This window comes from Oceaniglobus ichthyenteri (assembly GCF_003057885.1).
Lineage (GTDB): Bacteria > Pseudomonadota > Alphaproteobacteria > Rhodobacterales > Rhodobacteraceae > Oceaniglobus > Oceaniglobus ichthyenteri.
Genome location: NZ_QAGK01000004.1, coordinates 56,379 through 114,049, shown reverse-complemented (window position 1 = coordinate 114,049; position 57,671 = coordinate 56,379). Strand labels below are relative to the sequence as shown.

The following is a 57,671-nucleotide window of genomic DNA, read 5'->3' as shown; positions in this document are numbered from 1 at the left end:
CTCGTCCAGGGCCAACACCTGCTCCAAGGCCGGAACCGGGTCAATTTCGGGCAACAGAATGCGCTGATCATCGTCCAGCACCACATCCCAACGCCGCTCACCCACCCGCACCAATCCGCGCAGCCGGGTCGCCAGCGGATAGGCCGCAGCCATGATTGCCACGCCCTCTTCCACCGCTTTTTGCGCACCCACACCCGCAATCAGGGGCAGATCCGGGCGCGCCGCACGATTGGCCAAGGGCGCAACCCGGTGGCCTTCGATATCCAGAAGATCGAGCGTTTCATCATTGCGCCAAATCGCAACCGGCGTGCGTTCCTGAACGGAAATCTGCAAGACGCCGCCGGGCCGCACCCGCAGATCGGCCTTGGCCACGGCATCCAGCGCGCTGACCTCGCGCAACATTTGCGGCAGATCGAGATCAAAGGAAGACATCGGAAAATCAACCGGCAGAGCTTCGCGGATATCTTCGGCGACACCGGGCGATGCGCCGTCGATCGCCATCAGCTTGACCATAAATTCCGGGCGGTCGCGCACCTTGGCCTTGACGTTTTCCACCATCAACGACAGCGCATCGCGCCGCGTCTGATCCGAGAGGTAAAGACCCACCGCCAACGACACGCAAAACACCGGCACCCCGACCCAAAGAAGGCGGCGAAACGCCGGTGTCAGCAGCAACCGCTCCATCCGATAGGCCAGCCGCGAGGGCGCGGGATCACGGCGCGGGCTTATCTGTTGCATGACGCGTCCTCAACCATCCAGGCGCAGAGTTTGCCAAAGGAAATGCCGCAAAACGCAGCCTGTTCGGGGGCCAAAGATGTGGGGGTCATGCCCGGTTGGGTGTTTGTTTCCAACAGGATCAACCCATCTACACCGCGCGTTTCATCCCATCGAAAATCGGTGCGGCTGACACCGCGACAGCCCAGCGCATCATGGGCGCGCAAGGCATAATCCAGACATTTGGCGTGAATTTCGGCAGGCACATCGGCGGGCAAGACATGGCGCGATCCGCCCGGTTTGTATTTCGCATCGTAATCATACCAGCCATCAACAATGATATCGGTCACGGTCAGGGCCCTGTCGCCCATCACCGTGGTGGTCAATTCCCGCCCCGGCGCAAACCGCTCCACCATCACCCATTCGGGCATATCGGGGGACAATTGCGGCGGACCGTTCGCGGCCTCGTGCACCAGATAGACGCCCACCGATGACCCCTCGTTATAGGGTTTCACAACATAGGGCGGGTCCATCACATGAGAGGCGCGCACATGTTTGGCCTGCGCCAAAAGCGACGCCACCACCGGCAATCCGGCCTTGCGAAACGCATCCTTGCTGCGCTCTTTGTCCATCGCAAGGGCCGAGGCCAAAACCCCCGAATGGGTATAGGGCAGGCCCAGCCATTCCAACATCCCCTGCACACAGCCGTCTTCGCCCCAGCGGCCATGCAGGGCGTTGAACACGACATCGGGTTTGAGTTCACTCAGACGTGCGGGCAAATCGCGGCCCGCATCCACGGTGACCACGTTGAATCCTTCATCCCGCAGTGCGGCGGCACATTCATGCCCCGACGATAATGACACCTCGCGCTCTGCCGAGGGTCCGCCCATCAATACCACAACTTTGGGATCTGTCCTGCTCGACACACCCACTGATTTTGCCTCACATGGCCTTTTCGGCCACTATTGGCCCATTTCGGCCATTGGTTTTCGTTATTAGCTGCCTTTTTTATCCGCGTTAGCCTCACCAACGCGCATAATTTCCCACTCTAGACGAATCCCGCTATTTTGAAAGACCTTTTCGCGCACTTCTTCGCCTAAACCTTCCAGATCGGCGGCGGTGGCCTGATCGGCATTCACCAGAAAATTCGGGTGTTTGGGCGACATCTGCGCCCCACCCCGCCTATGGCCGCGCAAACCGGCGTTTTCGATCACCTTCCAGGCTTTCAAATCATGGGTATCATCGGCCTGTCCAGTGCTGGAAAACCCGGCCGGGTTGCGAAATGTGCTACCGGCGGTGCGGTCTTTTGTTGGCTGGGTGGCATCGCGTTTGGCCAACTGGTCGGCCATCCGGGCGTGCAACGTTTCGGGATCGCCCGGCGCGCCGTGAAACCGCGCCTCAACCAACACCGCGCCGTCGGGCAAAGATGATTGGCGATAGGCGAATTTCATATCCTCCGGGCTCAGGTCGAGCATCTTACCCTGGCGCGAAATTGCCGTGGCGCCGATGAAATGATCGGCCACATAGCTGCCATAGCATCCGGCATTCATCCGCACGGCACCGCCAATCGCCCCCGGAATCGTGCGCAGAAACGTCAGATCCACCCCCGCATCCGCCGCACGGCGCGCCACATGGGCATCCAGCGCGGCGGCCCCGGCGGTAACCGTGGTGCCATCAATGGCGATGCTGTTGAACCCGCGCCCCAGGCGGATCACCACTGCGCGCATGCCGCCATCGCGCACGATCAGGTTACTGCCCACACCCATGGGAAACACCGCAATCGCCGGATCAAGCGCGGCCAGAAAGGATTGCAAATCGTCGCGATCCGCAGGTTGAAACAGCCAATCCGCCGGCCCGCCGACGCGCAGCCAGGTCAGATCGGCCAAGGGGCGGTTGGGGGTCAAGGTGCCGCGTGGGGTGGGAATATCCATGGTAAAACGCTTATGACAGGCGGGTGAACATGCGCTTCACCCTGAGAAACAAAATTCGCAGCGGCCAGCGCAAAACTGACGCGCCACCGGCCATCACCAACAGCGCCACCCATGGGCCGTGTTGCAAACACACATAGCCCAGGATCGGAATGCCAGTGGCAATCAACCCGAACGCCAAGGGGCGATGGCCGCGATTGCTGGGCAGGATCGCACCAACATTTGCGATGATAAACCACAGGCAGGTCAGGATTAACGAAACGCTCATTCCATGCCCCCGCCGCCCTTGGCGTTAATCACCGCACCCACACCCTGTCCAATGAGAAACGCCATCAGGCTGGGAAACGCCAGCCATGTCATGCGCGTTTCATTTTCGACCAGCAGCGCCGGATCATCGGCCATGCCCGCAATCACGCCAAGGGCGATATATGCCGTCACCGCCAGCGCCGCCAACAGGCGCACCGCTGCAAAGGGCCAGCGCAATCCCGACCACAGGCCAAATCCCAGGGTAATCCCCGGCATATACAGGGCCAAATCCACCCTAGCCTTGTTCCAGCCGCGCAGGCAGGCCGTTGGCCCAGGCGCTGATTGTACCGGCGCCAAGACATACCACCATGTCACCGGGGCGCGCCTGTTCGCGCACCAAACGCTCCAGATCATCCTCGGAATGGATGGCGCGGGCGTGGCGGTGGCCATGGCGGATCAGCCCGGTCACCAGATCGTCGCGCCCTGCCCCCTCGATCGGGTCTTCGCCCGCGGCAAAGACCTCGGCAATCGCCACCACGTCGGCCTCATTAAAGCAGGCGCAGAAATCATCGAACAACGAATGCAGCCGCGAATAGCGGTGCGGCTGATGCACGGCAATCACCCGCCCTTCGCAAGATTGGCGCGCCGCCTTGAGAACGGCGGCAATTTCCACCGGGTGATGGCCGTAATCATCAATGATGGTTACACCATTAACCTCTCCGACTTTCGTAAACCGCCGGTTAACGCCGCCAAAATTCGCCAAGGCCGCGCGAATTTGATCGGGTTTCATCCCCAGATGCCGCGCCACGGCCACAGCAGACAAGGCATTGCTGACGTTATGATCGCCCGGCATCGGCAGGGTGCAATCCTCGATCACGATATCTTCGGCCTGAAGCGCGATATCGAAATGCGCCGCCCCGCCCTTGTAGGTCAGGTTGATCGCGCGCACATCGGCCTGAGCGTTGAACCCGAATGTCACAACACGCCGGTCGGTCAATCGGCCCACAAGCGCCTGAACCTCGGGGTGGTCGGTGCAACACACCGCCAGACCATAGAACGGAATATTGCCGACAAAATCATCAAACCCTTTGCGCAGGGTATCGAAATCGCCCCAATGTTCCATATGTTCGGGGTCGATATTGGTGACAATGGCGATGGTGGCGGGCAGACGGTTGAACGTGCCGTCGGATTCATCCGCCTCAACCACCATCCATTCGCCCTGCCCCATGCGCGCATTGCTGCCATAGGCGTGGATGATGCCGCCATTGATGACGGTCGGGTCAATGCCGCCTTCATCCAGCAGGGCGGCAACCATGGTTGTGGTGGTTGTTTTGCCATGGGTGCCGGCCACGGCGATGTTGGATTTCAGGCGCATCAGCTCGGCCAACATTTCGGCGCGCCGCACCACGGGCAGGCCTTGTAACCGGGCGGCGTCCAATTCCGGATTGCCCTTTTTGATTGCCGATGAAATCACCACAACTTCGGCGTTTTCCAGATTTTCGGCGCGTTGCCCGACAAAGATCGTCGCGCCCAATTCGGCCAACCGGTCGGTGATCTTGCTCGCCTTCAGATCAGAGCCTTGAACCGTATAACCGTGGTTCAACAACACCTCGGCGATGCCCGACATGCCAATTCCGCCGATCCCGACAAAGTGGATTGGCCCCATTTCCGTGGGCAGTTTTGTGGCATTCATCATCTGGTCTTTCGAAAGGTCAAACATTGGGTGTGTCTTTGGTCAGGTGGGGCGGTAACAGGGAATGGATCACGGCGACAAGGCGATCCGTGGCGTCAGGGCGCCCGTGTTCGGCGGCGGCCCGGGCCATTTTGGCGGCGGTGTCAGGATTGCCCAGAATCGCGGTGATATGCGCGGCCAAGGTTTCGGGCGTCACATCGCGTTCGGCCAAAACATGCGCCGCCCCCGCAGCAACCAACCCCCGGGCATTGGCAGTTTGGTGATCATTCGTCGCCGCCGCATAGGGAATCAGGATCGAAGGCCGGCCAACCACGCTGATATCCGCCACCGACGATGCGCCAGCGCGCGAAATCACCAATTGCGCCTTTGCCAGCCGTTCAGGCACATCGGTGAAAAACGGCGAAACCGTGTGTGGGATGTTATGTTCGGTATAAGCCTGCGTCACCCGCGCGCCATCTTCGGCGCGGGCCTGTTGGGTGACGTGCAGCCGTGCGCGCAGGGTATCGGGCAAAGCGGCCAGCGCGGCGGGCACGACATCGGACAGGATGCGCGCGCCCTGGCTGCCGCCAATCACCAGCACCGACAGGGTGTCGGGCATGGCATAGGGCGCGCCCGCTTGCGCCAAAATCGCACTGCGCACCGGATTGCCGGTATGCACACCCTCAACGCCCTTGGGCAGATCGGTGGGCCAGGTGCCACAGGCCACCGCATCGACCCGCGCCGCAAAAAGCCGGTTCACCCGGCCCAGCACGCCGTTTTGTTCATGAATAACCTTGGGCAGTTTCAACATCACCGCCGCAATCAGCGCAGGCACCGAAGGATAGCCGCCAAACCCGACAACAACCGCGGGCCGGTCGGCCAGCATCGCCCGCCGTGCGGCGGCCCCGCCTGCCAAAATCCGAAACGGAGCGGCCAGTTTCGCCAATATACCGCCGCGCGCAAAGGTGGCCGATTGCACCTGTCGGATTTCAACCGCGTCGGGGAAACCGCCGGTGTACCGCGCGCCGCGTGCATCGGTGGAAAGCTGCACCCGCCACCCCTGGGCCAGCATCGCCTCGGCCAGGGCTTGGGCGGGAAACATATGGCCGCCGGTCCCCCCGGCGGCGATCACAATCAACGGTCCGGTCATATCACCGCCCCCGCGAGATCAGGATATCGCCGATTTCACCCTGGGGCCGGGTGCGGGTAAAGGCCAAGAGCATGCCAACCGCAATACCCCCGGCAATCAACGACGACCCGCCATAAGACACAAACGGCAATGTCATGCCCTTGGCCGGAAGCAGCCGCACCGCCACGCCCATATTAATCATCGCCTGCACCCCGAACGCACAGGCCAGGCCGGTGCCGGCAAGCCGGATAAACGGATCACGTTCGCGCATCAGCCGGATCAGGCTGCGCACAACAATCGTGGCATAAAGGCCGATGATGCACAGCACCAGCAACAGGCCATATTCCTCGGCGGCGACAGCGATGATAAAATCGGTATGGGCATCGGGAAGTGACCATTTCACCTCGCCCTCGCCCACGCCGACACCCAAAAACCCGCCCTCGCGGATGGCATTGGTCGCATAGCCCAACTGTGTTGTTGGGTCGAGATCGGCAGATAGAAAGCCATCAATCCGCCGGGCAAAGTGTTCAGAATTGCTATAGGCGATCGAGCCGGCAAACACGACCGCGCAGGCCAGCGCGATCAGGATGAAAATCGGCGCACCGGCCACAAAATACATCACGCCCCAGGAAAACAAGACCAGACTGGCCTGGCCAAAATCGGGCTGCCCCGCCAGAAATGCCACGACAGTCAGGCACAGCACCAAGGAAAATGTGCGCCCCGGCGGGCCGCCCACCTCGTAACTGGCGGCAAGCATCCAGGCGGCCACGACGATAAAACCGGGTTTCAGAAACTCGGACGGTTGCACCGATGCAAAGCCCAGCGAATACCAACGCACCGCCCCTTTGCCAAAGTCCGTGCCAAAAAATGGCAACATCACCAACGCCGCGAAAGACGCCAGAAACCCCAGCACGGCCAACCGGCGCACCAGTTGCGGCGACATCAGCGTGGTGATCCACAGCGCAATCAACGCCGCGCCGCCAAAAATCGCCTGACGTTTTACATAGTGAAACGGTTCAAACCCGTTGCGCGCGGCCAAGGGCGGAGATGAGGCAAGCCCCAGCAACAGCCCGATCCCGAACAAGATCAGGATGCAAGACAAGGACCACCGATCAATCGTGTTCCACCACCGCGGCAGAATCGGTTCGCCGCTTTGCACGGGAACCGTGCCATATACCATTTCCGTCATCGGATGTGCCGCCTACTGCCTCGAAATACGCCCGTTTGCCGGGTCTGAATGAAATGCTAACTCACTTTAGCATTCCATGCCAGCGTTTTGCGCGCGCGCTGCCCTCTTGCGTTGGGCGTGGCTTCGTGGTGACAGGGGGAATGATTTCGTATGATACAGTAATCTTGGGCGCGGGCGCTGCGGGCATGATGTGCGCGGCACATACGGGCGGGCGTACATTGGTGGTGGATCATGCCAAAAAACCGGGCGAGAAAATTCGCATTTCCGGCGGCGGGCGGTGCAATTTCACCAACATGGGCGCGGGGCCTGAAAATTTCATCTCGGCCAATCCGCATTTCTGCAAATCAGCGTTAAGCCGTTACACCCAATGGGATTTTCTCGATCTGGTGACGGGGCATGACATTCCGTGGCACGAAAAAACCCTGGGTCAGTTGTTTTGTGACCGATCCGCGAAAGATATCATCGCGATGTTGTTGGCCGAAATGCAGGGGGCCGATTTGTGGCTGGAAACTGCGGTGCGCGACGTGTCCCATGATGGCGCCCTGTTCACTGTCGCGCTCGAACGTGACGGGCGGACCGTATCTGTCAGCGCGCGCAATCTGGTATTGGCCACCGGCGGCAAATCGATCCCGAAAATGGGCGCGACCGGGCTGTCGTATCGGTTGGCGCAACAATTCGGTCTGCGCCTGACCGAAACACGCCCGGGCCTGGTGCCGTTCACCTTTGGCGAAGATATGATGGCGGGGCTGAAACCCCTCGCCGGGGTTGCCACCCCCGCGCGCATCACCGCCGGTGCCGCCCGATTTGACGAGGCGATGCTGTTTACCCACCGGGGACTGTCAGGTCCGGCGGTGTTGCAGGCGTCAAGTTATTGGCGCGAGGGGGCGGATATTGCCGTTGATCTGTTTCCTGAGTCAGATCTGTTTGCCACGTTGCGCGCGCGCCGCACCGAAACCGGACGCCGCGCCGTGGCCACCCATCTGGGTGAATTGTTGCCCGGACGCCTGGCCGCCTATCTGGTGAATTTGCACGGTGTGGCCGGGAACCTGGCCGATTGGTCGGATGTGCGGCTGGCCGAACTTTGTGATGCCTTGACCGATTGGCACCTGCGCCCCAGCGGCACCGAAGGGTATCGCACCGCCGAGGTCACCTTGGGCGGGATCGATACCGATGGATTGGACAGCCGCACCATGGCCGCCAAAGCCTTGCCCGGCCTTTATGCGATCGGCGAAGCGGTGGATGTGACCGGGTGGTTGGGGGGCTATAATTTCCAATGGGCGTGGTCATCGGGCTGGGCGGCGGGCACGGCGATTGCGGCGCATAACGGATAGAACGGATTGGGGCGCTGCCCCAAACCCCGGGATATTTTTCGCAAGAAAAAACCAGGGTGGTTTATAATAGGAGAGCGACCTGCGCGACGAAATCGTCGCCGCGTTTTTCGAAGTTTGGGTATTGATCGAAACTGGCGGCGGCGGGGGCCAGCAGGACCGTATCACCCGGCACAGCATCAGCGGCGGCGCGGGCCACGGCAGTGGCCATGGTATCGCAAATTTCATGGGGGGTATCGCCCAGTTGCAGGGCGAAATCCCGCGCCGAGTGGCCGATCAGATAGGCCTTTTTCACCTCGGACAATTGCGGCGCGAGGGCCGTTATGCCGCCATCTTTGCCCAAGCCACCGGCAATCCAGCGGATGTTTTTGAACGCCGACAGCGCCTTTTGTGCGCTGTCCACATTCGTGGCCTTACTATCATTCACGAATCGCACACCGTTTTTTTCGCCCACCATCTGACTGCGGTGGGGCAGGCCCGCAAAGCTGTGCAATGCGGTTTCGACGACGCGCGGCGCAAGGCCGATGGTGCGGGCAACAGCGTAGGCGGCACAAGCGTTTTGGTGATTGTGGCTGCCCGGCAGGCCCGCAATTTCGCGCAAATCAATGCTGCCCACCTGACGGCCCTTGCGCCATTCGCTGAGCTGCCCCTTGCGGGCCTGCACCATCCAACCGGGACCGGTGAGTTTGCGTTCCACCGAAATGCGGATCAGCCGGTCATCGCTGGCGTTTTCCACCAGTTGATTGGCCAGATAGACGCCTTCGGGTTCGTCCACACCGATAATCGCGCGGTCCGGCCCGCCTTCGGCAAACAAACGGCGTTTAGCGGCGAAATATCCGCCCATGCCACCGTGCCGGTCCAGATGATCGGGCGACAGATTGGTAAATACTGCGATATCGGGGGTCAGGGCGCGGGCAAGATCGGTTTGATAACTGGACAGTTCCAACACCACCACTGCCCCATCGCCCGGCGGATCAATATCGAGCACACCGCGCCCGATGTTCCCGGCCAGTTGGCTGGATTTGCCCGACTCGATCAGGATGTGGTGGATTAACGCGGCGGTGGTGGATTTTCCGTTACTGCCCGTCACCGCGACGACGCGGGGCGGGTTTTCGTACTGGTCCCAATCCACATGGGCCAAGCTGCGGAAAAACAGGCCGATGTCATTGTCGACAGGCACGCCCGCCTCCATCGCGCGGGCGATCAGGGGGTTGGGGGCCGGGTAAAGATGCGGGATGCCGGGCGATACGATCAGCGCGCTCACCCCGTCCCAGGCCGCGGCGCGGGTCAGATCGTGCAGCGTCAGGCCCAGTTTTTGCGCATTTTCCCGGGCCTCGGGGCTGTCATCCCAACACAGGGGCGTCGCACCCCCGGCAGCCAGGGCGCGCGCCGTGGCCAGGCCCGAGCGGCCCAGGCCCAACACCGCGACCCGTGTGCCGTCATATCCACGAACCGGTATCATCAGCGCAACTTCAACGTGGCCAGGCCGATCAAGGCAAGGATCAGCGAGATGATCCAGAACCGGATCACGATTTGCGGCTCGGCCCAGCCGCGTTTTTCAAAGTGATGGTGGATTGGTGCCATCAGAAATACCCGTTTGCCGGTGCGTTTGAAATACAGCACCTGAATGATCACACTTAGCGCTTCGACCACGAACAAGCCGCCGACGATGCCCAACACCAATTCGTGTTTGATCGCCACCGCAATCGCGCCCAATGCACCGCCCAACGCCAGCGAGCCGGTATCGCCCATGAACACAGCGGCAGGCGGTGCGTTATACCACAAGAACCCAAGGCCTCCACCGATCAGACCGGCGGTAAAGATCAGCAATTCGCCTGTGCCCGGCACATAATGCACATCAAGATATTCGGTGAAATCGACCCGCCCAACCGCATAGGCAATCACGCCCAGTGTACCGGCGGCAATCATCACCGGCATGATCGCCAGACCATCCAGACCATCGGTCAGGTTTACGGCGTTGGCCGCGCCGACAATCACGAACATCGCAAACGGGATGAACAAGAACCCCATGTACAGCAGCACGTTTTTGAACACCGGAAATGCCAGATTATAAGACAGTTCGGGCGGGTGATGCGCCGCCGCCCAAATCGACGCCGCCGCCGCAATGGCAAACCCAATCGCCAACCGCACCCGGCCCGACAGCCCGGCATGGGTGTTTTTGGTTACCTTGGCGTAATCATCGGCAAACCCGATCAGCCCAAAACCAACCGTCACCAACAGCACCATCCAGACATAGGGGTTATCCCAGCGCGCCCACAGCAGCGTTGACAGGGTCAGCGCCGACAGGATCAGCAGACCGCCCATGGTTGGCGTGCCGGCCTTGGATTCAATATGGCTTTCGGGTCCGTCTTCGCGGATCGGTTGGCCGTTGCGTTGACGGCGGCGCAGAAGATTGATCAGCGGTTTGCCAAAGATGAATCCGAATATCAGCGCGGTGAAAAACGCCGCCCCCGCGCGAAAGGTGATATAGCGGAAAAGGTTGAAAACATCACCACCATCGGAAAATTCGGTCAGCCAATACAGCACTTATTCGTCCTTCGTTTCGACGCGCGACGCGCCTTTTATCGCCGGGGCATGGCCCGACTTTGCGCTGCGATGGCCCAATTTTCGGATCGCGTCAACAACAGCGCTGACCTTGATGCCCTTTGATCCCTTGACCAAAACGATATCCCCGGCATCCACAAGGCTGTGCGCCTTTTCAACCAATCCCTGAGCGTTCAGCATCCAATGGCCCTGCTGTTCCTCTGGCAGGGCATCAAACAGGGGTTTCATACGCGGGCCGACGCAATGCACGATATCGATATCTTGCAGGCTGGGCAGGTCCTTGATCGCCATGTGCAGGGCGTGTTCGGTCGGCCCAAGTTCCAGCATGTCGCCCAGAATGGCAATGCGCCGCCCCTTGGCCACGCGCCCCACGCCTTGGGTTGGCTGACTGGCGGCCAGCACCTCAAGTGCGGCGGCCATTGAGGCGGGGTTGGCATTGAACGCATCATCGATCAATTCAAACGAAAGGGTTTCATCCAGCGAATCCAGTTGGATGGCTTCGCGCGTGCCACGCCCGGCGGGGGGGGACCATTGCGCGATATCACACGCCAGGATTGCCGGATCACACCCCACTGCACAGGCCGCCGCGATCACGCCCAGCGCGTTCATCGCAAAATGCGACCCTTGCGAGTTGATCTTGAACAGGACCGGCTGATCGCCATAGCGCGCCTGAACGACGGTCGTACGATCCCCGACGCTGACCTCGACCAAGCGGTAATCGGCATCAGCGGCGCGTCCAAACCCGATGATCTGCGCGCCGACGTTTCGCGCGGCGTTTTGCAGGATTTCGGTGGTGGGCAGGTCGGTGTTCACGATGGCTTTACCGCCTTCAATGAGGCCCCTGAAAATTGCAGATTTTTCCATGGCGATGCCTTGGATATCATCAAACGCCTCAAGATGGGCGGCAGTAACCGTGGTGATCAAGGCCACATGGGGCGCGGCCATTTTCGCCAGAGGTTCGATTTCGCCGGGGTGGTTCATGCCGATTTCAATGACGGCAAAATCCACATCCTGCGGCATTCGCGCCAAGGTCAGCGGCACGCCCCAATGGTTGTTATAACTGGCTTCGGCCGCGTGGCACGTTCCCTGCCCCGACAGAACCGTGCGCAACATTTCCTTGGCCGAGGTTTTGCCAACCGACCCGGTGACGCCGATCACCTGTGCCCGCGTTCGCGCCCGGGCAAAGCGGCCCAGTTCACCCAGCGCCGCCAGCACATCATCAACCACGATCAATGGCGCTGTCTCGGCAACCCCGTCGGGAATGCGCGACACCAGCGCGGCAGCGGCGCCTTTTTCCAACGCCTGGGCGACGAAATCATGACCATCGCGCAAATCGGTCAGCGCGACAAACAGATCACCGGGTTGCAGCGTGCGTGTGTCAATCGACACGCCCGTGGCATGCCAGCCCGTCGTGCTTTTGCCCCCTGTCGCCGCAACCGCCTCTTTGGCGGTCCAAAGCGCGGTCATGCGACGCGCCCGTCCAGTGCTGCGACGGCAACACTGCTTTGCTCGACGTCATCAAACGGAAACACCGCATCGCCGATGGTCTGGCCCTTTTCATGGCCCTTGCCCGCGATCAACAATGCATCCCCCGGCTGCAACGCATCAACGCCGCGCAATATCGCCTCGGCGCGGTCGCCCACCTCGGTTGCATCAGGGTCAGATTTGAGGATTTCCAACCTTATCGCGGCCGGATCTTCGGATCTGGGGTTGTCATCTGTCACAATTCGAACATCGGCGTGTTGTGCGGCCGCCGCGCCCATCAACGGCCGTTTGCCGGTATCCCGGTCGCCGCCCGCCCCATAAACCACGATCAAACGGCCCATCACATGGGGCCGCAGGTTGGACAATGCGGTGGCCAGGGCATCGGGCGTATGGGCATAATCCACAAATACAGCCGCGCCGTTGTCACGGGTTGCGGCCAACTGCATCCGGCCCGGAACGTTCTGCAAACCCGACAGGGTATCAAACACGCGCCCCGGCTCATCCCCGCAGGCAATCGCCAGACCCGCCGCGGCCAGTACGTTATCGGCCTGAAACCCACCGATCAGACCAAGGCGCACCATATGCGTGCGGCCATTCCACGAAAACCGCAAATCCTGACCGGTAGAGTCAAACCTTTGGTCAAGGATACGCAGCGCTGCGGCGGGCGCACGCCCCACGCGCAACACATCCTGGCCCTGTGCTTCGGCGATGGCGGCCATGTCGGGGCCGCGCGGATCATCAATGTTTATGACCGCCACGGCATCTTCGGACAGGACGCGATTGAACAGTCCGGCCTTTGCCGCGAAATATTCGTCAAACGTTTCGTGATAATCCAGATGATCCTGTGAAAAATTGGTAAATGCCGCCGCAGACAATCGCACGCCGTCCAACCGCCGCTGTGCCAGACCGTGCGATGACGCCTCCATCGCCGCATGGGTAATTCCGGCGTCGGCAATCCGCGCCAGCATCGCGTGCAGCGTGATCGGCTCGGGGGTTGTGTGTTTCAACGGGGCGGTAAACGCGCCTTCAACCCCGGTGGTGCCCAGGTTCACCGCCGCGTGCCCCAACGCGATCCAGATTTGGCGGGTGAAGGTCGCAACCGAGGTTTTGCCATTGGTGCCGGTGGTTGCAACGATGATTTCGGGCTGGCGTTCGCTCCACAAAGCGGCGGCCATGGCCAGGGTTTGGCGCGGATCTTCGGCCACGACCAGGGCGGCGGATGAGCTGGCCAGATCTTCGGCGGCAATGCGCGCGCCTTCGCGGTCGGTCAATATCGCGCTGGCGCCCATCCGAAGGGCATATTGGATGAATTCGCCGCCATGCACCCGGCTGCCTGGCAACGCCGCGAACAGCGCGCCTTCGTGTACCGCGCGGCTGTCGACCACCAGTTCGGTGATTACCGCCTCGCGGCCCAATTGCGCCGTCAGCCCCAGATCGGCCAAGGTTGCCTGTTTGTCGTTTGATCCGCCCGCAGCCATTGAACCGCCCTCATTCTTAGTTTGAGGTGAGTGTTACCGCAGGTACGGTGACCTTTTCAATGATTGGTCGCAGGCCCAGCAAAGGGGCGGTGCGCCGGATCACTTCGGCAGCGACAGGCACGGCGGTCCACCCGGCGGTGCGGCGGGGTTTGTCGGAGGAATTGTCCGACGCTTCGTCCATTGTCACGATCAGGGTGTATTCGGGATCAGAGGCCGGGAAAATCGCGGCAAAGGTGTTCACGTTCTTGTCTTGGTAATAGCCGCCGGTGTGTTTGGGTTTGTTGGCGGTGCCGGTTTTTCCACCCACCTGATATCCGGGCACCTTGCCGAAACTGGCGGTGCCGCGCACCACCACCTGGCGCAACATGTCGCGCGCGGCGGCGGATGTTTTTTTCGAAACGATCCGCGGTCCGGGTGCCACATTTTCGCGTTTCAACAGCGTTGGCTTGACCAAAGTACCGCCGTTCAAAAGCGATGAATAGCCCGCCGCAAGATGCAGCGGAGAGGCCGCGATACCGTGCCCATAAGATGCGGTAATGGTTGTAATTTCGCTCCAATTGCTGGGATACAGCGGTTTGGCGCCCGGGGCTTCGACCAACTCGACCGGTGTGGGGTCAAGAAATCCGAGCGTGCGCAAAAAATCCTTTTGCCGGGCGCCGCCAATCTCCATCGCCATCTTCGCCGTCCCAACGTTGGAGGATTCGACGATCACGTCGGTCACCGACAATTTCGGCCCGTAATTCTTGTTGTCATATTCGCGGATGGTGAATTTGCCCCACCGCATCGGCGCGTTCGCATCGACCATGCTGAGAGGGCCATTCATTCCCAATTCCATGGACTGCGCGGCGGTAAAGATTTTGAAGGTTGACCCCAGCTCATACACCCCCTGCACCGCCCGGTTGAACAGCGGACTGTCGGCGGGATCGCCGCTCAGCGCCGGACGGGGGCGATCATTGGGGTCAAAATCCGGCAGGGATGCCATGGCAACGATTTCACCTGTATGAATATTCATCAGGATTGCCGCCGCGCCCTTGGCGTTCATCAGTTTCATGCCGCCATACAACACTTGGCGCATGGCCGATTGCACCGACAGGTCGATGGATAATTGCAACGGCTTACCGCCATTTGCCGGATCGCGCAGATAGTCATCAAACGCCTTTTCCACCCCCGCCACACCGATCACTTCGGCAGAATGCACGCCTTCGCGCCCAAAACTGGCCCCACCCAAAATATGCGCCGCCAGTTTGCCGTTGGGATACAGGCGCATTTCGCGCGGCCCAAACAACAGGCCCGGATCACCGATATCATGCACAGCCTGTTTTTGCTCTGGGCTCAACTTCTTGCGAATCCACAGGAATTTCCGCTTGCCGGTGAAATCCTCTAGCAGCTTCTTTTCATCGAGATCGGGAAAAATCTGTGCCAGTTCGCGGGCTGCTTTGGGTTTGTCCACCATATCGGGCACTTGGGCGTACAGGGAATGGGTGTACAGATTGGTCGCCAGAATGCGGCCATTTCGGTCGGTGATATCGGCGCGTTGCGCCAGGATATCGGCGCCCAACACTTGGGCGCGCGGTTCTTCCGCCTCGGAGGCCGCCAAAAGCCCCATGCGCGCCCCAACAACGGCAAAAGCACAAAAGAAAAACACCGACAGCACCAACAACCGGCCTTCGGCCTGAAACCGCGAATTGTCGCGCATTTGTTCGTGACGCAGGCGCAGGTTTTCTGCCTCGATCGCATCGGGGTTTTCACCGGTTTCACGGGCGCGCAGGATACGCGCCAAGGGGCGCAGGGGGGTGCGGATCATGGCCGGTCTCCTTGGACAGATACCGAATTATCAACAGGAAGTTCAGGCGCTTGCGGATAGGCAAGCTGATCAACGCGGCCAAACTGTTCGGGGGTCAGGGGCAACAGCGACAGCCGTTCAAAATTCATGTTCACCAGTTCATTCAACCGCTCGGGCCGGTTGAGATAGGCCCATTCAGCCCGCAAAACCGTTAACGCCTCGCGCCGCACGCCAATCTCACGCTGAAGCTGATCAACCTCTTTCAGCGCCTGCTGGGTCTTGTAATTTTCGCTATAGGCCCAGAATGCCAGGGCCATGACCGCCATCGCCGATACAAGATAAAGAATGCTTTTCACGCTCGGATGTCCCCCTGATAATCATAACGCGGCAGGCCCAATGTGGCCCGGTCCACCGCGCCCGCCGGGGCATCGGTGCGCACGCCGATGCGCAAACGGGCCGAACGGGCACGCGGATTTTGCCCGAGTTCTTCGTCATCAGGGCCGATGCCTTTGGACAGTTTGTGAAACCTTGGCTGATCGGTCACGACCTCGGGCGCATAGCGGTTGGCATTGCCGCCACCGCCACTGCGCGCGGTGAAAAACCGTTTTACAACGCGGTCTTCCGACGAATGAAAGCTGACAACGGCCAGTTTCCCACCGGGTTTCAACGCCCGTTCGGCCGCCTCAAGCCCGGCGACCAATTGGCCAAATTCGTCGTTCACCGCAATGCGAATGGCCTGAAACGTGCGGGTGGCCGGATGGCTTTGGTTCGGTTTGGCGCGGGGCAGACAGCCCTCGACGATGCGGGCGAGATGGCGGGTGGTTTCAACCCGGCCTTCGGCGCGAATTTTCACAATGGCCCGCGCAATGCGGCGCGCGGCGCGTTCTTCGCCGTAGTGAAACAGGATATCGGACAGTTGTTCTTCTGACGCGTCGTTCACCACATCGGCGGCATTTGGCCCGGTATCGCCCATGCGCATATCCAGCGGGCCGTCTTTCATGAATGAAAACCCACGTTCGGCCAAATCCAACTGCATGGAGCTGACCCCAAGATCAAGCACGACACCATCCAGCGGTTCGCCCGCCAGAACATCCATGTCTGAAAACGTGCCCTGGACCAGGCGCAGCCTGTCGCCATATGAACCGGCCCAATCGCGCGCCATGTCAAACACCATCGGGTCACGATCAACGCCGATCACAACATCCGCACCCTCGTTCAACAACCCCTTGGCATATCCCCCGGCCCCAAACGTGCCATCCAGCCACACACCCGATATCGGCGCGCAGGCCGCAAGCAGCGGGCGCAGCAGGACGGGAATATGGGGGGCATCGGGCGGGGGCGAGGCGACCATGGGTCAGTCCTCATCGCCGGGAAGATAGACCGACGGATCAAGATCGGGATCGAAATCTTCGTCTTCGCGCAACAGGGCGGCGGCGTCTTCGGCATAGGTTTCGGGCTTCCAGATCTGGAAGGTATCGCCATAGCCAACAATCGCGGCGGCCCCGTCAAGCCCCAGCTTCTGTCGCAACTTGGCCGACAAAACGATGCGCCCGGTTTCATCCAGGGTCGCCGTGACCGATTGCGAGGCATAGAGTTTTTGCAACGCGTCGCGTTTTTTCGATCCGCGCGGCATTTTTGAAATCAGTTTGTACAGTTTCATCACATCGGTGACGGGAAACACCTCAAGATAATTCCGCCGATGATCGCCATATACAATGACCATGGTGGCGTTTTTGCCGGGTTCCCATTTGGGATCACCCTCTTCCAAAACGCGACGGAAATCGGCCGGTATCGACAAGCGGGCTTTGCTGTCGATCTTGTTTTCGTGTTCGCCGATGAACACATCAAACACGTGCCGTTTCCTCTTTGTCCCTGCCCAGATGTGGTGTAAGATGACCCGTGAAACGGAAAACGGCGGACCGTACTGCTGCCACTGTACGGTCCGCCGCCCTCTACCCGTTTCCGGGGTTGTCCGACTGCACGCGCCACCTGGGGGGATGTCTGCTCGCCCGCGCGCCGGATTCTATGTGCCCGTTGACCGGACTATGTGTCGAAGAAAGTAGTGTGCCTGTATGAAGCTAAGCCTCTGTTTTTATTGGTGCGGTTGAAGATCTTTGGTGTCTCTCTCCGCCTGCTCTTCGATGAGACAGGGATGCCATGGGAAACCATGGGACGCAATATAAAAGTTATCCCCATCCGCCCTATTGGCGCTTGACCTGTGGCGGGTTTGACACGTTTTAAGGTTAAATTTACACAACCTAGGCGAAACTGACTCAAGCAAACACTAGATGTAGTGTCAGAATTTTTACCCTGAATCCATGCAATATGCATTTCCGAGCGAGGCCGTTCGCCCCAGGTTCATCGAATCTGTGAGGGCGCTGTGAAAGGCGGGCCGATTCTTGTGGGTTCGATTCGGCGATTCCCAGAATCGCGGCGGATTTTGCGGGCACGACCGGCGACTCTGATCGCCAATCCCAAATTCATCCCGCCACTGGCCCATGATTTCCCATGCAGCCCATGAATTCCCATATCGGGTTCAGACCACGCCCTGTTCGATCAGGCCTGCGGCCAACGCGCGATACGCTTTGGCCGCTTCGGTTTCGCCCAGGGCGATCGGGGCGCCCGCGTCGGCGGCCAACCGCACATCAAGGTTCAAGGGCAGCTCGCCCAGAAACGGCAATCCCAACGCTGCTGCCTCGGCGCGCACACCGCCGTGACCAAAGATATGGGATTGCCCCCCACAATGGGGGCAGACAAAGACCGACATATTTTCGATCAGCCCCAACACCGGCGTTTTCATCGTCGCGAACATGTCCAACGCCTTGCGCGCATCCAGAAGGGCCACATCCTGGGGTGTGCTGACCACGATTGCGCCGGTCACGTCATAGCGTTGGCACAGGGTCAGTTGCACATCGCCGGTGCCGGGCGGCAGATCAATCAGCAACGCGTCAAGTTCGCCCCACTCGACCTGCCCCAGCATTTGTTGCAATGCACCCATCAACATCGGACCGCGCCAGATCACCGCCTTGTTCGGATCCAGCATCAGGCCGATCGACATCACCTTCACGCCATGGGCCGTCAAAGGGATGATCGTTTTGCCATCGGGGGACGCCGGGCGCGCATTTACCCCCATCATCCGTGGTTGCGATGGTCCGTGAATATCCGCGTCCAACAGGCCCACGCGCCGCCCTTGCCGCGCCAGCGCCACGGCCAGGTTTGATGAGACAGTTGATTTGCCAACGCCCCCTTTGCCCGATCCGATGGCGATGATGCTTTTGATCCCGTCCAGTTTTTCAACCCCGCCATTGGACGGCGTGGGATGACGCCCCAACTTCAAATCTGGCGGAGCTTTCGGAGTTTCATGGGCCGTCAGAACCACTGACGCCGACGTGACGCCCGGCATTTGCAAGACCAGCTTTTCCGCCGCCTCGCGGACCGGACCCAAACGTGCCGCCATTTCGGCATTTGGCGCTTCGATAACAAACCGGACGGCGCCCTTTTCCACACTCAGCGCGCGCACCATATCTGCCGCTACCAGGGTTTTACCATCAGGAAGTGTCAGGCCGGACAGCTTTTCAAGAACCGCGTCGCGCGTGATGGTCATGGGAACCTCTGCCTAAGTCTGCCCTATACATGCATCATTTGCCATTCACGGCAAGACGGCTTTCCAAAGCGCTATAAATTCCGGCTAACTGCCTGACTTTAGGTCAGTCTTACGTATGCAATTGCTGCATGGCAGCATTGACCACCCAGGCTATTGCGCATCTGCAGCATATGCCTATCTTCAGTCTCAACAACGACGCTAGCGAGCCAACGCTAAAACCAGATGAGGTAGAGACATGGCTTTTGTGACAAATACCCGCGGCACAGTCCGCACCGACATTTTCGCCCGCTTGTCCGCATTCTTCGCAAACGCGAGTGACCGGATGGAGCAATATCGCGTTTATCGCCGCACCATGGATGAGCTGCAAGGTTTGTCCGATCGTGAACTGACCGACTTGGGCCTGAACCGGACCATGCTGGCCAGCATCGCACACGAAGCGGCCTATAAAAACGCATAAGGGCGTACCAAGACCAGAGGGCCTCACCTCCTCCCGGGGTCATCTGTTTCTTGCGGCGACATTCACCTCCTCCCGGATGTCGCCGCTTTTTTACAACCGAGGTTCGGGCTCGATGGCCCCCACCTCAGAAATCGCCGGGTCGTCTCCTCCCATTTGGCCCGAGTGATGAAAGCAGCGGCACCTACCTCCTCCCGGGTGTCGCTGCAGAAATTCGAGGTTTGTCCTCAAACGGATCGCGCCCCCCTCTCCTCCCAGTCCGGGGGTGCGTAAAAAGAAACGGCGGCACCCCCTCCTCCCTGGGTGCCGCCGTTTTCTGTTTTGGGGATCGTGTTATGGAGTGCGGATCAGCGGCCTAAAACGGCACATCCCCTGCCTGGGCGGCATCAATCACAAACCGTGCAACCACCTTTTTGGCGCCCGCCTTGTCAAATTCAATGTCCAGTTTATCGCCCTCAATCGCCATGACGGTGCCATAGCCGAATTTTGTGTGAAATACCCGGTCCCCTTGGGTATGGGCCGACACGGCCGTGGCATCAATCACCATGTTCCGGCTTTCGCGCGGCTGGCCCATGGGGCGGTTTGCGCTGCGGGTTTGCAGGCGTTTCCAGCCGGGCGAATTATACACATTCGCATCGGCCGCCTTTTTATGCAGATCACTTTGGGCGCCCATGGCAATGCTGGGGCTGGCCTGGGCCGCCATGCCGGCCGCACCGTACCCGCCTCCATAAAGGCCAGGCGGGGTCAAGACATCCACATGGGCGGCGGGCAATTCATCAATGAACCGCGATGGCAGCGCCGATTGCCACTGTCCATAGACCCGCCGGTTGGCGGCGAAACTGATCGTGGCCAGACGTTCGGCGCGGGTGATGCCCACATAGGCCAGGCGGCGCTCTTCCTCCAACCCCTTAAGGCCGGATTCGTCCATGCTGCGTTGCGACGGAAACAGCCCGTCTTCCCATCCGGGCAGAAACACCACCGGAAATTCCAGCCCCTTGGCCGCGTGCAGCGTCATGATTGATACTTTTTCACCGGCCTGTTCGCTGCCATTGTCCATGATCAGCGACACGTGTTCCAAAAACCCTTGCAGGTTGTCGAATTGCTCTAACGCTTTGACCAGTTCTTTCAGGTTTTCCAACCGCCCCGGCGCCTCGGGCGTTTTGTCATTTTGCCAATGGGCGACGTATCCCGATTCTTCCAATATCTGTTCGGCCAGTTCGATATGGCTGATCGGGGGCTGGGCCGGGGTTTCAACCTCGATCACATCATCGGCATCGCTGACAAATGTGGGGCGGGTCAGATCGTGCCAGCGCGCGATTGCATCGACCAAAATGCGCAATTGCGCCGCGCCCTTGCCACCGATTCCCTTGTCGGCCAATAAAATCCGCGCGCCATCAACAAGACTGCAACCGTTGTTGCGCGCCGTGATCTGGATATTCTGCTGCGCCTTGTCGCCAAGGCCGCGTTTGGGGGTATTCACGATCCGCTCAAACGCCAAATCATCATCGGGCGACACCGCCAGCCGGAAATAGGCCATAGCATCGCGAATTTCCAACCGTTCATAGAATCGCGGCCCACCAATAACCCGGTAAGGCAGGCCGATGGTTAAAAACCGATCCTCAAAGGCGCGCATCTGGTGCGAGGCGCGCACCAGAATCGCCATATGATCCAGGCTTTGTGGATCGAACCCGCGGGTGCCGCGCTGCAACGATTCGATATCTTCACCGATCCAACGCGCCTCTTCCTCGCCATCCCAATGGCCGATCAGGCGCACCTTTTCGCCGCTCTCTTCGGCGGTCCACAGGGTTTTGCCCAAACGCCCCTGATTGGCGTCAATCACGCCGGAAGCGGCGGCCAGAATATGCGGGGTGCTACGATAATTCTGTTCCAACCGCACCACATGGGCGCCGGGAAAATCCTTTTCAAATCGCAGGATATTGCCCACTTCGGCGCCGCGCCAGCCATAGATCGATTGATCGTCATCGCCCACGCAACAGATATTCTGATGCCCCTGGGCCAATAGGCGCAGCCACATATATTGGGCGACGTTGGTATCTTGATATTCGTCCACCAAGATGAATTTGAACCACCGCTGATATTGTTCCAGCACATCGGGGTGGTCCTGAAAAATCGTGACCACATGAAGCAAAAGATCACCGAAATCGGTGGCGTTCAGGGTTTTCAGGCGCTGTTGGTAATGATCATACAGCTCGGTGCCGCGATTGTTGAACGCGCTCGCCTCGGATGCGGGCACCTTGGCCGGGGTCCAGGCGCGGTTCTTCCAATTGTCGATGATTCCGGCCAATTGCCGGGCGGGCCAGCGTTTTTCATCAATATTCTCGGCCACGATCAGCTGTTTCAACAACCGAATCTGATCGTCAGTGTCGAGAATCGTAAAGTTTGATTTCAACCCCACCAATTCACTGTGACGGCGCAGAAGTTTGACGCAGATGGCATGAAATGTGCCCAGCCATGGCATGCCTTCAACCGTCTGACCCAACAACCGCCCCACACGTTCCTTCATTTCGCGCGCGGCCTTGTTGGTGAATGTCACCGCCAATACCTCATTCGGGCGGGCGCGCCCGGTCATCATAAGATGGGCGATCCGCGCGGTCAGCGCCTTGGTTTTTCCGGTGCCCGCCCCCGCAAGCATCAACACCGGGCCATCCAGTGTTTCGACCGCCTGGCGCTGTGCGGGGTTCAGATCATCAAGATATGGTACGGGTCGCGCGCGCATCGCCTGTTGGCTTAGCGGCACGGCGGCGTCAAATGCATCGGCTTCGTCAAAACTGCTCATGCCATGACTATAGTATACCCACCCCACAAGGAAAAGGACTGTTCGCTAAATGTTCTGCGCCTTTTTCGATTCTGCACCGCCCAGGGGGCCGGGCAGCCCGGCGCATTGAAAAAACGCTTTCACACGACTGGCATACGTTTATGCTGCGCCTGCAAAGCGAGGAGCCCAAAACATGGCCGAATTCCAGAAGATCCTGATCGCCAATCGTGGCGAAATTGCCATCCGTGTGATGCGCGCCGCCAATGAATTGGGCAAACGCACCGTCGCGGTTTACGCCGAGGAAGATAAACTGTCGCTGCACCGGTTCAAGGCCGATGAGGCGTATCGCATCGGCGAAGGGCTGGGGCCGGTCGCGGCCTATCTTTCGATTGATGAAATCATCCGTGTCGCCAAAATGTCGGGCGCCGATGCCATTCATCCCGGTTATGGCCTGCTGTCGGAAAACCCCGATTTTGTCGATGCCTGTGTTGCAAATGGCATCACGTTCATCGGGCCAAAGGCCGAAACCATGCGCGCCCTGGGCGACAAGGCCAGCGCGCGCCGCGTGGCGATTGCCGCCGGTGTGCCGGTTATTCCCGCCACCGAAGTGTTGGGCGAGGATATGGCGGAAATCGCCAAACAGGCCGATGAGGTCGGGTATCCCCTGATGCTCAAGGCATCCTGGGGCGGCGGTGGGCGGGGTATGCGCCCGATCAATGGCCCCGAGGAGTTGGAAGAAAAAGTACGCGAAGGACGCCGCGAGGCCGAGGCCGCCTTTGGCAATGGTGAGGGGTATCTGGAAAAGATGATCCTGCGCGCGCGCCATGTCGAAGTACAAATTCTGGGCGATCAGCACGGCACGATCTATCATTTGTGGGAGCGGGATTGTTCCGTGCAACGGCGCAACCAAAAGGTGGTTGAACGCGCCCCTGCCCCATATCTGACCGCCGCACAGCGTGAAAAGCTGTGCAGTCTGGGCAAAAAGGTATGCGAACACGTCAATTACGAATGCGCCGGAACCGTCGAATTCCTGATGGATATGGACAGCGGCGAGTTTTACTTTATCGAGGTTAACCCCCGCGTTCAGGTTGAACATACCGTGACCGAAGAGGTCACCGGGATCGACATCGTGCGCGCCCAGATCATGATCGCCGAGGGAAAATCATTGGTCGAGGCGACAGGCACCGCGTCGCAATATGATGTGGTTTTGCGCGGTCACGCGATTCAGTGCCGGATCACCACCGAAGACCCGACAAACAATTTCATCCCCGATTATGGCCGCATCACCACCTATCGCAGTGCCACGGGCATGGGCATTCGCCTGGATGGCGGCACCGCCTATGCCGGCGCCGTGATCACCCGGTATTACGACAGCCTGTTGGAAAAGGTCACCGCCTGGGCCCCCACCCCCGAAGCGGCCATCGCCCGGATGGATCGCGCGTTGCGCGAATTTCGTATTCGCGGCGTCAGCACCAACATTGCCTTTGTTGAAAACCTGCTGAAACATCCGACGTTCCTGAATTACGAATACCACACGAAATTCATCGACCAGACGCCAGAGCTGTTTGAATTTGCAAAACGCCGGGATCGTGCGACGAAAATCCTGACTTATATCGCCGACATCACGATCAACGGGCATCCCGAAACCGAAGGCCGCCCCAAACCGCCGGCCGATGTAAAAACGCCCCGCCCCCCGGCCTTGCGCACCGATTCTCCCACACCGGGCACCCGGCAGATCCTTGAGGAATTCGGCCCCCAGGCCGTGGCCGATTGGATGGGCGATCAAAAACAACTGTTGATCACCGACACCACCATGCGCGACGGGCATCAATCGCTGTTGGCCACACGGATGCGCAGCATCGATATGATTAAGGTGGCACCGGCCTATGCCGCCAACCTGCCGCAACTGTTCAGCGTTGAATGTTGGGGCGGTGCCACGTTTGATGTGGCCTATCGGTTCTTGCAGGAATGCCCGTGGCAACGCCTGCGCGATATTCGCGCGGCCATGCCCAACCTGATGACGCAAATGTTGCTGCGGGCCTCAAACGGGGTCGGGTACACGAATTATCCCGACAATGTTGTGCAAAGTTTCATTGCCCAGGCGGCACAATCGGGCGTTGATGTGTTCCGGGTGTTTGATTCGCTGAACTGGGTTGAAAACATGCGCGTCGCCATGGACGCAGTGATTGCCGCGAACAAGGTGTGCGAAGGCACGATTTGTTACACCGGCGATCTGCTGAACCCCGAGCGCAGCAAGTATGATTTGAAATATTACATCGGCATGGGCCAAGAGCTGAAAGCGGCAGGCGCCCATGTTCTGGGTCTGAAAGACATGGCCGGATTGTTGAAACCGGTTCAGGCCAAGATGCTGATCAAGGCGCTGAAGGAAGAAGTCGGTCTGCCGATCCATTTCCATACCCATGACACGGCGGGCATTGCCTGTGCCACGATCCTGGCCGCGGCCGAGGCCGGGGTGGATGCGGTGGATTGCGCCATGGATTCCCTGTCGGGCAACACATCGCAGGCGACATTCGGCACCATTATCGAGGCGCTGGCCCACACCGACCGGGAAACCGGCATTGACATCAGCGCCGTGCGCGAGATTTCGAACTACTTTGAGGCCGTGCGCGCACATTATGCCGCGTTTGAATCGGGCATGCAGGCCCCCGCCTCAGAGGTGTATTTGCATGAAATGCCCGGTGGTCAGTTCACCAACCTCAAGGCGCAAGCGCGATCCCTGGGGTTGGAAGACCGCTGGCACGAGGTGGCGCAAACCTATGCCGATGTGAACCAGATGTTCGGCGATATCGTCAAAGTCACGCCCAGCTCAAAAGTTGTGGGCGATATGGCGTTGATGATGGTGGCCCAGGGGTTGACCCGCGCCGATGTCGAAAGCCCCGACACCGATGTGGCCTTTCCCGACAGCGTGATCGACATGATGCGCGGCAGTCTGGGCCAACCACCGGGCGGGTGGCCCAAAGCGATTTCAAAGAAAATCCTGAAAGACGAAAAACCATTTACCGACCGCCCCGGCAAACATCTGAAACCTGTCGATCTTGAGGCAAAGCGCGCCGAAATCGCCAGCGCAATCGGCGAAGATGTGACCGTGGACGATGAAGATCTGAACGGCTATCTGATGTATCCCAAGGTGTATCTGGATTATCGCCGTCGCAATCTGGAATACGGCCCGGTGCGCACCCTGCCCACTCAAACGTTTTTTTACGGGATGGAAGCGGGCGAAGAAATCACCGCCGAAATCGATCCGGGCAAGACATTGGAAATCCGTTGCCAGGCGATTGGCGAAACCGATGATACGGGCGATGCCAGGTTGTTCTTTGAAATCAACGGCCAACCCCGCCTGATCCGCGTGCCCAACCGCAAGGTTGCCGGCACCGCAGAAAAGCGCCCCAAGGCCGAATTGGGCAACCCAAACCACATCGGCGCGCCGATGCCCGGCGTGGTGGCGACCGTGGCGGCTCAGGTAGGGAAAAAGGTGAAAGAGGGCGATTTGTTGCTAACCATCGAAGCGATGAAAATGGAAACCGGCATTCACGCCGAACGCGCCGCAACGATCAAGGCCGTTCATGTAAGCACCGGGGCGCAGATCGACGCCAAGGATTTGTTGATCGAATTTGAATGACATCATCACGGATCCGGGGCAATTCACCATCGCCCCGCCATCCCGATAACCCCGTCACTCAATCAACGCGCCGCCCTGCTCGCAAAGTCGGTAACCGCTGCTTCGGGTTATGATATCAAAGTGCAGGTGATTGTCATGCTGTGCGTTCGATCCGGGCCCCAGGACCGTCGAAAAATCAAGACAGGCAGACGCCCTGACTGCATCCTGAAAACTTTCGGCAAGTGTGCCTTGTGCTTCGCGGGGTTCTATCGCGATTGGGCGACCTTTCGAAAACCGAAATCCCATCACATCAAAAGCATTTCCAAAAGCATGTTCTGACAGCTTTCCATCGGGCTGATTGTTGCGGCGACGACAAATGTAGCCAGATCCATTTTCGATTGCAGTCAGCGCACCGCGATCATCCAGTCGGCGCGCGGCGGGAAGAACGAAATCGCGGGTCCACTTTGCCAACGCCTGGGCCGTTGGGCAGCGTAAGATGGAGACCGGCTCAATCGCGACGCCGGGCGCGATTGCGCTGATGCTCAGGGGGCGCAGGATTCCGCAATCGGGGTCATTGTCGGGCACAATTGGATCGGTTTCCTCATAAACGACACCCATCGCGTCAAGCGTTGCAAGGCAGGCCGCATAGGCCGCGTCGTCAAGGCGCAAGATATCCCGTGTGCCCGGTCCGGGTTGGGGCGCCGCACGTTCAACCACGTGTATGTCAGATGGGGCGGTGCCGGTCGCGCCCTTTTCGGTTGGCCGCTGCTCGGGGATAGGTGATGTATCCGGCGCCGCCCCTTGTGCCACCACCGGGACCGCGGCAAGCATCAACAGTGCGATAATCCGCATCATTCCACGAATTCCACTGTCACACCTTCCTTGACCATATAGGCCAATTCTTCAACGTCCCAGTTTGTGAACCGGACGCATCCATGGCTTTCGTTCTGAAACAATGCGGCCGGCGTATCGGTGCCATGCAGCCCATAAGTGGGTTTGGAGAGATCAATCCAGACTGATCCGACAGGCCCATTTGGCCCCGGCGGCAATATCAGGGCCTCGTCAACGCCATCTGCAACGAAATTGACATCCGGCCGATAGGTATAGGTCGGGTCCATCGCCACGGCGACCACCTCAACCACCCCTTCTGGCGATGGCGTGTCCTCTGATCCGATTGCGACCGGGTAATTTGAAACCATATTGCCATTGGCATCAAACGTAACCGCGCGGTTGCTGGATTTGCGTATTTCTATCCGTGCGACGTCTGCCTCCATCCGCTCGCCGGGATCGGCGACTGTAATTGTCTCGCCCACGGTAAATGTTGCCCCTGTATTCAGGGTCGTAAGAAAATCCTCATCCATGTGAAACCGTTCTGCCAAACGCTCGCTTACCCGAACATAGCCCAGATGATCCATCTCGGCCTTGTCCCGCACATTATCGGGAATGGAGGTGACGAGGCCGGACACGTCGTCTTCGGTAATTTCATAGGACATCAAGACAGAATAAACGCCATTGCCCCCCAATGCGGTCCAAACTTCGGCATCCAGAATGCCATCAACGTGCAAACCTTCGCGCGCCTCGAAACCCCGTAGCGCGCTTTCGCTCATGCCGCCCTTGTACCCGTCGATTATGCCCGGTGAAACGCCTGCACGATCCAAAAGAACCTGCAACTTTACGGTCAGGCCCGACTGCCCTTCGGGCAGCGCCCCGCCATCATAGGCTGCCGTTTCGATCGCATCGGGTGTCAGGGCGGTTGCTTGGCCGGATATCAGAATCAGGGCAAAAGATAAAATAGCACGCATTGGCGAACCTCTTGTTGTGTCCTGCCTAACGCGGCACCGACACTTTGGTTCATAAAACGCCGCGTATAACAACATCGCGTGCGAGGTTTCGGCAGGTTTGAAACCACCGTTGGAACCCCGGCCACCCTGCCCCACACTACGCCAGTCGTGAACGACAAAAGGCCGCCCTAGAGCGACCTTTTCGTGAACCACATGGGGTGTGTGGCCTAATTGGAGCGGGCGAGGCGATTCGAACGCCCGACCCTAACCTTGGCAAGGTTATGCTCTACCCCTGAGCTACGCCCGCTTCCTTAGTACGGACGAGATACTCAAGCGGGCCGGTGGCTGCAAGGGGAAAATCCGTGTTGATCAAAAATTTTTGCGCCACGTGCGTCAGATCGGGAAGTTTCAACAGGGGGTCAGATCCGACCAAGGGCGCATTTGCCAAAATATACCGCTATTTCAATTGCCGCTGGGCCATTCTTGGTTCTATCCTTGGCGCAAAACGGGGGGCGGTATGCAGACATCATCGGTGCGGTTGGGCGTGGATATTGGCGGCACGTTTACGGATGTGGTTCTTGAAACCCCGGATGCGTCGTTTTCAACCAAGGTTCTGACCACCTATGCCGCGCCGGAAAACGCCATTATCGAAGGTATGCACCAGGTCTGCGCCAAGGCGGGACTGAGCGCGGCGGCAATTGGCCAGATCATCCATGGCACCACCCTGGCCACCAATGCATTGATCGAACGGCGCGGCGCCAAAACCGCGCTGATCACCACCCAAGGGTTTCGCGATGTCATCGAAATGCGCACCGAATCGCGGTTTGAACAATACGATCTGAACCTGACCCTGCCCGAACCGCTGCTGCCCCGTCAGATGCGATATCCTGTGGCCGAGCGTGTGGATGCGACGGGCGACGTGCTGATCCCGCTGGACCGGGCCGAAGTGGAAGCCATCGTCGACCAGATCAAACAGGCCGGGTATGACAGCATCGCCGTGGGGCTGATCCATTCCTATCTGAACGACAGTCACGAACGGATGATCCGCGATGTGCTGGCCGAACGGATGCCGGATGCGATGGTGTCGATCTCCTCCGAGGTCTCACCGCAAATGCGCGAATACGAACGGTTCAACACCGTCGTGGCCAATGCCTATATCAAACCTCTGATGAAATCCTATCTTGGCCGCTTGGCTGGGCGGCTGCGTGATGAAGGTGTCGGGTGCAACATTTTCCTGATGCATTCGGGGGGCGGCATCATCTCGCTTGAAAATGCCGCCGAATTTCCGGTGCGCCTGGTTGAATCCGGCCCGGCGGGGGGCGCGGTGTTTGCCGCCCATATCGCCGCGCGCTATGGGTTGGACAAGGTTTTGTCGTTTGACATGGGCGGTACCACGGCCAAGATTTGCCTGATCAAAAACCAAACCCCGAAAACCGCGCGGGTGTTTGAAGTGGCGCGCAGCTATCGGTTTAAAAAGGGATCGGGGATGCCGATTTCGATTCCGGTGATTGATATGGTCGAAATCGGCGCAGGGGGCGGCAGCCTGGCCCATATCGACAGTATGCGCCAGATCCGCGTCGGGCCGGAGAGTGCCGGATCGGAACCCGGCCCCGCCTGTTATGGGCGGGGCGGGGCAAAACCGGCGGTGACCGACGCCGATCTGGTTTTGGGGCGACTTGACCCCGATGTGTTTGCTGGGGGCGCATTTTCACTAAGCCGCACGGCCGCGCAAACCGCCCTAAGCACTGTTTTGGGCGATACGTTGGATATGGACGCACCGACCGCCGCCTTTGGCCTGGCCGAAGTTGTGGATGAAAACATGGCCAACGCCGCGCGGGTGCATGCGGTGGAAAACGGCGAAGACCTAAGCGGTTACACGATGATTGCCTTTGGCGGGGCGGCGCCGCTTCATGCTGGGCGGTTGTGTGAAAAGCTGGGCGTTTCGCGCCTGTTGGTGCCGCCGGGGGCCGGTGTTGGCTCAGCCATCGGATTTTTGCGCGCACCGTTCAGTTTTGAGGCGAACCGTTCGGTTTACATGAAACTGTCCCGATTTGACGCAGCCACAATCAAAACCTTGATGGCTGAGTTGCAAAACGAGGCGGCAGGGTTCGTGCGAAATTGCGATGACGCCGCCGAAATCCTGTCAGAGTTCAAAGCCTATATGCGCTATACCGGTCAGGGCTGGGAAATTCCCATCACTCTGACAGCGGATCAGGCCAGCGCGCCCGACGCGGCCACATTCAAACGTCTGTTTGAACAGGATTACGCCAAATTGTTCGGCCGCACGGTGGCGGGGTTGGATATTGAAATCACCGTCTGGTCGGTCAACGCCACCACCCCGCCCGAACAGGTGGCGCGCGTGGCCACGGCCACCGCAACCACCCCTGCCCCAACCACCGGTCAGCGACAGATTTTCGACCCGGCCTTGGGGCGCTATTTCGATGCTGCCGTGGTGGCGCGCGCCGATATGTGCCCCGGCATGATGGTTCAAGGCCCCGCCGCAATCACCGAAGATGAAACGACAATCATTGTCCCATCCAGCCGGGTGGCGATTTGCCAGCCAGACGGGTGTATCGACGTTGTGGAAAAGGATTGAACCGATGACTGAACATTCAACCGTCGCCTATCAGGTGATGTGGAACCGGCTGATTTCGGTGGTCGAGGAACAGGCCCAAGCCTTGGTGCGCACCGCGTTTTCCACATCGGTGCGCGAGGCGGGCGATTTGTCGGCGGGCGTCTATGACACCCACGGGCAAATGTTGGCCCAGGCGGTCACCGGCACGCCCGGCCATGTGAATGCCATGGCCGATGCGGTGGCGCATTTCATCCGCCGCATTGGCCGCGACACCATCGCCGAGGGCGATATTTACCTGACCAATGACCCGTGGGAGGGGACGGGCCATTTGCACGACATCACCATGGTCACCCCATCGTTTCATAAGGGGGCTTTGGTTGGGTTTTTCGCCTGTACCGCCCATGTGGTTGATATTGGCGGGCGCGGTTTGGGCGCGGATGCGGCCAGCGTGTATGAAGAAGGGCTGTATCTGCCGATCATGCGGTTTGCCGCCAAAGGCACGGTCGATCAAACCCTGATTCAGATCGTGCGCGGCAATGTGCGCGAGCCGGATCAATTGATCGGCGATCTTTATGCGCTGGCCAGTTGCAATGACATCGGCCATCGCCGCCTGATCGACATGATGACGGAATTCCAGCTCGACTCGCTCGATGGAATCGCCGCGTTCATCCTGGAAAATTCGCGCCGCGCCACGTTGGACCGTATCGCCGCCCTGCCCCGGCAATCGGCCACCGGGGAAATGACCGTTGATGGGTTTGCCACCCCGATCACACTCAAGGTCACGCTGACCATTCACGAAGACCGGATCGTTTCGGATTTCACCGGCTCATCGGCGGTGGACCCGAAAGGCATCAATTGCCCACTGGTCTATGCCAAGGCCTATGCCTGTTATGCGCTGAAATGCGCCATCGCGCCCGATATTCCCAACAATGCTGCCTCGCTTGCGCCGTTTGAAATTACCGCACCCGAAAACACCATTGTCAACGCGTTGCACCCCGCGCCGGTGGCCTTGCGCCATATCATCGGCCATTTCGTGCCCGACACTGTGTATGGCGCGCTCGATCAAATTTTGCCCGGTTTGGTGCCTGCCGAAGGGGCCGGATGCCTGTGCAACTTTCAACTCAGCCTGCGCCCCACCGCCGATGCCCCGCCCGGCGCGATCCGTGCCGAGGTGTTGACGTTTAATTCGGGCGGCACCGGCGCGCGGCCTGAATACGATGGGTTGAACGCCACCGCCTTTCCTTCCGGCGTGATGACCATGCCGGTTGAGGCGACAGAACACGCCGGCCCGGTCATCATCTGGCGCAAGGAACTGCGCCCCGATTCAGGCGGTGCAGGCAAACAGCGCGGCGGATTGGGGCAATATATGGTGGTCGGCGCACGCGACGGGCACGAGTTTGATTTCCAGGCGATGCTGGATCGCGTCGATCACCCCGCGCGCGGGCGGCGCGGCGGCGGGCCGGGTGCGCCCACCACGATTGCGCGCGATGATGGCACGGTGATGAACGGCAAAGGCAAACAATTCGTCCCCCACGGGCGGCGGGTGATGATGGCCTTTCCCGGCGGGGCCGGATACGGCGCGCCCGCCGAACGTGACCCGGCCCAAATCAAACGCGATCTGGCGCGCGGGTATATCAGCACAGAGGCGGCAGCGCAGACCTATGGGTTAAGCGCGCAAGACATTGCCAGCGTTGAAGCCGCCGTGCGCCGGGGCGATCCCGTATAGGGCGCACAGTCTTTGACACGCTCCGCAGGATGGTAAAGAGTTTGAAAAATGAACCACACGCCAACACATCAGACCTATGACATCGTCATCATCGGCGGCGGCATCATGGGCGCCGCGACCGCCTGGTTTTTGACCGAGCAGCCCGATTTTGATGGCCGGGTCTTGGTGGTTGAGCGTGATCCGAGTTACGAATTCGCCTCAACCACCCACACCAACAGCTGTATGCGGCAACAGTTTTCAACCGAATTGAACGTGCGTGTGTCGCAATTTGCCGCCGATTTCGTGAAAAACCTGCGCCGGTATATGGGCGATGATCCGCGCGTGCCCGACCTGACAATCCGCAGCTTTGGCTATCTTTATCTGGCCGATAGCGATGATTTTGCCAACACATTGCGCGCCAATCAAAAGGTGCAACTGGCCGCCGGGGCCGCGACCCGGCTGCTTACCCCTGATCAGATCGCGTCGGAATATCCGTTTTATAACGTCGATGACATCATGCTGGGGTCGATCAATACCGTGGATGAGGGGTATTTTGACGGCTCGACCCTGTTTGATTGGTTTCGCCGCAAATCACGCGAACGCGGGGTGGAATATATCCACAACGAGGTGGTCGCCATGGCCCGCAACGCCAACCGGATTGACAGCGTGACGTTGAAATCGGGTGCTGTGGTGGGCTGTGGCCAGGCGGTGAATGCCTCTGGCCCACGCGCAGTGGAAACGGCAAAGATGGCGGGCCTGACCTTGCCGGTTGAGCCGCGCAAACGGTTTACTTGGGTGTTTAGCGCTGAAACTCCGCTGGATCGGGATTTGCCGCTGACCATTGATCCATCGGGCGTGCATGTCCGTGAAAACGGCGGCGGCACCTATATGGCCGGGGGCCACCCCGACCATGACCCAACCGCGCCCTATGACGATTTCACCATGGATCACGGGTTTTGGCAGGATCACGTCTGGCCGATCATCGCCACCCGCATCCCGCAGTTTGAGGCGATAAAGGTGCAAAGCGAATGGGCCGGGCATTATGCCTATAACACGTTGGATCATAACGCGATCATCGGCCCCCACCCCGAGGTTTCGAATTTCCTGTTTCTGAATGGGTTTTCGGGTCACGGGCTGCAACAATCCCCGGCGATGGGGCGCGGCACCGCCGAAATGTTGGTGCATGGACGCTATCAAACGCTTGACCTGACGCCGTTTCATTTTGACCGGATCGCGGCCCAGCGCCCGATTTTGGAACAGGCCGTAATCTGACTGAAAGGCACGATATGAAAAAACTTGTACTGACCGGCGCGGCCGGATCTTTGGGCGGGCATCTGCGCGCGCCGATGGCGGCGATGTGTGACGAATTGATTTCGACCGATATCGTGGAAGAATTGGAGGATCTGCAGCCCAACGAACGCTATGTTCAGGCCGATCTGGCCGATCTTGAGGCGATGATCGATGTCATGGCCGGGGCCGATATGGTGGTGCATATGGGCGCGTTTGTGGATGAGGGACCGTTTGAAAAACTGCTTGGGCCAAATTTTATCGGGGCTTATAATGTATGGGAGGCGGCCTATCGCAACGGGCTGCGCCGGGTGATTTACGGCAGTTCGATTCACGCCGTCGGCATGTACCCCAAAACCCAGGCGATAGATACCGAAGTGCGCCATCGCCCCGATACGTTTTATGGTCTGGCGAAATGTTTTGCCGAGGATCTGGGCAGCATGTATTGGGACAAACGCGGCCTTGAAAGCGTGCATATGCGGATTTTGTCTTGCGCGCCCGTCACCAATGCCCGCGCTTTGGGGTCGTGGCTGTCGTATGATGATATGGTGCGGTTGGTACAAAGCTGTATCACCACGCCGATCACCGGTTTTTCAATCGTTTATGGCGTGTCTGACAATGATCGTGCGCCGGTCGACAATACCAAGGCGCGGTTTCTGGGGTATCGCCCACAAGACAACGCCGAACAATTCGCCGATGAGATTTTGGCAAAAACCGGCCCGCTTGATCCGCAAGATCCGTTTCATGCCTGCCACGGCGGGCCATTTGCCGCCGTGAAATTGGGCGAACCGGCGTCAAGCATCACCAAAGGCGCGGATCAGCCGGAAGAGTAGTGAAACAAAAACGCCGCGTCACATGGCGCGGCGTCTATCTGTTCTTGTCTTTCGTACGGCGGCACCGCTCTGAGCAATAGCGGACATCATCCCACACCTTTTCCCACTTCTTGCGCCATGTGAACGGCTTTTCACATGTTGCGCATATCTTGTGCGGCAGGTTTGATTTTTTAACGGTGCGTGGCATGAACCGAAGTTAAATTCAGATCGCCCAATGGCAAGTGTTATTCAGCGACGGGTGCGCCTGTTTCGGTTGAAACAGCCTCGCCTGTTCGGCTGTCAATTTGCACGGCTGCGCCTTCGGGCTCGCCGCCTTTATAGACTGTCCAGCCGATGAAAGCTGCCAAAATCAGGGCGGCAAATCCGATTGCCGCGCCCATGCCGAAAAGGGCGGGCTTGTGATGTTTCTCTTGTTTTTTTACGTTTGTGTCAGGTGCTGACATGGTGGTCTCCTAACTCTCATTGCTCGGCCATTGATGCCGATGGGTTGTGGACCTAACGTGCAACTCAGCCAAAAGTTCATTTGCCGCTTTTTCGAAAGGCCCCCCATGAAAGACGCCGCACCCCAAACAATTCGCCTAGCCGATTACCGCCCGTTCAGCCATTTGATCGACAGTGTTCACCTGACATTTCGCCTGTCGCCCCGGGCCACGCGGGTGATTTCACGCATTGGCTTTCGGCCCAATCCTGACGCTGACGCCGCGAACACGCTGCGTCTGGATGGTGAAAACCTGACCCTGATCCGCGCCACGATTGACGGCGTGCCGGTGACCCCCGACATCACGCCAACCCACCTGACTTGTGCCGTGCCGGATGGCGCCTTTGTGTGGGAGGCCGAAGTGGAAATCGCCCCTGAAACCAACACCGCGCTTGAGGGGCTGTATATGTCAAACGGCATGTATTGCACCCAATGCGAGGCCGAGGGTTTTCGCAAAATCACCTATTACCCCGACCGCCCCGATGTGATGGCCCCCTTTACAGTACGCATTGAGGGCGACGCACCTGTTTTGCTGTCAAACGGCAATCCCGGTGACAGCGGCGCAGGGTTCGCCGAATGGCACGACCCGTGGCCAAAACCCGCCTATCTGTTTGCCTTGGTTGCGGGCGATCTGGTGGCCCATTCCGGCCAATTCACCACAATGAATGGCGATGAAGTGGCGCTGAACGTCTGGGTGCGCCCCGGCGATGAAGGCAAATGCGATTATGCTTTGGATGCCCTTATTCGCAGCATGAAATGGGATGAACAGGTCTATGGCCGCGCCTATGATCTGTCGGTGTTCAACATCGTTGCGGTTGATGATTTCAACATGGGCGCGATGGAGAATAAGGGGCTTAACATTTTCAATTCAAAGTATGTTCTGGCCAGCCCCGAAACCGCCACCGACCGGGATTATGAATTTATCGAAGGCATCATCGCCCATGAATATTTCCACAATTGGACGGGCAATCGCATCACCTGTCGCGATTGGTTTCAGCTGTGTCTGAAAGAGGGCCTGACCGTGTTTCGCGATCAGCAGTTTTCGGGCGATATGCGCTCGGCTCCGGTAAAACGGATCGAATCGGTGCTTGCCCTGCGCGCGCGCCAGTTCCGCGAAGACAACGGGCCGCTTGCCCATCCGGTGCGCCCCGAAAGCTATATCGAGATTAACAATTTTTACACCGCGACGGTTTATGAAAAAGGGGCCGAATTGATCGGCATGTTGAAACGTCTGGTGGGGGATGATGCCTATGATAACGCCCTGACCCTGTATTTTGATCGCCACGATGGCCAGGCCTGCACGATCGAGGATTGGTTGCAGGTGTTTGAAGATACAACAGGCCGTGACCTGAGCCAGTTCAAACGCTGGTACACCCAGCCGGGCACGCCGCGCCTGAAGGTTGAAGAGAGTTATGAAAACAACCGTCTGACCGTTAAATTGACTCAGCACACACCGCCCACGCCGGGGTATCCCGAAAAGCGGCCACAGGTTATTCCGATTGCCTATGGGTTGATCGGCGAGGATGGCGGCGATCTGATCGGTACGGAAATGTTGGTGATGAACACGGCAGAAACCGAACTGACCTTTGACACCAACGGCACGCGGCCCCTGCTTTCGCTGCTGCGAGGGTTTTCCGCGCCAGTGATCGTCGAACGCAGCCTGACCGCAGAGCAGCGGGCGTTTTTACTGGCCCATGACACCGATTCCTTTAACCGCTGGGAGGCGGGGCGCGCCTTGGCAAAGGATGTGCTGATCGCGATGATCACCGATAATGCCGCCCCTGATCCGGCCTATTTGAACGCGCTTGCCCAAGTCATCGGTGATACCACGCTCGACCCGGCGTTTCGCGCGCTGGCGCTGTCCCTGCCCAGCGAGGATGATCTGGCACAGTCTTTGTTTGATGGCGGCCTCACCCCCGATCCGGCGGCGATCCATCATCAACGGCAACGCTTGACCAAAGAGATCGCCAAGGCCCACGCCGATGCCTTGGCACATACCTATGCCGATTGCGCGCTGTCCGGCCCCTATAGCCCCGATGCCAAGGCGGCGGGACTGCGCGCGTTGCGCATGACCGCCCTTGGGTTTTTGTCGTATCTGGATGATGGGGCGCGGGCGCGCGACCAATTCGCAAGCGCGGACAACATGACCGAAAAACTCGGCGCGTTGTCTACGCTGCTGGCGATTGGCAAGGGCGAAAATGAGGTCGCGGCATTTTACGACGAATGGTCCCATGACCGTTTGGTGATGGACAAATGGTTCATGTTGCAAGCGATGCAGGCTTCGCCGGAAAAGGCGGCAGATGTGGTGCATGCCCTTGGTCAACATGCCGATTTCGATTGGAAAAACCCCAATCGGTTCCGATCGCTGATCGGCGGTTTGGCGGCAAACCATGGTGGGCTGCACCATGTTGGCGGCGCGGCTTATGATCTGATTGCGGATTGGTTGATTCGGCTTGATCCGCTCAATCCGCAAACAACGGCACGGATGACGACGATTTTCGAAACCTGGCGGCGCTATGACCCCGACCGACAGGCATTGATGCGCGCTGCGTTGGAACGGATCAAATCCACACCGAACCTGTCGCGTGATTGTGCCGAAATGGTCGGGCGCATTCTCGGCTGAACAGGCGCCGCCCCTTTTGCAGGATCATTGGGGGCGGCGGCATTCTGGATGATTTCGCAGATCGGGCGGAAATTTGGCGAATCGCCGCCCCCTGCGCCAAAACCGCTCACTTCAGGGCTATTTGCCGTCCGGGCCGGGGCATCGGCCGCGGGCTGCTGTTGATCTGGCAATAGGCCTGACTGCGCAGCCAGTTGGCCATATCCTGACGTTTTGTCGCCGATCGCATTGGCCCCCAATCTGCGGCAACGCCCCCCCATCTGGGCGATTGGGCATGAACCACGCCATCGCGCGGCACGGTGACCGACAGGATGCGAATCGCACAGGCCAGATTGGCCGGCCCACTTTGCAACGCGCCACCTGTGCGCGCCTTGCACCCATAGCCCCGCGCCGTTGCGGGCAGAATTTGCAAAAGACCATACCAGCGCCCGCCGCCGCCCACCGCTTTGGGCTTCCAGGTGCTTTCGTGTTTGGCCAAGGCCGACAAAAGCCCCACCCAAAACGCCCGCCGCACGGGTTTTGATGCTGTTGGATATCCCGGGCACCACTGGCCGATGTCACGCGGCACAATATCCGCAAGCGGCGCACCATGGGATTTAAGCGCGCCAAGGGCGGCACGGGTCCAGACATCGCTTTCGCCACGATGATCCCAGCGGGTCTGGGGAATGAACTCGGGCGTGAACGCGGGGCGGGGCATCGGGCGCAGGCTGCGCTCGGGGCCGGCCATGGCCGGGCCCAGGCCAAGCACTGCCCAAAAAAGCAGGCAGCGTAGGGATTTATAAAGGCAGCCCGGGATCATTTTGGTAGGATGCCAATGCGTCTGGCCCCTTGCAAGATGATTCGCCAACGCGATCAGGACGGTTGGCAGTAACTTTGCTGGCGGGTCCAGGTCTGCATGTCGGCGCGTTTACCGGCACTGTGGAAGGGGCCCCAATCCAACATGCCCCGGCTCACCGTGCCACGTTTGCTGACCTGCGCGGTGGCGATCCGCACGGCACATTGCAGATTCGCAACGCCATCTTTCAATGCATCGCCCGATTTTGCCGCACAGCCATAGCCACGCGCCGTGCGCGGATCAATTTGCACCAGACCAAACCAACGCCCACCACCGCCAACGGCCTGTGGATTCCAGGTGCTTTCATGTTTTGCCAGTGCGCTCAGCAATCCGGCCCAGAATGCGGCGCGGTCTGTCGGCGAAGCCGTGTCGTAACCGGGGCAATATGTGGCAATGTCGCCTGGTGTCAGCGTGTGCAGCCCGGCGGGATTGGCCTGTAGCGCGGCAATCGTCGCTTCGGTCCAGTTCAACGCCTCGGGGCGGTGATCCCAACGCATGGCCGGGCGGGTGTCGGGTTCTTGGGTGGCGGGTGCCTTGGCACCGCATGCGGCAAGCGAAAGTGCCAGCGCAAAAGCGATAGAAATACGTTTCATCATGTTCATTTTGGCAGCACCGGGCGGAAACTGTCCGGCACCGGTGGCATAAAACCCGCGACCCCCTTTTGGCAACGCTGTTGTAAAACGTCGGCGAAAACCCGCGCCCCTTGCGCGCAATCCCGCCCTGACCTAAAACGCAAACGGTCGTTTTTAACACAGGTGCGCCATGCTCGATCTTACGTTTGAAGCCCCCAAGCCCAAGGTCATCTCGGGCGCCCAGCATGATTGGGAGCTGGTGATCGGGCTTGAGGTTCACGCCCAGGTGGCCACAAAGGCGAAACTGTTTTCGGGCGCGTCGACCCAATTTGGGGCGGAACCCAATTCAAACGTGGCATTTGTGGATGCCGGAATGCCGGGCATGTTGCCGGTCATCAACGAAGGCTGCGTGGCGCTGGCGGTGAAAACCGGGCTGGGGTTGAAGGCCGAAATTCATCTGAAATCGGCCTTTGATCGGAAGAATTACTTTTACCCCGACCTGCCTCAAGGATACCAGATTTCGCAACTTTATCATCCGATTGTGGGCGAAGGCGAAGTGATCGTCGATATGGCCCCCGGCGTGGCGCGCCGTGTGCGGATCGAGCGGATTCACCTGGAACAGGACGCCGGTAAATCGATTCACGATATGGACCCGACCATGTCATTTGTCGATCTGAACCGCACCGGCGTGGCCTTGATGGAAATCGTATCACGCCCCGATATTCGCGGCCCCGAAGAGGCGGCCGCCTTTGTCGTGAAGCTGCGCCAGATCATGCGCTATCTCGGCACTTGCGATGGCAACATGCAAAACGGCAATTTGCGGGCCGATGTGAACGTGTCGGTCTGCCGTCCCGGCGATTACGAAAAATACATGGAAACACAGGATTTTTCCCATCTTGGCACCCGCTGTGAAATCAAGAACATGAACTCAATGCGGTTCATCCAGCAGGCGATCGAGGTTGAGGCACGCCGCCAGATTGCCATCATCGAAGATGGCGGCAAGGTGGTGCAGGAAACCCGCCTGTATGATGTGGAAAAGGGTGAAACCCGCTCGATGCGCTCAAAAGAAGAGGCGCATGATTACCGCTATTTCCCCTGCCCCGATCTGTTGCCCCTAGAGATTGAACAGGGGTTCGTCGATGACATCGCCGCGTCCCTTCCCGAACTGCCCGACGAGAAAAAAGCGCGATTCGTGCGTGATTTCGGGATGACAGAATATGACGCCAGCGTTCTGACCGCAGATGTGGAAAATGCCGTTTATTTTGAACAGGTTGCCCAAGGGCGCGATGGTAAACTGGCCGCAAACTGGGTGATTAACGAATTGTTTGGCCGGTTGAAAAAGGATGATCTGGGCATTTCCGACAGCCCGGTGTCGCCCGACCAATTGGGCGGGATCATCACCCTGATCAGCAGCGGCGACATCAGCGGCAAGATCGGCAAGGATTTGTTTGAAATCGTTTACACCGAAGGTGGCGATCCTGCTGAAATTGTTGAACAAAAAGGCATGAAGCAGGTCAACGACACCGGCGCGATCGAGGCGGCAGTTGATCAGATCATCGCCGACAATCCGGCGCAGGTGGAAAAAGCCAAGGTAAACCCAAAGCTGGCGGGCTGGTTCGTGGGCCAGGTGATGAAAGCCACCGGCGGCAAGGCAAATCCGGCGTCGGTGAATCAGATCGTGGCGGCAAAGCTGGGCCTTTGACGGGTGTGACCCCGGCGCGGCGCGCCGTTTCCTGCGCCGCATCTGCCACCTCATCCTACCAAAGCGGCCATATTGATTCGGTGGATTGCGGGATCGGCGGCAATAGCACGCCATCGGCAGACGCTTGGGGCTTTTACACTGCCCCGGGCGTTTGGTATAATGTGCCAAAATCAGAAAGAGCGGGTTATGTTGTCATTTGAATATGTCGTGGTGCCGGCACCAAAGAAAGCGCCCAAGATCAAAGGCGCAAAAACCAACGAAGCGCGGTTTGCCGCCACGCTCAGCGAATTGATGAACGTCTATGGTGCCGAAGGGTGGGAATATATCCGCTCGGACACGCTGCCGTGCGAAGAACGGTCGGGGTTTACCGGCACCAAGACCGTGTTTCAGAACATGTTGGTGTTTCGTCGGGTGCTGGAGGATGGCCACGCGCCCTATGTCCTGCCCGAGCTGGACGATACACCCACCCCAGAGGAATTGGCCAGTGAGCTGAGCGCCGAACCTGCCGAGCCGGAAGAGGCGTACACACCGCCGCCACCCCCGGCCCCGCGTGTTGCCGCGCCCGCGCAACGCGAAGCGGTGGCCGCCCCGGCACCCGCGCCAACACCGGCCCCATCCGTAACGGCACAACACACCGAAACGCCCGTTGCCGCCCCCCAGACGGCGCAAGCGCCCGTGGATCATGGCAAAAGGCCACTTTTCGGCGCAGCACGTGAGGGGGCAACCGGCCCTGCGCCGCGGCTTGGCCCTGCGGGGCCGAACAAATCAGCCCCCCGCTCTGCTGCGGATCGGTTTGAAGGGCGCTAACCCGCCTTGATATCCAACGCCAAGGCGTGGATCTGCCCCATTACATCTGGCCCCAATGCCGCGTGAACCGCGCGGTGGCGGGCCACGCGCGACATCTCGGCAAAGGCGGGTGCGGTGATCGACACGTTAAAGTGGCTTTCGCCGCCTTCCTGAAACCCGGCATGTCCGCGATGCGATTCGCTGTCATCCACCACATCAAGATGTGTGGGCGTGAATGCGGTCTCTAACCGTGTGCGAATCTCGGTGGTCATAGTTCCTTTGGTCACTGACATTTTTCTAAAATCTCCCCTTCCCTCTGTGGCCTAAACCACTAGACTGTGAGGCCCGAGTCGGAAAGGTGCTGATATGGCCAAAAGTGACCCCTTTGGTTTTGATCTCCGCGTTACTGCGGCAAAAAAGAAAAATCCCCGCGGCCGGCGCGGTATGTCGGGGGCGTTTGAAACGTCGACCCGCGTATGCGAACACCCCGGTTGCGAAGAGGGCGGGCAGTATCGCGCGCCCAAATCCCCTGATCATCTGGATGAATACCTGTGGTTTTGCAAAGATCACGTGCGCGAATACAATTTGAAATGGAATTTCTTCAACGGCACCACCGAAGAAGAAATGGAAGCCCAGCTTGACAGTGACCGGGTCTGGAACCGCGAAACCAAACCCTTCAGGAAATCCGAAGAACAGCGCGCCTGGTCGCGCCTGGGCGTGGATGACCCGCATCAGGTGTTGGGTGAAAATGCGACCCGCAATCCGGGCAAATCGGTGACCGGCACACGGCGCCTGCCCCCCACCGAACGGCGCGCCATCGACATTCTCGAGGCCAAGGATCATTGGACAAAACCCGAGATTCGCAAGGCATACAAATCGCTGATCAAGGTGTTGCATCCGGATATGAATGGCGGCGATCGCGGCCACGAAGAACAGTTGCAAGAGGTTGTCTGGGCCTGGGACCAGATCAAGGAAAGCCGCAATTTTACAGGCTGATTTGCGGCAAACCGGCCGAAAAAAAAGTGTTTTCGGCGGCCCGCTTAACCCCCCGGTAATTCTCATGCCCCATGGTCACAACACCGGAGAATTTCCGGGTGTTGTGACAAGGGGCATGTTTTGGCTATTGCGACAAAACCTCTGAATGGGGTGCGCATTTTATTGGCGGAAGACGAACTGTTGATTGCGATGTTTCTGGATCGCGTTCTGACGCAGGCGGGTGCCGATGTGACCCGCGTTGCATCGGTTGCCGAAGGGATCGAACAATCAGACAGCGTCTATGATTGTGCGCTTCTGGATGTTTCTCTCAGCGATGGTGAGGTGTTTCCACTGGCCGACGCGCTGCATACCCGCGGCATTCCTTTGGTGTTTCACACAGGCAACGCCAGCGGATATGACGGTTTGCGGGCCTATGGCGCCCCACCGCGCGCCTTGGAAAAGCCTGCGCACGGGTCCGAAATACTGGCCGCGCTTTGTGCAAGTCTGGCAAACACCCCCGCCCCCCACAGCGCCTGAACCCATGCTGAGGAGCAGTAAAGACAATGAATGTTGCGATACCAAAATTTGCCGAAATGACCCACCAGGATCTGACCGATCGCGCGGCGCTGGCACTGGCGTCGGGTAACATGGGCAGTTTTGAGTGGAACCTTGTCACTGACGAGGTGATCACAGATCAAAAACTGCGCGAATTGTGGCATTTGCCAAACAAGATACTGAGTGGTGCCAAGGTGTTCGAAATGATTGAACCAAAAGATCTGCCTGATCTGAACAAATCCGTCGCACGGGCCCTGAATCACGACGAAGATTACAACGCGACCTTTCGCGTCAATCGCCCCGATGACACAACTGTCTGGGTCTCCGGGCGCGGACGGGTGGTTGAACGGGACCAGTTCGGCAAAGCACTGCGCCTGTTGGGATTGAATTGGGATGTCAGTCAGGCAAAAGATCAGGAAGACAGGCTGATCCATCTGGTGCGTGAAATGAACCATCGCGTAAACAATGCCTTTGCCCTGATCGGTTCGATGCTGATGATCGGGCGCGAAACGGCGCAGGATCTGGATGGGTTCGCCGACATGATGTCAACACAGGTACATGCCCTTGCCGATGCCCATCATCTGGTCGCCGATTTCTTTCTGCATCGCCCCGATTGCAAGGATCGCGTGCGTTTCTCGGCGGTTTTGGACAAGGTGATGCGCAGCTGGCGCGCCGGGCCGCTTGCGTCACGCATTGTCGTTCAGTTGGAGGATGATCCGGATCTAAACCCGCAAAACATCGCGGCCCTTGCCATGGTTTTATATGAACTGACCAGCAATGCGGCAAAATATTCGGTGCTGGGCGCGCAAACCGGACGCCTGAACATCCATGCTCGCCTGAAAACCGATGATGTTCTGCATCTGGACTGGCACGAAACCCTGGATCGCCCGCGCAAAACCCCTGTCGGTGAAATATCCGGCACCGGCTTTGGCGCGATCCTGACAGAACATTGCCTGAGCAAACTGAAGGCATCCAATATTCAGCGCAATTTGCACGATACCGGGTTTCATTTCGCCGTGGATATCCCCGCGCGTCCGCCTGCCTGACCCTTGCTGTTCTTCTCATGCTTCGGTCAGGGCGGCCGTGCCCAATACTTCGCCCGATGGGCCCGCGATGGGCGATCCGCCGGGCGGCTCTTCGCTGATGGCCAAGGTCGCGCCGGGCAGATCAGACTGCAGGTTTTCGGGCACGCGCAGGTCGGCCAGGGTGCCCTCGGGCAACACACCCAATGACACAGGCGCGGGTGGATCGCCGGTAATCACCCACAATTGCAAAACCCGCCCGGCCGGCGCCGCGCCTGCGGCACGTTCAACCCGCAAATCACCAGATTGCGCACTGTAAGACACATTCAGAACCAAAGCGCCCTCTTGCGCCGAAATGCCGGCAAAATATCCAGGTTCAAACGGGGTCGGCAAACGCATATCGGGCAGTTGCACAACCAATGCCACAACCAGCGCCAAAGCCACCGCGCCCCCGCCAAACAACCGCATCGGTGAAAATCTGCGCAAACGTACCGGTTCCGTTGTTATCGGCTGTACCGCCTGCGCCAGCCTTCTGCGCAGGGATTTGGGCGGCGCAACCGGCGTGATCTCACTGCTCAAACCGGCGAAATGGTTTGCCCAGAACGCCAAACGCTGCCGCAACCCGCCTTCAAGCTCAAGGCGCGCCTCAAACGCGGCCCGGTCCTCGGGTGACAACACATGCAGCGCGTATTCCGCCGCCAGCATGTCGTCATTGTGTTCGGGGTCCAATTTCGTCATCGGCTCAGGCACTCTTTTAGGGTTTGCAGACTGCGGCGCAGCCATGTTCGCATGGTATTCAGCGGCACATCATAATGATCGGCCAACTCCTGATAGGTCAGCCCGTCAAGATAGGCGCCGCGCACGGCCCCCGCCCTGTCGGATTGCAGTTCTTTCAGACAGCCCTGCACCCGGGCCGCCTCTGACGCGGCGATGGCAGAGGCTTCCGGTGTCGGGCCCGGGTCGGGCAAAACATCGGCCAAATCCAACGACTCGCCCCGTGTTTTACGCGCCCGCAACCGATCAATCGCGCCGTTGCGGGCAATTGTGATCAACCAGGTCATCGGCGAAAATCCGTTCACCTTATAACGATCAGCATTGCGCCAAATCTTCAGAAACACATCCTGCAGCACATCTTCCGCCTCGGCCTTGTCCCTTAGAACACGTAAGCAGACCCCAAATAGTTTCGCGCCCGTCGCATCATAAAGCGAAAGAAACGCCGCGCGGTCCTGGCGCGCGGTGGCCAAGATCAAATGTTCGATGTCCTCTGGGGTGGTCATGTGTCCTCCGGGGCTACGGGACAGTTAAATCAAAACTCGCGCCCCGTTGCCAGCACCATCACTGAATTCTGGGCCCCTTGCCCTTGCACCCGTTCAGGATATGTTGCACCACCTGATGGATATGGGTGCCCCGCCCGGGTGCCACGCGGAGAGGAAAACAACCATGGCGGACGGCACGATCGACATTAATGCAAAACCCACCGAAGACATTTCGCTGCGCGAAGTGTTCGGCATTGACAGCGATATGAAGGTCAAAGGATTTGCCGACCGATCAGACCGCGTGCCGGAAACCGATTCAACCTACAAGTTCGATCCCGACACGACCCTGGCGATCCTTGCCGGGTTCGCCCACAACCGCCGCGTCATGATCCAAGGGTATCACGGCACCGGCAAATCCACCCATATCGAACAGGTCGCATCGCGCCTGAACTGGCCGTGTGTACGCGTCAACCTTGACAGTCACATCAGCCGGATCGACCTGATCGGCAAAGACGCGATCAAGCTGAAAGACGGCGTGCAGGTCACCGAATTTCAGGAAGGCATTCTGCCCTGGGCCCTGCGCAACCCCACCGCGATCGTGTTTGACGAATACGATGCCGGGCGCGCCGATGTGATGTTCGTGATCCAGCGGGTGCTTGAGGTTGACGGCAAACTCACCCTGCTTGACCAAAACAAGGTGATCACACCCCACCCCTATTTCCGTCTGTTTGCCACCGCCAACACCGTGGGCCTCGGCGATACCACGGGCCTCTATCACGGCACACAGCAAATCAACCAGGGCCAGATGGACCGTTGGTCACTTGTTGCCACGTTGAATTATCTGTCCCATGATGCCGAAGCGGCGATCGTTTTGTCAAAGGTGCCCGCGTACAACACCGAAGCCGGGCGCAAGATCGTAAGCCAAATGGTCACCGTCGCCGATCTGACGCGCACCGCGTTCATGAATGGCGATCTGTCCACCGTCATGTCACCTCGCACGGTGATTGCATGGGGCCAGAACGCCAGCATCTTCCGCGATGTCGGCTATGCCTTCCGCCTGACGTTCCTGAATAAATGTGACGAGCTTGAGCGTGAAACCGTCGCCGAATTCTATCAGCGTTGCTTTGACGAAGAGCTTCCCGAAAGTGCCGCCAGCATCGCACTGGGCTGAAACGTCTGAATTTGGATATTTAGAGCAAGAAAAAACGGAACTGATTTTTTCTTGCTTCAAATATCCCGGGGTCCGGGGCAGCGCCCCGGGTCGCTTGCCAAATCGCGCAAAAGGGTGATCATCGCACCATGGTTCAGAAAAACGACAACCCCGCCGATCCGTTCAAAAAAGCCCTCGCCGAGGCCACCAAAACCATGGCCAACGACAGCGATATGTCGGTGACCTATTCGGTGGATCCGCCAGGCATGACCGACGACTCGGTGCGCCTGCCGCAAATCACCCGGCGCATGACCCGGGATGAGGTGTTATTGGCGCGCGGAACCGCTGATGCCTATGCCCTGCGGCGCCGTCATCACAATGCCAGCACCTTCAACCGTTATGCCCCCCAGGGGCAGATGGCGCGCGATTTGTACGAAGCGATGGAAGAGGCCCGGTGCGAAGCGGTGGGCGCGCGCACCATGCCCGGCACCGCCGGAAACATTGACGCGAAGATCGCCCATGAATCCACCCGCAAAGGGTATGCCCAGATCACCAAAGCCGCCGACGCCCCGCTATCGGTGGCGGCGGGGCATTTGATCAGGCATCTCGCAACCGGGCGCGACCTGCCCGAAGGTGCGGCCAATGTCATGAACCTCTGGCGCGGATTTCTGGAGGAAAAGGCAGGCGGCACACTGGAGGGGTTGCAGGCCACCTTGGCCGATCAGGCCGCATTTGCCCGGTTCACCCGTCAGGTCATCGAAGATTTGGGATATGGCGATCAGTTGGGTGATGATCCCGATGCCGAAGACGACACCGAAGACGAGGCCGAATCCCAGGACGACGATTCTGAAAACCCCGACAGTCAGGATCAGGGCGACGACGACGCCGAAGACAGCGAAGCATCGCCCGAGCAATCCCAAGAGCAGACTCAGGATGCCGCGCAAGCCCAGGTTACGCTGGATGATATGGCCGACACCGAGATGGGCGACGAGGCAGAAATGCCCGACGGCGACGCCCCGTTTGAACCCCCGCCCCCACCGCCCCCGTCGGCGGCCGATCCGAATTATCTGGTCTATCTCAGCACCCATGACGAAGAAATCCGCGCCGAAGATCTGGCCGAACCTGCAGAATTGGAACGCCTGCGCGCCTATCTGGATCAGCAGCTTGAGCCGCTGAAAGGTGCGGTTTCGCGTCTGGCCAACAAATTGCAGCGCCGGTTGCAGGCTCAGCAATCGCGCAGTTGGGAATTTGACCTCGAAGAGGGCACTTTGGATGCCGGGCGTCTGGCCCGCGTGGTGGCAAACCCGACAACACCGTTGTCGTTCAAACGCGAAAAAGACACCGAATTTCGCGATACCTGCGTCACTCTGCTGCTCGACAATTCCGGGTCAATGCGGGGTCGCCCGATTTCGATTGCTGCGATCTGCGCCGATGTTCTGGCGCGCACGTTGGAACGCTGCCAGGTCAAGGTTGAAATTCTGGGCTTTACCACCCGCGCCTGGAAGGGCGGGCAAGCCCGCGAGGCATGGTTGGCCGCCGGACGCCCCACCGCGCCCGGGCGCCTGAACGATCTGCGCCATATCATTTATAAATCCGCCGATGCGCCCTGGCGGCGGGCCCGGCCCAATCTGGGCTTGATGATGAAAGAGGGGCTGTTGAAGGAAAACATCGACGGCGAAGCGTTGGAATGGGCACATCGCCGTCTGTCCTCCCGTCATGAATCCCGCAAGATTCTGATGGTGATTTCCGATGGCGCACCGGTCGATGACAGCACGCTGTCGGTGAACCCGGCGAATTATCTGGAAAAACACCTGCGTGATGTGATTGCCATGGTGGAAAAGAAAAAACAGGTTGAGCTGTTGGCCATCGGCATTGGCCATGATGTGACCCGTTATTACGACCGGGCGGTCACGATCACCGATGTCGAACAATTGGCGGGCGCGATGACTGAGCAACTGGCCTCTTTGTTCGATACGGACCCGCGGGCGCGCGCCCGTGTCATGGGGATGAAACGCGCCAAATGACGCGGCGGCGCCGGTTGGCGGGCCGAGGATTTGGATATTTTTAGCAAGAAAAAGCCGGGGGCGATGTGTGATGTTTCAAAGTTTTGAGATTGCGACATCGCCCGGCACCGGGCCTTCACGGCTATCGTCACTGCGCGCGGAAATGGCGGCAGAAGGGCTGGATGGGTTTCTTGTGCCCCGCGCAGATGCGCACCAGGGCGAATATGTCGCGCCGCGCGACGCGCGCCTGGCCTGGCTGACCGGGTTCACCGGATCGGCCGGATTTTGCGCGGTTTTGGCCGATCAGGCGGGTGTGTTTGTTGATGGCCGTTACCGGGTGCAGGTGCGCCAACAGGTGGCCGATGTGTTCACCCCGGTGGATTGGCCGGAACAACCGCTGTTAGGCTGGCTGGAATCGCGGGTCAAGGCGGAAGGGAAAGTGGGGTTTGATCCATGGTTGCACACCGCCGCCGAAGTGGCCAGTTGGGCCGGTGCCGCCGTTGAGTTTGTGCCGGTTGATAATCTGATTGACCGGATTTGGCCCGATCAACCAGCCCCCCCCTGTGGTACGGCAGAACCCTATCCCGAAGCATTCGCCGGACGCTCATCCTGCGAAAAATGCGCCGATATGGCAGAGATATTGCGCAATTCGGACCACAAGGCGGTGGTTTTGACCCTGCCAGACAGTATTTGTTGGCTGCTTAACCTGCGCGGCCACGATATTGAGCGTAACCCGGTGATGCACGCCTTCGCGATTTTACACGATGACGGCGCAGTGACCCTGTTTGTGGAACCCGCCAAGGTGGCGGAAATCACGTTGGGTGATGCTGTTGCAGTGCGCCCCGTTGCCGAATTTGAAACAGCACTGGCCAACCTGAGCGGCCCGGTACGGTTGGACAAGGCCAGCGTGCCGTTTGCAGTGGCCGAGATTTTGAACAATGCCAATGTCGATGTGGCGTATGAGGGCGACCCCTGTATCATCGCCAAGGCCTGTAAATCCAATGCCGAAATCGCCGCGACCCGCGCCGCACATTTGCGCGATGGCGCCGCGATGTGCGCGTTCTTGCATTGGCTCGCACAGGCCGAAGAACGGGTGATCGCGGGCGAACGGATCAGCGAGATTGATGTGGTCACCGCGTTAGAGGGGTTTCGCCGCGACACAAACCAACTGCGCGATATCAGCTTTGACACGATTGCAGGCGCGGGGCCAAACGGGGCCATCGTGCATTACAAGGTCAATCAGGACAGCAACCGCGATCTGGTGGCGGGCGAATTGTTGTTGGTGGATTCAGGCGGTCAATATCTGGACGGAACCACCGATATTACCCGCACCATGGCGATCGGCACGCCCGATGACATCCAACGGTCGTGTTATACCCGCGTTCTTCAGGGTATGATCGCACTCAGCAGGGCGCGGTGGCCGCGCGGATGTTCGGGGCGCGATCTGGATGCGCTGGCGCGCTTTCCCTTGTGGGTGGCCGGGTTGGATTATGACCATGGTACTGGCCACGGCGTAGGGGTGTATTTATGCGTGCACGAAGGCCCGCAGCGCATTTCGCGCGCCAGCGATGTGCCTTTGCAGCCCGGCATGATCCTGAGCAACGAGCCGGGGTATTACCGCGAGGGTGCGTTTGGCATTCGCATCGAAAACCTGATCGTGGTGCAACAGGCCCCTGCCTTGGGCGACAATCGCGACCAGTTGAGTTTTGAAACGCTGACATGGGTACCGTTTGAGCGGCGGTTGATTGATCTGGCGGCCCTGTCGGGGGATGAGCGTGCCTGGATCAATGCCTATCATGAACAGGTTGCGGCGCGAATCGGGCCGTTGGTAACGGGGGATGTGGCCGATTGGCTGGCCCGGGCAACAGCACCGCTTTAGCGCGGGACATATTGTGCCAATGGAAGTTCGAGATTTGGTGGGCTAAACTCCACCGTCACATCAAGGGAGAGCGGCAGAATGGCCGAGCATATCAAAATAAGACCGGCAGGCGGCACCTGGAGCATTCGCGCGGGCGGCGCCGTGATCGGCGAAACGTCGAACGCAATGGAATTGATTGAAACCGACCTTGCGCCGGTCATTTACATTCCGCGCGCCGATCTGGCCATGGCGTTTCTTGAACCGTCCGACAGCCACACCCATTGCCCGGCCAAGGGCGATGCCAGATATTTTTCCGTGGTCACCAAAAGCGAAACGATCCGCGACGCGGCCTGGAGCTATGAAACACCCGGCGCGGGGTTTGAACCCATTGCCGGGCATCTGGCCTTTGTTGCATCGGAAAAGGTGGCCGTCGAACAAATTTAGCGCTGCGCATGTTCCATGGCGCGGATCAGATCCTGAATCACCGTCTGCGCCCTGGATCGAAACACTATGATGCGGATTTATCGTTTGAAATCTGGGGCATGCTGGCGCTGATCTGGCCCAACAGGGTGCACGCGGTATGGCCCGGATTAAACCTGGCCGGGCGCGTATCAATCGGGCAAGGCCATGCAACGTGCGCAATGGCGCAGATTGAATCGCTTTTGCCTGTCAAGCGGGGCGACCGGAGACAAACCGGAACGGGCAATCGGCCAATACCGCCGCGCCGGTATAGGGAAATTCGCGCAGATCAGCGGCATGACTTAATCCGCATTTCTGTCAAAAAAGTTTGCACGAGCGCTCTGCCTTTGGCAACCTGACCCGAACGCCCCTGACAGTGAAAGTTCTGTTCTCATGCTCAAACCCATTCTCCTTTCGCTTTGCCTGGCTTTGACACTGCCGGGAATGGCCCGCGCGCAGGATGGGGATGCCGCCGCGTTGCTGAGCACTCAGGTAGGTCAGGCGTTTGGCATACCAATGATCAACGGACGGCTGTTGACCAGCACAATCACCGGGAAATCCCAAGAGCATTTGAAAAGAAACCAACGTCAGCCCGATGAATTGGCCAATGCCTTGGCCAAGGGTTGGGGGCTGTTTGGCCAAATGCAGATGTATCGCGGCGCCGAAAACCCTGACAATGGTAGCCTGGAATTGGCCCGATATGTGCTTGATACCCAAGGGCGCATGTATTTCCTGACTCAAATGGGCGTGGCCAACATGGCCCCTGCCGAAAGCGCCGAAAGCTTTGAACGCTGGATGAAGCAACAGGCCGATGAGTTTCATCGCGCCGCGTTTTATAAGAACATGAAGGCGATTTACGGTGCCGGTGGCCCGGTTGTGGGCGAGATCCTGGTCGAGATGCACACGTCCGTTTCGTTTGGAGAAATCAATCCGACGACCGGCGCATTGCAAATCAGAAATATCGCACCGGCATTTCAACGGATCGGCTATTTGCACAATCTCGGATCGTTCCAATATAAAATGGACGATATCGAGCAGAAAACACATTTGAATCTGCCCCCCGCCAACGCCGTTGACATCGTCCGCGCCATGACCAGATCAAAATATGGCGACACTCGCGAGGCGTATCTGGTCATTCGCGGCACTCTCAGCCTTTCGGGCACAGCGCGCGAAGCCAATATTTGGACGCCACAAGAGGTGGTTCTGTATCTTGATCCACTGTTGCAACGGCCCCTGCCCGGTTTTGGATTAAGTGATTTTTATCTCGATCTGGGCATTGCCCGGCGCGCCGCCGAAAAGGCGGCAGTTGAGGCCGCCGAGGCCGCCGCACGCCGCGCCGCCGAAGCGGCGCTAACCGTGGCGACCAACGAAGAAAAGCGCCGGTATGAATTGCAACAGGCGTTTCAGGCGCGCAGCCTTGATATTTTGGGGCTGACCCTGGGCCAGAACGAAGACGCGGCGCGCGCGCTGTTGGCCGATCGTTACCAGCTAAGCACAACCCAAGCCACGCCCGCCCATGATTTAACCACCTGTGGGGTTCTGTTCACCCGGCTAGAGCGGGATTTGCGGGCACAGACCAGCACGCTGAGCCAAAATGCCGGGCGCAGTGATGGCACTTTAACCCCCGAAGATGCCGAACTTATCGCGACCCGCCGCGCCGAACGTTTGGCGAATATGCCGCCTGAATGCCAGATTGACACCGACCCGCTTTCACAAAGCTTTACCGCCAACCGCGCCCATGGCGGCGGCATCACCGATGAAATCCGGGTCTATCTGGGCAAAAACGCTCCGCGCGATGGACAGGTGATCGCGGTGGCGCGGGTGTTGAATTGGAACGGTGCCACGGTGGATGTCATCGCCCAGATGGAGCAGAAATACGGCGCCGCCGGTGCATTCGCGCCCAGCGATACACAGCGGTTTTGGGTTGACGATATCGATGCATTCCTGCGGATGGAACAGGATCGCGATTTTGCCGAAACCTGTGTGCCCCTGCGGCTTTGGCAACAATCAGGCAGTGTTCTGCCCGCCGCCAATGTGGCGCGGGCTTGTGGGGCTTATATCGGGCTTGCGGCGGGGCGCGACAGGGCCGAAATTCAACTGGTGGATGCCACATTCATCAGCGACGCCGCCAAAACCGCGCAGGCCGCTGTTGAGGCCGCCAAAGCCGCACCCGCCGTTGAAATCGAATTTTAACCGTTCATGCAGGTTGTGCAGTGGGGCGGCTCCCTGCCGCAACCATGCCCAGCTTTTTCGCCCGGATCGCGCCAGACAGGCTTCCAACCGCGATTGCCGGTTAACCCCTTTTTAGGCATGGGCAGGGCATTATAGGTCATCACAGGTTCCGAATTGCGGCTATGGTCCGACGCTAAAAAGTCACCGGCAATTTGGCGAGGGGCCAAATGTGTCTACGGATCGCGATAGGCGGCGGCGCGCTGTGACGGGTCCAAAACCGCGGGCGTGACCAATGGCGTTCCGTCGGGATTGAAAAACGGGTGCGGGTACACTGTGCCCGTGGCATAGGCCATGGCGGTACGGCGCAACATGCCCCACGCCATGATCGCCATGCCTCGGTCTTTTGTCGGCGCGCCGGGTTCGCGCAGGGCGTATTTGGTAAACCCGTGGGATTGCACCGGCCCAAGCGCGGCTGGGTCACTGAACACGGGCCGCCAAAATCCGATGAACGGCATTTTTGCCGTGCCAACCGTGTTGGCCAGGGGGCGATTGCAACAGGCCGCATACCATCGGTGCAGCCCTTTTGGCGACAGCCGCAGGCAGGCAATATATTCGCCTCCAAGGTCAATGGTGGCGCGCGATGACAAGGTTTGATAAAGCGCGCTGCCACCGCCCGGCAACAATTGATCAAGTTGGCCCAGATGGCGCGCGGCGGCGCGACAATCGGCGCAATAACAGACCAGATGGCACCCTGCCCCCGGCCCAACGCCGCGCAAATTGCCCTGAACGCGGCCACATTTGCAGCGAAACGATACATCCCTGGCCATCGCTTTCCCCTCTGAATGGCTGCGAATCATCCGAAAACTTGACCTGATGTTAACCGCTCCCGGTTTATACAGAGCGCGGCCTTTGAACAGGCTATGGCAGAATAGGTTCAAATTGTAGTGACATTGTAAACAGTAATAGGCCCGGGCGGAAATCGGTGACAGGCGCGGTTTTATGGCGCGGGTTTGACCCGGTGTCGCCACATTCCTGCCTGAATTGCAGCGCCTTTTAAAAATTATGCGAAATACGACGCGATAAAACCCGGTTCCGGGCCAAATGCGAGGGTAGTGATGTCAATCAAGGTTACTGAAACGCCGGCCATGACCCATCGGTTCGCCCGCGAAGAAGACGGATCCCTGACCGCTTTTGCGCTGCTTCTGTTTATCTGCATGGTAATCATCGGCGGTATTTCGATCGATATCATGGTGTTTGAAAACAACCGCACCCGCCTGCAAAACCTGAGCGATCGTGCCGCGCTGGCCGCCGCCGATCTGGATCAGGACCTGCCCGCGCAACAGATTGTCGCCTCCTATTTCGAAAAAGAAGGGATGGATGCCTATTTAAAAGATGTGCGGGTGACCCAGGGGGTCAACAATCGCACGGTTCACATTGAAACGGAAAAGGTGCAGCGCACCATGTTTCTGAATTTCTGGAACCACACCGGGATTGATACCCTGACGCCCCGTTCGACCTCGGTCGCGACCGAGGCGCGCACCGATCTGGAAATCTCGCTTGTGCTGGATGTGTCCAATTCCATGAATTGGGCCAGTACCGCCGTTGGCAGCACGTCAAAACTGGCCGATATGAAATCGGCCGCCACCCGGTTTGTCGACAAGGTGTACACATCGGGCGATCCGGATCGCATCACCATGAACCTGGTGCCCTATTCCACCCATGTGAACGCGGGCCCTGAAATCATGGATGAACTGGGGGTGAGCCAGAATCACGATTATTCCCACTGTCTGGCGTTTGAAAATGCCGATTTTGACGAAACAGTCATCCGGGCCGATGATGCCTACGGTCACACGATGCATTTCGATCAGTGGTATTCCAACCAAACACCCCAGCTTTATGTTTGCCGCGCCGAGGATGATCAGATCGTCAAACCAGTGATGAGCGACCCTGACGCGATCAAAGGCGCGATCAATGATCTGGTGGCCGATGGCAACACGTCGATCGAGATCGGATTGAAATGGGGCGCCGCGTTTCTGGACCCGAGCGCACGGCGGATCACCACCCGTCTTGCAGATATCGGCGAGGTCGAAGATGCACATCGCGATCGGCCCTATAACTGGAATCGTGGCAACACCGAAAAATTTATCGTGGTTCTGACCGATGGCGTGAACACCACCCAGCAGGAAATCAATCCAGATTATGCCAGCGGCCCGTCGGGCATGTGGCGGTGGACCCCTGCACCGCTGTTGCCGGTGCATTTTTATTCTTGGGACAGCCCGGAAGACGGCGATGAGGACGGCGATGGCATCCATAACGAACGCTATTGGACCCGCGGTTTCACCATACCGCGCAGTGTGACGGGCCTGTCCAGCAATGTCACCATTGCCCGGGGTTGGACCAACGATCCCATTGGTCTGGATCTTTCCCAACTTGAAGTCACGAACGGCAATGCATGGCAGCGTGCGGCACTGAAAAGGGCGCTGGTCAACGCGCTCAGCCCCACAAACCAGCCGCCCGTCGAGTTGGATTATGCCAGCCTGTGGAATGAAATGGCGGTGCGCCACTTTGCCAGCAGTTGGGTGCGCACGCGGCACAATTCGTCCAGGCCGATGAACCAGTTTTATCGCGATGTCTGGCGCGCCGTCGAAGGGCCGACCAAAGATACCCGGCTTTTGACCCTGTGCAACGAATTGCGCGACCAGGGGGCGACGATTTTCACCATCGGCTTTGAAGTCACCAACCATTCGGCCGGTATTATGGGCCAATGCGCGAGTACACCGAATTATTTCATTCGCGTTGTCGGCGATAACCTGGAAGCCGCGTTTGACCAGATTGCCAATACGATTTCCAAACTGAGGCTGACACAATGAAACGGCTTTTCACCCTTTTGCGCCGGTTTCGCCGCGACGAAGACGGCGGGCCAACGATTGAGTTCATTATCCTGGTCACGCCGATCATCTGGATGTTCATGTCCGGGGCCGAGGCCGGCCTTTTGAACATGCGCAGCGTGATGTTGGAGCGTGGCACCGATATTGCCATGCGCGCCGTACGCATCAACCCCAACAGGCCCCCCACCCATGATCAGGTGAAACAACTGATCTGCGATCAGGCGTTGCTGATTCCCGATTGCATGGAAAACCTGCGCGTTGAATTGCGCAATGTCCCCCGCGGCCAGTGGAACACGATTGGCCCGGCTGTCGAATGCCAGGATCGCAGCGATACCATTGCACCGATTACCCGGTTCGTGCCCGGCCAGCCCAGTGCGCTGATGTTGGTGCGCGCCTGCGTCAAGGTGCGCCCAATCTTTCCCACCACCGCTTTGGGTCTGATGTTGCCCAAGGACGGTGCCGGCGATTACGCCGCAATCTCGACCGCCGCCTTTGTCAATGAACCCTGAGTTTAAGGATTATCCCTATGAAACTCTGCCTAAGAAACAGCCTGAGCCGGTTTCGACACGACAGCCAAGGCAGCTATTCTGTCGAGGCGATCCTGATGTTGCCGATGTTGGCCTGGGCCATCCTGGCGATGTACAGCTATTTTGACGGGCTGCGTCTGGCCAATGTGAACGTCAAGGCGGCGCACACGATCAGTGATATCCTGTCGCGCGAAACCGATGAGGTGAATGACGCCTATATCAACGGCGCTGAAAACCTTTTTGGCTTTCTGGTAAACCGCGGATATCAGAAATCGCTGAGGATATCGGTGTTTCGCTTTGACGGGACTGACAATCAGTTCGATCTGATGTGGTCCGAGGGGCGCGGCACCGTTTCGGGATATACCCAGGCAACAGCAGGAAACGCCATTGACCGCCTGCCAGTCACCGCCGATGGCGATACGGTGATCACGGTCGAAACCTGGATGGATTATCGCTCTGCCTTTGTCATGGGCCTGACCGATACGACGCTTTACAACTTTCTGGTAACCAGCCCGCGATTTGCGCCGCAACTTTTGTGGGAAGGTCAGGCCGCTGCCAACACCTGACGGTTTTCGGGTGGCAGAGCCCCAATCCTTGCCCCCGGAAAGAATGGCGGTGCCCATGCCGGGTGCCGCCGTTCCTGTTTTGGCGCAGAAAAATGAGCGGTTCCAATACCCATCAAAAACCTAAAAGATGCCATAAATCGTCGTGAAACGTCTTAATTGCGTCTAAATTCCGACGAACATCTTCGTCACACCTGATCCACGGCGGTGCATGTCCTGCATCCAAGACAACCTTGGGAGTCAGCTTGTGACACATAAAAAAGATCCAGCGAGGCCCGGCAACCGACGCTTGAATATTGCCGGATTTGCCCGCGACGAAGATGGATCGATGATATTGTTTTCGCTGTATCTGTTTATGGCGATCCTGCTTATCGGCGGGATTTCCGTTGATATCATGCGCAACGAATTTTCGCGTTTGGGGCTGCAAAACACCGTGGATACCGCAGTTTTGGCCGCCGCCGATCTGGACCAACGGCTGGATCCCACCGCAGTTGTCGAAGATTATTTCGACAAGGCCGGTTTGCGTGATCACCTGAACAGCACAACAGTGGTCGAAAACATCAATTCGCGCACTGTGACGGCTGACTCGTCCGTCGATGTCAGCACTTTGTTCATGCACACGCTTGGCATTTCGTCCATGCCTGCAAGGGCTTTTGGAACCGCCCACGAAGAAATCAGCGATATCGAAATATCGATGGTTTTGGATATTTCCGGATCAATGGGATCTGATGGGCGTCTGCCCCGGATGAAAAATGCCGCCCGCAGTTTTGTGAACACCGTGTTGTCCGATGAAAGAACCGCAGGCGCAGCAGGCGAAGTTTCACTTTCGATTGTGCCATATTCCACCCAGGTCAACGTGGGCTCTGGCATCGCTGAACAGCTGACACTCGATTACACCCACGATTATTCCCATTGCGTCGATCTTCAGGATGGCGATTACGATCACACCGAGCTGCCGCAGGAAGTCCGCAATCAAACCGGCCATTTCGATCCCTGGACACGCACATCCCCGATCAGCAAACCGGTTTGTCGCAATGATGCGCCGTTTATCGTACAGCCGGTGACCGAAAATCGCAATGCGCTGCTTGCGCAGATCGAC

50 protein-coding genes and 1 tRNA gene (2 of these 51 cut by a window edge) are annotated in these 57,671 nt (G+C 58.9%); 22 read left to right on the top strand and 29 right to left on the bottom strand.

Annotated features, from left to right (window positions below; genetic code table 11):
• The 8 genes from C8265_RS07850 to C8265_RS07815 form a co-directional block, all read right to left on the bottom strand.
• Positions 1-738: the 5' portion of a cell division protein FtsQ/DivIB gene (locus C8265_RS07850; protein ID WP_108483451.1), read on the bottom strand. The gene continues 132 nt to the left of window position 1, outside the view; 738 of the gene's 870 nt are visible here — the first part of the coding sequence; it begins with the start codon at positions 736-738; its stop codon lies beyond the left edge, outside the window.
• Entirely contained in the window at positions 726-1,646 is a 921-nt protein-coding gene (locus C8265_RS07845; protein ID WP_108483450.1) for a D-alanine--D-alanine ligase, read from the bottom strand. The genes C8265_RS07850 and C8265_RS07845 overlap by 13 nt, the downstream gene beginning before the upstream one ends.
• 63 nt (positions 1,647-1,709) lie before the next feature.
• Positions 1,710-2,645, bottom strand: a complete 936-nt coding sequence (murB, locus tag C8265_RS07840) for a UDP-N-acetylmuramate dehydrogenase (RefSeq protein ID WP_108483449.1) — start codon at positions 2,643-2,645, stop codon at positions 1,710-1,712.
• A 10-nt stretch (positions 2,646-2,655) separates the two neighbouring features.
• Entirely contained in the window at positions 2,656-2,910 is a 255-nt protein-coding gene (locus C8265_RS07835; protein WP_108483448.1) for a DUF2484 family protein, read from the bottom strand.
• Positions 2,907-3,176, bottom strand: a complete 270-nt coding sequence (locus C8265_RS07830) for a hypothetical protein (RefSeq protein WP_126623154.1) — start codon at positions 3,174-3,176, stop codon at positions 2,907-2,909. Before C8265_RS07830 ends, C8265_RS07835 begins: the two co-directional genes overlap by 4 nt.
• A gap of 7 nt (positions 3,177-3,183) precedes the next feature.
• Positions 3,184-4,584 carry a UDP-N-acetylmuramate--L-alanine ligase gene (gene murC / locus C8265_RS07825; protein WP_108483625.1) on the bottom strand — a complete coding sequence of 467 codons (1,401 nt, stop codon included), beginning with the start codon at positions 4,582-4,584 and terminating at the stop codon, positions 3,184-3,186.
• A gap of 16 nt (positions 4,585-4,600) precedes the next feature.
• Positions 4,601-5,710: an undecaprenyldiphospho-muramoylpentapeptide beta-N-acetylglucosaminyltransferase gene (gene murG, locus C8265_RS07820; RefSeq protein ID WP_108483446.1), complete on the bottom strand. Its 1,110-nt coding sequence runs from the start codon at positions 5,708-5,710 to the stop codon at positions 4,601-4,603.
• A gap of 1 nt (position 5,711) precedes the next feature.
• A complete protein-coding gene (locus C8265_RS07815; RefSeq protein WP_108483445.1) occupies positions 5,712-6,878 on the bottom strand; it encodes a peptidoglycan glycosyltransferase FtsW in 1,167 nt (388 codons plus the stop codon).
• Positions 6,879-7,018: 140 nt separating this feature from the next.
• Here C8265_RS07815 and C8265_RS07810 point away from each other — a divergent pair, with 140 nt between their 5' ends.
• A complete protein-coding gene (locus tag C8265_RS07810; protein ID WP_420818849.1) occupies positions 7,019-8,209 on the top strand; it encodes a BaiN/RdsA family NAD(P)/FAD-dependent oxidoreductase in 1,191 nt (396 codons plus the stop codon).
• A 61-nt stretch (positions 8,210-8,270) separates the two neighbouring features.
• On the opposite strand, the gene murD is transcribed toward C8265_RS07810, so the two are convergent.
• The 9 genes from murD to C8265_RS07760 form a co-directional block, all read right to left on the bottom strand.
• Positions 8,271-9,668, bottom strand: coding sequence for a UDP-N-acetylmuramoyl-L-alanine--D-glutamate ligase (gene murD, locus C8265_RS07805; RefSeq protein ID WP_108483444.1), 1,398 nt, complete (start codon positions 9,666-9,668; stop codon positions 8,271-8,273).
• Positions 9,668-10,753, bottom strand: coding sequence for a phospho-N-acetylmuramoyl-pentapeptide-transferase (gene mraY / locus C8265_RS07800; protein ID WP_108483443.1), 1,086 nt, complete (start codon positions 10,751-10,753; stop codon positions 9,668-9,670). The genes murD and mraY overlap by 1 nt, the downstream gene beginning before the upstream one ends.
• Positions 10,754-12,238: a UDP-N-acetylmuramoyl-tripeptide--D-alanyl-D-alanine ligase gene (locus C8265_RS07795; protein ID WP_108483442.1), complete on the bottom strand. Its 1,485-nt coding sequence runs from the start codon at positions 12,236-12,238 to the stop codon at positions 10,754-10,756.
• On the bottom strand, positions 12,235-13,734 hold the full coding sequence (locus C8265_RS07790; RefSeq protein WP_108483441.1) for a UDP-N-acetylmuramoyl-L-alanyl-D-glutamate--2,6-diaminopimelate ligase: 1,500 nt from the start codon (positions 13,732-13,734) through the stop codon (positions 12,235-12,237). The genes C8265_RS07795 and C8265_RS07790 overlap by 4 nt, the downstream gene beginning before the upstream one ends.
• A 16-nt stretch (positions 13,735-13,750) precedes the next feature.
• Positions 13,751-15,538: a peptidoglycan D,D-transpeptidase FtsI family protein gene (locus tag C8265_RS07785; RefSeq protein WP_108483440.1), complete on the bottom strand. Its 1,788-nt coding sequence runs from the start codon at positions 15,536-15,538 to the stop codon at positions 13,751-13,753.
• Positions 15,535-15,873 carry a cell division protein FtsL gene (gene ftsL, locus C8265_RS07780; RefSeq protein WP_108483439.1) on the bottom strand — a complete coding sequence of 113 codons (339 nt, stop codon included), beginning with the start codon at positions 15,871-15,873 and terminating at the stop codon, positions 15,535-15,537. Before ftsL ends, C8265_RS07785 begins: the two co-directional genes overlap by 4 nt.
• A complete protein-coding gene (rsmH, locus tag C8265_RS07775; protein WP_108483438.1) occupies positions 15,870-16,868 on the bottom strand; it encodes a 16S rRNA (cytosine(1402)-N(4))-methyltransferase RsmH in 999 nt (332 codons plus the stop codon). Before rsmH ends, ftsL begins: the two co-directional genes overlap by 4 nt.
• 3 nt (positions 16,869-16,871) lie before the next feature.
• On the bottom strand, positions 16,872-17,369 hold the full coding sequence (gene mraZ / locus C8265_RS07770; protein WP_108483437.1) for a division/cell wall cluster transcriptional repressor MraZ: 498 nt from the start codon (positions 17,367-17,369) through the stop codon (positions 16,872-16,874).
• 684 nt (positions 17,370-18,053) lie between these two features.
• On the bottom strand, positions 18,054-19,121 hold the full coding sequence (locus C8265_RS07760) for an Mrp/NBP35 family ATP-binding protein (RefSeq protein WP_108483435.1): 1,068 nt from the start codon (positions 19,119-19,121) through the stop codon (positions 18,054-18,056).
• 235 nt (positions 19,122-19,356) lie between these two features.
• Here C8265_RS07760 and C8265_RS07755 point away from each other — a divergent pair, with 235 nt between their 5' ends.
• Positions 19,357-19,578 carry a DUF1127 domain-containing protein gene (locus tag C8265_RS07755; protein ID WP_108483434.1) on the top strand — a complete coding sequence of 74 codons (222 nt, stop codon included), beginning with the start codon at positions 19,357-19,359 and terminating at the stop codon, positions 19,576-19,578.
• A 352-nt stretch (positions 19,579-19,930) separates the two neighbouring features.
• Here C8265_RS07755 and C8265_RS07750 read toward each other — a convergent pair whose 3' ends face one another.
• Positions 19,931-22,372 (bottom strand): ATP-dependent helicase, encoded by a 2,442-nt coding sequence (locus C8265_RS07750; protein WP_108483433.1) that lies wholly within the window; start codon positions 22,370-22,372, stop codon positions 19,931-19,933.
• Between the two features lie 172 nt (positions 22,373-22,544).
• On the opposite strand from C8265_RS07750, the gene C8265_RS07745 reads away from it, so the two are divergent.
• Complete coding sequence (locus tag C8265_RS07745; RefSeq protein WP_108483432.1) at positions 22,545-25,991, top strand: pyruvate carboxylase; 3,447 nt, start codon at positions 22,545-22,547, stop codon at positions 25,989-25,991.
• 54 nt (positions 25,992-26,045) lie between these two features.
• On the opposite strand, the gene C8265_RS07740 is transcribed toward C8265_RS07745, so the two are convergent.
• The 3 genes from C8265_RS07740 to C8265_RS07730 form a co-directional block, all read right to left on the bottom strand.
• Positions 26,046-26,825: an extensin-like domain-containing protein gene (locus C8265_RS07740; RefSeq protein WP_108483431.1), complete on the bottom strand. Its 780-nt coding sequence runs from the start codon at positions 26,823-26,825 to the stop codon at positions 26,046-26,048.
• Positions 26,822-27,772, bottom strand: a complete 951-nt coding sequence (locus C8265_RS07735) for a L,D-transpeptidase family protein (RefSeq protein WP_108483430.1) — start codon at positions 27,770-27,772, stop codon at positions 26,822-26,824. Before C8265_RS07735 ends, C8265_RS07740 begins: the two co-directional genes overlap by 4 nt.
• Positions 27,773-27,983: 211 nt before the next feature.
• Positions 27,984-28,058 (bottom strand) — tRNA-Gly (locus C8265_RS07730).
• A gap of 210 nt (positions 28,059-28,268) precedes the next feature.
• Between C8265_RS07730 and C8265_RS07725 the strand changes: the two genes are divergently transcribed.
• From C8265_RS07725 to C8265_RS07710, 4 genes are read left to right on the top strand one after another with little or no spacing between them, the layout of a single operon-like run.
• Complete coding sequence (locus C8265_RS07725) at positions 28,269-30,347, top strand: hydantoinase/oxoprolinase family protein (protein ID WP_108483623.1); 2,079 nt, start codon at positions 28,269-28,271, stop codon at positions 30,345-30,347.
• Positions 30,348-30,351: 4 nt separating this feature from the next.
• On the top strand, positions 30,352-32,052 hold the full coding sequence (locus tag C8265_RS07720; RefSeq protein WP_108483429.1) for a hydantoinase B/oxoprolinase family protein: 1,701 nt from the start codon (positions 30,352-30,354) through the stop codon (positions 32,050-32,052).
• Positions 32,053-32,100: 48 nt separating this feature from the next.
• Positions 32,101-33,303 (top strand): NAD(P)/FAD-dependent oxidoreductase, encoded by a 1,203-nt coding sequence (locus tag C8265_RS07715; protein ID WP_108483428.1) that lies wholly within the window; start codon positions 32,101-32,103, stop codon positions 33,301-33,303.
• A gap of 14 nt (positions 33,304-33,317) precedes the next feature.
• Positions 33,318-34,151: an NAD-dependent epimerase/dehydratase family protein gene (locus C8265_RS07710; protein ID WP_108483427.1), complete on the top strand. Its 834-nt coding sequence runs from the start codon at positions 33,318-33,320 to the stop codon at positions 34,149-34,151.
• A gap of 34 nt (positions 34,152-34,185) precedes the next feature.
• Here the strand turns inward: C8265_RS07710 and C8265_RS07705 are convergent, their stop codons facing one another.
• Complete coding sequence (locus tag C8265_RS07705; RefSeq protein ID WP_108483426.1) at positions 34,186-34,338, bottom strand: DUF2256 domain-containing protein; 153 nt, start codon at positions 34,336-34,338, stop codon at positions 34,186-34,188.
• Positions 34,339-34,375: 37 nt separating this feature from the next.
• Positions 34,376-34,594: a hypothetical protein gene (locus C8265_RS07700; protein WP_108483425.1), complete on the bottom strand. Its 219-nt coding sequence runs from the start codon at positions 34,592-34,594 to the stop codon at positions 34,376-34,378.
• A 105-nt stretch (positions 34,595-34,699) separates the two neighbouring features.
• On the opposite strand from C8265_RS07700, the gene pepN reads away from it, so the two are divergent.
• Positions 34,700-37,252, top strand: a complete 2,553-nt coding sequence (gene pepN / locus C8265_RS07695; protein ID WP_108483424.1) for an aminopeptidase N — start codon at positions 34,700-34,702, stop codon at positions 37,250-37,252.
• A gap of 106 nt (positions 37,253-37,358) precedes the next feature.
• Here the strand turns inward: pepN and C8265_RS07690 are convergent, their stop codons facing one another.
• Together C8265_RS07690 and C8265_RS07685 are read right to left on the bottom strand one after the other, a co-directional pair.
• A complete protein-coding gene (locus tag C8265_RS07690; protein WP_240611012.1) occupies positions 37,359-37,976 on the bottom strand; it encodes a transglycosylase SLT domain-containing protein in 618 nt (205 codons plus the stop codon).
• A 125-nt stretch (positions 37,977-38,101) separates the two neighbouring features.
• On the bottom strand, positions 38,102-38,677 hold the full coding sequence (locus tag C8265_RS07685) for a lytic transglycosylase domain-containing protein (RefSeq protein WP_108483622.1): 576 nt from the start codon (positions 38,675-38,677) through the stop codon (positions 38,102-38,104).
• A 169-nt stretch (positions 38,678-38,846) separates the two neighbouring features.
• Between C8265_RS07685 and gatB the strand changes: the two genes are divergently transcribed.
• Positions 38,847-40,358: an Asp-tRNA(Asn)/Glu-tRNA(Gln) amidotransferase subunit GatB gene (gene gatB / locus C8265_RS07680; protein WP_108483422.1), complete on the top strand. Its 1,512-nt coding sequence runs from the start codon at positions 38,847-38,849 to the stop codon at positions 40,356-40,358.
• A 186-nt stretch (positions 40,359-40,544) separates the two neighbouring features.
• The gene (locus tag C8265_RS07675; RefSeq protein ID WP_206050309.1) at positions 40,545-41,165 is read left to right on the top strand and encodes a DUF4177 domain-containing protein; all 621 of its coding nucleotides are present in this window, start codon (positions 40,545-40,547) and stop codon (positions 41,163-41,165) included.
• On the opposite strand, the gene C8265_RS07670 is transcribed toward C8265_RS07675, so the two are convergent.
• Positions 41,162-41,416 (bottom strand): BolA family protein, encoded by a 255-nt coding sequence (locus C8265_RS07670; RefSeq protein ID WP_240611011.1) that lies wholly within the window; start codon positions 41,414-41,416, stop codon positions 41,162-41,164. The genes C8265_RS07675 and C8265_RS07670 overlap by 4 nt on opposite strands.
• Before the next feature lie 94 nt (positions 41,417-41,510).
• Between C8265_RS07670 and C8265_RS07665 the strand changes: the two genes are divergently transcribed.
• The 3 genes from C8265_RS07665 to C8265_RS07655 all read left to right on the top strand — a co-directional run bounded on the left by C8265_RS07665 (position 41,511) and on the right by C8265_RS07655 (position 43,720).
• The gene (locus C8265_RS07665; protein WP_108483420.1) at positions 41,511-42,140 is read left to right on the top strand and encodes a DnaJ domain-containing protein; all 630 of its coding nucleotides are present in this window, start codon (positions 41,511-41,513) and stop codon (positions 42,138-42,140) included.
• Between the two features lie 120 nt (positions 42,141-42,260).
• The gene (locus C8265_RS07660; protein WP_126623153.1) at positions 42,261-42,656 is read left to right on the top strand and encodes a response regulator; all 396 of its coding nucleotides are present in this window, start codon (positions 42,261-42,263) and stop codon (positions 42,654-42,656) included.
• A gap of 26 nt (positions 42,657-42,682) precedes the next feature.
• The gene (locus tag C8265_RS07655) at positions 42,683-43,720 is read left to right on the top strand and encodes a sensor histidine kinase (RefSeq protein WP_108483418.1); all 1,038 of its coding nucleotides are present in this window, start codon (positions 42,683-42,685) and stop codon (positions 43,718-43,720) included.
• 15 nt (positions 43,721-43,735) lie between these two features.
• Here C8265_RS07655 and C8265_RS07650 read toward each other — a convergent pair whose 3' ends face one another.
• Together C8265_RS07650 and C8265_RS07645 are read right to left on the bottom strand one after the other, a co-directional pair.
• Positions 43,736-44,434, bottom strand: a complete 699-nt coding sequence (locus C8265_RS07650) for an anti-sigma factor (RefSeq protein ID WP_164512299.1) — start codon at positions 44,432-44,434, stop codon at positions 43,736-43,738.
• Positions 44,431-44,973, bottom strand: coding sequence for a sigma-70 family RNA polymerase sigma factor (locus C8265_RS07645; protein WP_108483416.1), 543 nt, complete (start codon positions 44,971-44,973; stop codon positions 44,431-44,433). Before C8265_RS07645 ends, C8265_RS07650 begins: the two co-directional genes overlap by 4 nt.
• A 163-nt stretch (positions 44,974-45,136) precedes the next feature.
• Here C8265_RS07645 and cobS point away from each other — a divergent pair, with 163 nt between their 5' ends.
• From cobS to C8265_RS07615, 5 genes are all read left to right on the top strand, one after another.
• A complete protein-coding gene (gene cobS / locus C8265_RS07640) occupies positions 45,137-46,123 on the top strand; it encodes a cobaltochelatase subunit CobS (protein ID WP_108483415.1) in 987 nt (328 codons plus the stop codon).
• A gap of 128 nt (positions 46,124-46,251) precedes the next feature.
• A complete protein-coding gene (gene cobT / locus C8265_RS07635; RefSeq protein WP_108483414.1) occupies positions 46,252-48,126 on the top strand; it encodes a cobaltochelatase subunit CobT in 1,875 nt (624 codons plus the stop codon).
• A gap of 70 nt (positions 48,127-48,196) precedes the next feature.
• Entirely contained in the window at positions 48,197-49,984 is a 1,788-nt protein-coding gene (locus tag C8265_RS07630) for an aminopeptidase P family protein (RefSeq protein WP_108483413.1), read from the top strand.
• A gap of 78 nt (positions 49,985-50,062) precedes the next feature.
• Positions 50,063-50,407, top strand: coding sequence for a DUF427 domain-containing protein (locus tag C8265_RS07625; protein ID WP_108483412.1), 345 nt, complete (start codon positions 50,063-50,065; stop codon positions 50,405-50,407).
• A gap of 408 nt (positions 50,408-50,815) precedes the next feature.
• Entirely contained in the window at positions 50,816-52,615 is a 1,800-nt protein-coding gene (locus C8265_RS07615; RefSeq protein WP_108483410.1) for a hypothetical protein, read from the top strand.
• 212 nt (positions 52,616-52,827) lie between these two features.
• Here C8265_RS07615 and C8265_RS07610 read toward each other — a convergent pair whose 3' ends face one another.
• A complete protein-coding gene (locus tag C8265_RS07610; RefSeq protein ID WP_108483409.1) occupies positions 52,828-53,421 on the bottom strand; it encodes a DUF6151 family protein in 594 nt (197 codons plus the stop codon).
• A gap of 288 nt (positions 53,422-53,709) precedes the next feature.
• Between C8265_RS07610 and C8265_RS07605 the strand changes: the two genes are divergently transcribed.
• The 4 genes from C8265_RS07605 to C8265_RS07590 all read left to right on the top strand — a co-directional run.
• Complete coding sequence (locus C8265_RS07605) at positions 53,710-55,464, top strand: pilus assembly protein TadG-related protein (RefSeq protein WP_108483408.1); 1,755 nt, start codon at positions 53,710-53,712, stop codon at positions 55,462-55,464.
• Positions 55,461-55,991, top strand: a complete 531-nt coding sequence (locus C8265_RS07600; RefSeq protein ID WP_108483407.1) for a TadE/TadG family type IV pilus assembly protein — start codon at positions 55,461-55,463, stop codon at positions 55,989-55,991. The genes C8265_RS07605 and C8265_RS07600 overlap by 4 nt, the downstream gene beginning before the upstream one ends.
• Positions 55,992-56,008: 17 nt before the next feature.
• A complete protein-coding gene (locus tag C8265_RS07595; protein WP_126623152.1) occupies positions 56,009-56,575 on the top strand; it encodes a TadE/TadG family type IV pilus assembly protein in 567 nt (188 codons plus the stop codon).
• A gap of 244 nt (positions 56,576-56,819) precedes the next feature.
• A protein-coding gene (locus C8265_RS07590; RefSeq protein ID WP_164512298.1) for a TadE/TadG family type IV pilus assembly protein crosses the window boundary here: on the top strand, positions 56,820-57,671 show its 5' portion. It continues 756 nt past the right edge of the window; 852 of the gene's 1,608 nt are visible here — the first part of the coding sequence; the start codon lies at positions 56,820-56,822; its stop codon lies off the right edge, out of view.

What these genes read in the sequence shown, in the direction of transcription:
- C8265_RS07715 (WP_108483428.1), top strand. Translation starts at nt 32,101, where the DNA reads ATGAACCACACGCCAACACATCAGACCTATGACATCGTCATCATCGGC.
- C8265_RS07645 (WP_108483416.1), bottom strand. Translation starts at nt 44,973, where the DNA reads ATGACCACCCCAGAGGACATCGAACATTTGATCTTGGCCACCGCGCGC.
- C8265_RS07815 (WP_108483445.1), bottom strand. Translation starts at nt 6,878, where the DNA reads ATGACGGAAATGGTATATGGCACGGTTCCCGTGCAAAGCGGCGAACCG.
- murD (WP_108483444.1), bottom strand. Translation starts at nt 9,668, where the DNA reads ATGATACCGGTTCGTGGATATGACGGCACACGGGTCGCGGTGTTGGGC.
- C8265_RS07600 (WP_108483407.1), top strand. Translation starts at nt 55,461, where the DNA reads ATGAAACGGCTTTTCACCCTTTTGCGCCGGTTTCGCCGCGACGAAGAC.
- C8265_RS07740 (WP_108483431.1), bottom strand. Translation starts at nt 26,825, where the DNA reads ATGATGCGGATTATCGCACTGTTGATGCTTGCCGCGGTCCCGGTGGTG.
- C8265_RS07835 (WP_108483448.1), bottom strand. Translation starts at nt 2,910, where the DNA reads ATGAGCGTTTCGTTAATCCTGACCTGCCTGTGGTTTATCATCGCAAAT.
- C8265_RS07760 (WP_108483435.1), bottom strand. Translation starts at nt 19,121, where the DNA reads ATGACCATCACGCGCGACGCGGTTCTTGAAAAGCTGTCCGGCCTGACA.
- C8265_RS07595 (WP_126623152.1), top strand. Translation starts at nt 56,009, where the DNA reads ATGAAACTCTGCCTAAGAAACAGCCTGAGCCGGTTTCGACACGACAGC.
- C8265_RS07810 (WP_420818849.1), top strand. Translation starts at nt 7,019, where the DNA reads ATGATTTCGTATGATACAGTAATCTTGGGCGCGGGCGCTGCGGGCATG.
- C8265_RS07670 (WP_240611011.1), bottom strand. Translation starts at nt 41,416, where the DNA reads ATGACCACCGAGATTCGCACACGGTTAGAGACCGCATTCACGCCCACA.
- murB (WP_108483449.1), bottom strand. Translation starts at nt 2,645, where the DNA reads ATGGATATTCCCACCCCACGCGGCACCTTGACCCCCAACCGCCCCTTG.
- C8265_RS07795 (WP_108483442.1), bottom strand. Translation starts at nt 12,238, where the DNA reads ATGACCGCGCTTTGGACCGCCAAAGAGGCGGTTGCGGCGACAGGGGGC.
- C8265_RS07625 (WP_108483412.1), top strand. Translation starts at nt 50,063, where the DNA reads ATGGCCGAGCATATCAAAATAAGACCGGCAGGCGGCACCTGGAGCATT.
- murC (WP_108483625.1), bottom strand. Translation starts at nt 4,584, where the DNA reads ATGATGAATGCCACAAAACTGCCCACGGAAATGGGGCCAATCCACTTT.
- C8265_RS07755 (WP_108483434.1), top strand. Translation starts at nt 19,357, where the DNA reads ATGGCTTTTGTGACAAATACCCGCGGCACAGTCCGCACCGACATTTTC.
- C8265_RS07735 (WP_108483430.1), bottom strand. Translation starts at nt 27,772, where the DNA reads ATGCGTGCTATTTTATCTTTTGCCCTGATTCTGATATCCGGCCAAGCA.
- C8265_RS07650 (WP_164512299.1), bottom strand. Translation starts at nt 44,434, where the DNA reads ATGACGAAATTGGACCCCGAACACAATGACGACATGCTGGCGGCGGAA.
- C8265_RS07615 (WP_108483410.1), top strand. Translation starts at nt 50,816, where the DNA reads ATGCTCAAACCCATTCTCCTTTCGCTTTGCCTGGCTTTGACACTGCCG.
- C8265_RS07655 (WP_108483418.1), top strand. Translation starts at nt 42,683, where the DNA reads ATGAATGTTGCGATACCAAAATTTGCCGAAATGACCCACCAGGATCTG.
- C8265_RS07690 (WP_240611012.1), bottom strand. Translation starts at nt 37,976, where the DNA reads ATGGCCGGCCCCGAGCGCAGCCTGCGCCCGATGCCCCGCCCCGCGTTC.
- C8265_RS07720 (WP_108483429.1), top strand. Translation starts at nt 30,352, where the DNA reads ATGACTGAACATTCAACCGTCGCCTATCAGGTGATGTGGAACCGGCTG.
- C8265_RS07745 (WP_108483432.1), top strand. Translation starts at nt 22,545, where the DNA reads ATGGCCGAATTCCAGAAGATCCTGATCGCCAATCGTGGCGAAATTGCC.
- cobT (WP_108483414.1), top strand. Translation starts at nt 46,252, where the DNA reads ATGGTTCAGAAAAACGACAACCCCGCCGATCCGTTCAAAAAAGCCCTC.
- murG (WP_108483446.1), bottom strand. Translation starts at nt 5,710, where the DNA reads ATGACCGGACCGTTGATTGTGATCGCCGCCGGGGGGACCGGCGGCCAT.
- pepN (WP_108483424.1), top strand. Translation starts at nt 34,700, where the DNA reads ATGAAAGACGCCGCACCCCAAACAATTCGCCTAGCCGATTACCGCCCG.
- C8265_RS07675 (WP_206050309.1), top strand. Translation starts at nt 40,545, where the DNA reads ATGTTGTCATTTGAATATGTCGTGGTGCCGGCACCAAAGAAAGCGCCC.
- rsmH (WP_108483438.1), bottom strand. Translation starts at nt 16,868, where the DNA reads ATGGTCGCCTCGCCCCCGCCCGATGCCCCCCATATTCCCGTCCTGCTG.
- C8265_RS07610 (WP_108483409.1), bottom strand. Translation starts at nt 53,421, where the DNA reads ATGGCCAGGGATGTATCGTTTCGCTGCAAATGTGGCCGCGTTCAGGGC.
- C8265_RS07665 (WP_108483420.1), top strand. Translation starts at nt 41,511, where the DNA reads ATGGCCAAAAGTGACCCCTTTGGTTTTGATCTCCGCGTTACTGCGGCA.
- C8265_RS07725 (WP_108483623.1), top strand. Translation starts at nt 28,269, where the DNA reads ATGCAGACATCATCGGTGCGGTTGGGCGTGGATATTGGCGGCACGTTT.
- cobS (WP_108483415.1), top strand. Translation starts at nt 45,137, where the DNA reads ATGGCGGACGGCACGATCGACATTAATGCAAAACCCACCGAAGACATT.
- C8265_RS07785 (WP_108483440.1), bottom strand. Translation starts at nt 15,538, where the DNA reads ATGATCCGCACCCCCCTGCGCCCCTTGGCGCGTATCCTGCGCGCCCGT.
- C8265_RS07685 (WP_108483622.1), bottom strand. Translation starts at nt 38,677, where the DNA reads ATGAAACGTATTTCTATCGCTTTTGCGCTGGCACTTTCGCTTGCCGCA.
- C8265_RS07710 (WP_108483427.1), top strand. Translation starts at nt 33,318, where the DNA reads ATGAAAAAACTTGTACTGACCGGCGCGGCCGGATCTTTGGGCGGGCAT.
- C8265_RS07790 (WP_108483441.1), bottom strand. Translation starts at nt 13,734, where the DNA reads ATGGCTGCGGGCGGATCAAACGACAAACAGGCAACCTTGGCCGATCTG.
- C8265_RS07605 (WP_108483408.1), top strand. Translation starts at nt 53,710, where the DNA reads ATGTCAATCAAGGTTACTGAAACGCCGGCCATGACCCATCGGTTCGCC.
- C8265_RS07705 (WP_108483426.1), bottom strand. Translation starts at nt 34,338, where the DNA reads ATGCCACGCACCGTTAAAAAATCAAACCTGCCGCACAAGATATGCGCA.
- C8265_RS07630 (WP_108483413.1), top strand. Translation starts at nt 48,197, where the DNA reads ATGTTTCAAAGTTTTGAGATTGCGACATCGCCCGGCACCGGGCCTTCA.
- C8265_RS07750 (WP_108483433.1), bottom strand. Translation starts at nt 22,372, where the DNA reads ATGAGCAGTTTTGACGAAGCCGATGCATTTGACGCCGCCGTGCCGCTA.
- gatB (WP_108483422.1), top strand. Translation starts at nt 38,847, where the DNA reads ATGCTCGATCTTACGTTTGAAGCCCCCAAGCCCAAGGTCATCTCGGGC.
- C8265_RS07700 (WP_108483425.1), bottom strand. Translation starts at nt 34,594, where the DNA reads ATGTCAGCACCTGACACAAACGTAAAAAAACAAGAGAAACATCACAAG.